Origin of the sequence: Merdimmobilis hominis, from assembly GCF_016901855.1 — a bacterium.
Classification (GTDB): Bacteria; Bacillota; Clostridia; order Oscillospirales; family Ruminococcaceae; genus Paludihabitans.
In genome coordinates, this window is sequence record NZ_JACJKY010000014.1 from 1 (window position 1) to 57,671 (window position 57,671).

The following is a 57,671-nucleotide window of genomic DNA, read 5'->3' on the forward strand; positions in this document are numbered from 1 at the left end:
GTGTAGATCACGGTGAGCGGGTGTCGTTTGGAAAGAGCACCGGCCAATCGTCCGAGCACACCGCCGACCGGTGTGTGGCAGTGGAGAATGGAAATGGGAATGGAGCGGAGCAGATGCACAATCTCTTTCAGTGCGCGAAAGTTCTGCCGGAACAAAAACGGGGAACGCGCAATCGAAATCGGATGAAAGATGATTCCCAGTCGTTTGATCGCTTCGAGATCGGAAAGATAGGCGGGCTCTTTTTCATTTGCGGCAAAGTGTACCGTATATCCCATCCGCATGAGCCGCAGCGCGTTTTCCTTTTCAAATTTCAAGAGAAAATCGTGCGTCGTGGAAAGAATGAGCGCATGCCGTTGCATTGTTTGCCGCTCCTTTCTTTGCACAAATAAAAATCTCCTGCAAACAGTTTCGCCGTTTGCAGGAGATTTTATGCGTATTGATTTTTTATTTGCACTCGGTGCAGCGGTATTCGGGAACGCGGCGGTTTTTGGTCACCGCTTCGTAAAGCCGCCAGCCGCCTGCCAAGTTATAGCAGTCGTAGCCGTAACCGGATAAGATGCGGCATGCAATATAGCTGCGCAGTCCGCTGTGGCAGTGAACGTACACCGGTTTGCCCTTCGGAATCTCGCTTACGTGCTCGCGGAGGCTGTCGACCGGGATATGCATAAATCCGTCGATTGAACCGCGGCCGCGCTCGGTGTCGGTGCGCACATCGAGCAGTGTCACACTGCCGTCACGCGGCAGGGAAGCGACATCGTGCCAGAAGAATTGTTTTAACTTGCCCGACACAACGTTTTCTGCGACGAATCCCGCCATGTTGACCGGATCTTTCGCACTGCCGAACGGCGGTGCATAGCAAAGCTCGAGTTCTATAAGATCGGTGACTTTTGCGCCGAAGCGGATCGCCGTTGCCAGCACATCCATGCGTTTGTCCACACCGTCAAAACCGACGATCTGTGCACCGATGAGTTTAAGGGTGCCTTTTTCCCAGAGGAGTTTTACCGACATGTTGTTTGCACCCGGATAGTAGGACGCGTGGGACGCGGAGAACGTGTAGGTCTTATCGTAATCAATACCCGCAGCCGAAGCCGATTTTTCGTTTAAACCGGTTGTTGCCACGGTCATATCGAAAATCTTCAAGACAGCCGAGCCCTGTGTGCCGGTGTAACGGCTGTCGCCGCCGCAGATGTTGTCCGCCGCAATGCGACCCTGCTTGTTTGCAGGACCGGCCAGCGGAATCACAGCTGCGTTTTTCGACACAAAGTCAGTGACCTCTACTGCGTCGCCAACGGCGTAAATGTCGGGATTGGTTGTTTCCATCCGTTCGTTTACAACGATGGCACCGCGTGCATTCAACAGCAGACCGCACTCTTTTGCAAGCGTTGTTTCCGGACGGACACCGACTGCCATGATGAGCAGGTCAGCCGACACCGCACCGTTTTGCAGTTTTACATTCAAACGGCCGTTTTCGCGTTCGATTGCAGTCACGCCGTTATTTAAAATCACCGAAACGCCTTTTTGCGCAAGGTAGTTGTGCACATCTGCTGCCATATCGAAGTCGAGCGGTGCAATCAGATGATCGGACAGCTCCACAATCGTGGTGTCGATGCCTGCGTGGCTCAAATTCTCCGCCATTTCGACACCGATATAACCGCCGCCCACGACGACTGCCGATTTTGGCTCGCGTTCGTGGATGAATGTGTCAATTTTCATCGTGTCAGGAATGTTGCGCAGAGTAAAGACCGCCTCGTCGTCAATACCCGGAATCGCCGGACGGATTGGAGCCGCACCCGGCGAAAGAATCAGTTTGTCGTACGATTCTTCATACGTACTGCCGTCGTCCGAGCGGCGAATTGTTACGATGTGACGAATGGGATCAATGGAAAGCGCCTCGTTTTTGATTCTCACATCAATGCGGAAGCGGTTATAAAACTGCTGCGGTGTCTGGAGTGTGAGTGCGCTTTTTTCTTTGATGACGCCGCCGATATAATACGGCAGGCCGCAGTTTGCAAACGAAATGTATTCGCCGCGCTCAAGCAGAATGATCTCTGCCTGTTCGTCAAGGCGTCTTAAGCGTGCGGCAGCGGATGCACCGCCTGCCACACCGCCGATAATGACTACTTTCATGGGGAGTGTGCCTCCTTTGAATATTACTTTTTAGTCGAGCAGTGCCAAAACAGCTGCTTTCGCTTTGTAGCCGACCGAGGTGTTTGTGACTTTGCCGTCTTTTACGACTGCGAGCATCGGGATGGACATGACTTTGAATGCCTGTGCAAGCTCCGGCTGTTCGTCAACGTTTACCTTGCCGACTTTGATGTTCGCGTTTTCCTCAGCGATCTCGTCAACGATCGGGGAGAGCATCCGGCACGGACCGCACCAGGAAGCCCAGAAGTCCAGAAGAACCGGTTTTGTGCTTTTTAAAACTTCGGATTCAAAATTCTCTTTTGTGATAACAGTAACAGCCATGAATAATCTTCCTTTCGAAATTGTTGTTTATATATTGTTGAAAATAAAATGAATGACGTTAATTTTGATCGGTTTTTCCGTGCGCATGTGCTTTGCACACAAGCTGTGTCATCGTGCCCATCGGACAACATACACACCATGCACGCGGTTTATAAAGCACCATCAACACGATGCCAAGTATCGTCGAGGTGAGCATGATGCTGTAAAACCCGAATGCAAACTGCGACACCCATGCGGGCAATGCGGTTTCGGTATAGGCAAACGTCCAGGGAACCCGGAACGTCCAAAGGAGTGTGACCGCTGTTTTTAAGGAATCAGCGTTTAAAAAGATGCCGACGGTCTGTGCGATCATCAGTCCGAACATCGTCATGAAAAAGACGAGAAACCCATACCGGAAGATGCGGCTTTTTAAAAAGCGGGGCATCGGTTTGTTGCGGGACAGACGGAGCGTTTGCCCAAGCAGGGAAAACAACTGTCCGCGTCCGCAGTAGCGGTTGCAGTAGGCCTTGCTCTTGCCGAAAACGGAAATCAAAAGCGGGATCATGAAGCACAAAAGCCCGAGCCATGCAAACAGGATATTGAAAAACCCGAGAATCAAGTACAGCGCAGAAGCAACCCAAAGGTAGTCATAGAAATGTTTTTTCATGTGGCCGCCTCCATCGAAATCGCATCGGCAGGGCACATAGCCGCACATTTTGCACATCCGACACATCGGTCGCTCACCTGTGCATAAATGCCGCGAAAGACGGTGATTGCATGGAGCTTACACGCTGTTGTACAGCATCCGCAGGCGACACAGTGCGTTTTGTCGACGACTGCTTTTCGTTTTGCCATAGAAGTTATTGCCTCCTTGTGTCTTGTTCTGAGGCTATTATATGGCGCGAATCAGAAAAGTTCCGTGACAAAATCACATTTGCGCAAAATTTACGCGTCACCTGCCAAAAGTGAAAGCGATTCTTTGTCGGTCAAACGGATTTCCTTGCGCGAAAGGACGATCATCTGCTCGGATTGGAGATATTTGAGCATCCGGGAAACGACTTCGCGCGCAGTTCCTAAATGTGCGGCAATCTGTTCATGCGTGAGCGTGAGAGTGTCGGTATGATAGAGTTCACTTTGACTGCACAAAAACGCGGCAAGCCGGCTGTCCATCCGTTTAAACAGAATCTGATCCACAAGCCACAGAATATCGGCAAGACGGTTTGACATGATGCCGCTTGTGAAATTGGAAACCGCAATGTTTGTTTGTAAGACTGACTGATACACCTGCGCCGGAATGCGGTAAAGCGTCACATCGGTCTGTGCTTCCACAAGAAGCGGGAACGGGATGCGCGACAGAATGCACGAAGCGGAAAACAGACAGAAATCTCCCTCTTTTAACTGATACAGCGTGACCTCGCGCCCTTCTTCTGAAATCATATAGACACGCAGAATTCCGCGTGTCACGGCATAGAGCGCTTCGCACTGGTCGGTGCTGTTTTTTAAAACGGTGCCGCGTTCATAGGAAACCAAGCGTGCACTTTCTAAAAACAGCGTCTGCTCCTCTTTTGAAAGCTTGCCCCAAATATCGCCGAAAAATTCGCGCAGTTCCAAACCGATTCCTCCTTAAATCGTCGTTTGTTTTCATTATATCGGATTTCATCAAAGTGTCAACCGAAAGGCAAGGAAACCGTTTGTCTCGCTTTTTTTGACGGAGTATGCTATACTGAATACAATGTCTGCACAGGAAGAAGGATCGTTATGAGTTTACAGTCAACCCCATCCGCCGAACGCATTCACATCGGACTGTTCGGCAGACGCAACGCCGGCAAATCGAGTGTGATGAATGCGCTGACCGGCCAGAATCTTGCCATTGTTTCGGATGTAAAAGGCACCACCACCGACCCGGTGCTAAAATCCATGGAGCTTTTGCCGCTTGGACCCGTTGTGTTTATTGACACGCCCGGCTTGGACGACGAGGGAGAGCTTGGGCAGATGCGGATAAAAAAAGCATATCAGATGCTCAATAAAACGGATATTGCACTTGTTGTGGTCGATGCCGGCGAGGGTCTTTCGCCGCTTGAGGAAACGCTCATCGAAACGATACAGAAAAAGCAGATTCCGTATCTTTTGGTGTTCAATAAATCGGATACAGCAAAAAAACAAGACCTGCCTGCGCACAGCATTCCTGTCAGTGCGAAAACAGGCGAACATATTCACGAACTTAAAGAAGCGATCGCCGCATGCAAGCCTGCCGATTCGAACAAACGGATTATCGGTGATCTGATTCATCCAAACGATACGATCGTGCTGGTGACACCGATTGACGAAGCCGCACCGAAAGGCCGGCTCATTCTGCCGCAGCAGCAGACGATCCGCGATATTTTAGACAGTGACGCGTACTGCATCGTCACAAAGGAAACAACGCTTACACATGCGCTTTCATCTTTAAAAGAACCGCCTGCGCTTGTTGTTACGGACAGTCAGGCGTTCGGCAAGGTGTCGAAGATTGTTGACGAATCGATTCCGCTTACATCGTTTTCGATTCTGTTTGCACGCTATAAAGGAAATCTTCAAACGGTCGCAGCCGGTGCAGCGGCACTTGACCGTTTAAAAGACGGCGATACTGTACTCATCTGCGAGGGCTGTACGCATCACAGACAGTGCGGCGATATCGGCACCGTGAAACTGCCGAACTGGATTTCTTCCTATACGAAAAAAGACCTGCATTTTGTGTTTAAAAGCGGCACGGAATTTCCTGATGATCTTTCACCGTATGCAATGGTGGTGCACTGCGGCGGCTGTATGCTTAATGAGCGGGAAGTGAACTACCGCATGAAATGTGCCGCCGATCAGGGCGTTCCATTTACAAACTACGGCATTTTAATCGCGCAGGTTCATGGAATTTTAAAGCGTGCAGTCGCACCGTTTGCAGAAATTTCTGCACTGTTTTCATAAAATGGTTGGCGCTGCGGTTCAGAATCACATGAATCCGCTGCGGCAGTATTTTTTAAAAGATTGTTAAAAATGCTGTTCAAATTCGACATCGTGTGGTATACTGAGCGTATCAGACGTGTATTGTTTTTGATTTGACAAGTAAAGGAGAATGGATTATGGCAGCACTTACGATTCCGCCAGCAGAGGAAAAACGCGTCAAAGGTCTTGGCTTTTTGAGCAACAAAGGCACGGATAATTTTTCCGGACGCATCATCACGAAAAACGGCAAAATTACCGCGGCACAGGCTGCCTGTATTGCAGAAGCTGCAGAGAAATTCGGCAACGGCAATATCACATTTACAACCCGTTTGACGGTTGAAGTGCAGGGCATCCCGTTTGATCAGATTGAACCGTTCCGCGAATATATTGCAAAAGCAGATCTTGTCACCGGCGGCACAGGCGCAAAAGTGCGTCCGGTTGTGTCATGTAAAGGTACAACCTGCCAGTATGGTCTTATCGATACATTTGCGCTTTCCGAAGAGGTTCACGACCGCTTCTTCGTGGGTTATAGCAATGTTTCGCTTCCGCACAAATTTAAAATCGCAGTCGGCGGATGTCCGAACAACTGTGTAAAACCGGATTTGAACGATATCGGCATCATCGGTCAGCGCGCACCGAAATTTGATGCAGAGAAATGCAGAAACTGCAAAAAATGTCCGATTGAAGAGGCATGTCCGGTCAAAGCCGCAAAACGCGGTGAAGCAAGCATGACCATCGACAGCACCGAGTGCACCAACTGCGGTCGCTGTGCAGGAAAATGCTATTTTGATGCACTGAGCGAGAGTGTTGACTGCTATAAAATCTATATCGGCGGCCGTTGGGGCAAACGTGTGGCACAGGGACGCACACTGTCTCGTCTGTTCACTGACAAAGAAGAAGTATTGGCAATCGTCGAAAAAGCAATGCTTCTGTTCCGTGATCTTGGATATGTCGGCGAGCGTTTTTCGCAGACAATCGATCGTCTTGGCATCGAGAAAGTGGAAGAACTGCTCTACTCGGACGAGCTGCTTGCACGCAAAGATGAAATTTTGGCAGCAGAGCTTAAAAAACGCCCGTAAGAAAATATCTGGTTTCAAAAAATCCTCCGGCTTCCGGAGGATTTTTTCTTGTCATCAAAGAAAAGTTATGGTATACTAACGCCGTATACATTCTACGTTTGACAGGAGAACGACTATGCAATATCTGCTTGTGTTTTTGGAAGGAATCATCACGTTTATTTCGCCGTGTCTTTTGCCGATGCTGCCGATTTATGTGTCGTATTTTGCAGGCAGCGATACGCAGAACAAGCGCGGCGCAGCCATTAAGAATGCGCTTGGCTTCGTGCTTGGTTTTACGGTGTTTTTTACGCTGATGGGTGCGTTTGCCGGCACCATCGGCAGTTTTCTCACACAGTATCAAACGATCGTGAATATTGTTGCAGGTGCCGTGATCGTTTTGTTCGGTCTGTCGATGCTTGATTTGTTCAAGCTTTCGTTTTTTAAAGGCATGCGCGGCACGATGAAGCATCATACACTCGGATTTTTCTCGTCCATTTTGTTCGGTATGATCTTTTCGGTCGGATGGACACCGTGTGTCGGTGCATTTTTGGGGTCTGCACTGATGATGGCGGCGAGCAGCGGTCAAGCGCTTGACGGTGTACTCATGCTGTTGTGTTATTCGCTGGGACTTGGCATTCCGTTTGTGGTGAGTGCTGTGCTGATCGATAAATTAAAATCCACATTTGCGTTTATCAAATCGCATTATCGTGTCATCAATCTGATTTCGGGCGGACTGCTGATTGTAGTCGGTATTTTGATGATGACAGGACTGTTTGGAATGTTTTTGTCGCTGCTTACATTTTAATATGACGGAGGGAATGAAATGAAAAAACAGGCATGGCTTTGGATCTCTTTGGCAGTCGGTCTTGTGGTACTGATCGGCGCGGCGGCGATTCTCTATCCGATGCTTTCAAAAGAAGTACAGACACCGGATGCAGAACAATCTGCGCAGACGATTCCATACGTCGATTTTACGGCAGTCGATGCAGAAGGGAATGAAGTATCGCTTTCGGATTATATCGGCAAGCCGATTGTACTGAATTTCTGGGCATCATGGTGTCCGCCGTGCAAATCGGAAATGCCCGATTTTGATGCAGTGGCGAAAGAACTTGACGGCGAAGTTGTGTTTTTGATGGTGGATATGGTCGACGGTATGCAGGAAACAAAAGAAAAAGGCGAGCGGTTTATCAAGGAACAGGGCTTTTCTTTTCCGGTGCTGTATGACGTCAATCAGGATGCTGCCATGAAATACGGTGTTTCTTCTTTGCCGACCACCTATTTCATCAATAAAGACGGCAATATCGTCACCGGTGCGATGGGCGCCATTTCGAAGACCAATTTGCTCAGAGGAATTGAAATGATTCAGTAAGCTGCTGTCCGCACGCGGTATATTCGATGAATGCAACGGAAGGAGAGGTTTCGGTGACAAAGCTTGTTCCGGTGGAAGAAATGTATTTCACCGACTTGTTTGAACTTGAGCACGATGAGGAAACGGCGTATCTTTCCGGATGTGAAACGCCGCGCACGCGCGAAGAGATTGCACAGGCATATGAGGCACGCCGGGGAAAAAGCACACCGCTTGCAGTGTATATGATTGTGGATGATGACATCGTTGCCGGAAAAATCGAGTGTTATCGGCTTGATGAAACAACCGCATATGTCGGTGTCGTCATAAAGCCGGCACACCGGAGAAACGGCTATGCCAAAAAAGCGCTCGGCCTGCTGTGCAAAGCAGAGCGTGAGCGGTCAGCCGGCGTACGTTTGAAAGCGGAAATCTATGCGGATAATCCCGGCAGTATGCAGTTTTTTGAAGCATGCGGCTTTCACCGGACAGGTACCGTAACCGAGGAGATCTTCCGCGGTCAGCCGCGCATGCTTTATGAATATGAATATCGCGGTTAAAACAAACACCGCACAGGATAGCTGTCCTGTGCGGTGTTTTTATGTAGGTTCGAATGTAATCTTCAATTCATCCGGCAGTGCGTTGCCGTCAAACCGGAAATGACCGCTGATTGTGCCGCATCGCTGCAGCGCATCTTCTTCGCGGCGGAGTTGTCCGCTGTTGTGAATGAGGAATGGAATTCCCTGTGCATTGCGCCGGTCTGAAATGATACCGATGTGATGGTCGCCGAATGTGACGATATCGCCCGCCTGCCATGCGGCAATGTCGGTCGGATCGGTGGTGAGTATCTGCGCGTATTTTGAAAAGAATACCCGCAGGTTCGGCACCCGGCGGAAATCGATGTTTGCATCACGCACGCCACCGGTTCGGGGATAATCTTCAATCGACGCACGGATATCGGTATCGACCATCTCTTTTAATGAATAGCCCGCCTCACGGAATGATCGCCAGACCACATCGGTGCAGACACCGCGGTCTTCGGGCGGATAGCCGCCCGCTACATAGCTGCCGTCATATACAGGACGGTTTTGTGCATCCTTTCGCGCACCGATGAGCAGGTCGAGCGTGTCGTCGATGCCGTTTTCGTTGAAATCAACACCGCTTTGTCTGATCGAAAGAGAAAAGTCCTCGTCTGTGTAAAACGGAACAGCAGCAAAGCCGGCGCACTCGAGTGCAAGCCAAAGCATACACAGCAGAAAAATTGCGCACAATCCCGATAAAAACCGACCTTTTAATTCACAAATCGTTTGTAACATTGCCGTTTCCTCCGATGGGGATGGCTTCGCCTAAATAGGTTGGTTTCGGTTTTACCGCGCAGTAGATGACATCCTTTGCGCGGGCGAAGATCTCGCGGAAATCGCGTGAAAGCTGTCCTGCCATGCGTGTTTTGTCGGCGCTTACGCCATACGCTTCCATTCCCATTGCACGCGCGTCATAGATTGCGCGCGAGAGGTGATATTCCTGGGTCACAATCAGCACACGCTTTACACCGAAGATCTCTTTTGCGCGATACATGCTTTCGTATGTGGAAAATCCGGCATGATCCATGAAAACCGCTTCGGAGTTTACCCCGCGCGTCACCGCATATGATTTCATGATATTTACTTCGTCATAGTCTTTTTGTCCGTGATCGCCGCTTACAAGAATGCGGTCGGACACGCCTGCTTGAAACAGCGAAATGCCCATATCGAGCCGTTCGGCAAGCAGTGGGCTTGGCTCACCGCCGCGTACACCTGCACCGAGCACCAAAATACAGTCAAACGACTTTGTGCCGGCCTCTGTTTCGGTCAAAATGGCGTCTGCGGAATTGTGGCGGACAAAAAAGTCGGCGGCGAGCACAAATGCCGTGCACAGCACGCATACAATGACTGCAAAGAGAATCAGCCGAAAGAATAAACGAGAGATGTGATGTGACATGAAAAATCCCCTCCGTTTCTTATGTCCATCATACCAACGAATCGTCATAAAGTCAAATAACAGATTTGTCACATTTCCCCTCGGCAAAACCTGGACACAGGCAAGAAAAGGGTTGCGGTTTTTTGTGAAACGCGGTACAATAAAACCATCTATTGAATCAAGGAAAGGGCGAACCGATTGGAAATTTATCTCGATAACAGTGCGACAACAAAACCGTGTGCAGAGGCGGTAGAAGCGTGTGTAAACGCTATGACAAAGACATACGGCAACCCGTCCTCACTGCATGATGTGGGCTTTGCGGCAGAAAAGTGCATCAAAGAAGCGAAAAAGCAGATTGCCGCCGCGTTAAAATGCGATGTGTCGGAGATTGTGTTCACCTCGGGTGCAACGGAATCGAATAACTTGGCACTTGTCGGTGCGGCACAGGCAAAAATCCGGAGAGGGAAAACGATCGTGATTTCGGCGGTCGAGCATCCTTCCGTGCTCGAAACGGTGCATGCACTCGCACAGCAGGGATTCACCGTAAAAACGGTGCAGCCGCAGTCAGACGGTACGTTTTCTGCGCAGTCGTTTGCCGATGCGGTCGACAGCGATACAACGCTTGTGAGCTGTATGATGGTCAATAACGAAACGGGCCTTTTGCTGCCGATTGCAGAGATTGCCGCGGCAGTCAAAGCAAAAAAGCCGGACGTGCTGGTTCACACCGATGCCGTGCAGGCGTTTTTGAAGCTTCCGATTCGGTTTCCCGCGCTTTCGGTTGATTTGATGAGTATCAGCGGCCACAAGGTCTATGCGCCAAAGGGAATCGGTGCGCTGATTGTCAAAAAAGGCGTGCGGCTTATCCCACAGATTACCGGCGGCGGCCAGCAAAACGGCGTGCGCTCTGGAACAGAGCCGGTGCCGATGATCGCGGCGTTCGGTGCGGCAGTGGCTGCACAGCGGACAAAGCTGTCTGCACGCATTGCGCATTACGAAGCGCTGTCAAAACGGCTGCGCGATGCGTTTTCGCAGAATGAAGATGTGTCATTCCGGTCAGGTGACGCGTGTGTGCCGTATATCGTGAGCTTGTCCGTGTTCGGTGTGCGCTCAGAGACGATGCTGCATTTCTTGGAGCAGAAAGGCATCTATGTATCGAGCGGAAGCGCTTGTGCAAAAGGTGCACACAGCCATGTCATGGACGCACTCGGCGTTGACCGCATGACAGCGGACGAAACACTGCGCATAAGCTTTTCGCCCGAAACGACAGAAGAGATGATCGACACACTCGTGTCGGCAATTTTAGAAGGAGAACAGACACTCGCAAAACAGCGGGTGAGAGGATAGGAGAAACTATGAACGAAGCCATTTTATTAAAAACAGGAGAAATTGCGTTAAAAGGACTCAACCGCGGTTCGTTTGAGGATATTCTGGTCAAAAACATCCGCTGGCGGTTAAAGCCGTTCGGTGCGTTTGACATTCAGCGTGCGCAGTCGACGATTACCGTACGCCCGAAATCGGACGACATTGATTTGGACGAAGTGTGTGACGCAATGGGCAAGGTGTTCGGCATCGCGGCATATTCGCGTGCGCTCGTCACCGAAAAAGATTTGGGTACCATCTTAAGAGATGCTGTTGCTTATTTAAAAGACGACCTTTCCGGGATTCGTACGTTTAAAGTGGAGGCAAAGCGGTCGGACAAATCGTTCCCGTACAAATCGCCGGAGATTTCGCGCGAAGTTGGTGCGGCACTGCTTTCGGCATATCCGCATCTGCGCGTAGACGTACATCATCCGCAGATGACTGTCATCGTCGAAATCCGCGACTTTGCGGCATATATCCACGGTGCACAGCGCGAGGGTGCAGGCGGTATGCCGGTTTCTTCGAGCGGACAGGCGCTTCTGCTTGTGTCGGGCGGCATCGACAGCCCGGTTGCAGGCTATATGATGGCGCGCCGCGGATTAAAGATTTCGGCAATCCATTTTGTAAGCCCGCCGTATACGAGTGCGCGTGCGCTCGACAAGGTGGAAACACTGCTTCAGACATTGACCGATTATACCGGAAATATCACGTTTTACTGCGTGCCGTTTACGAAATTGCAGGAAGCCATCCGCGACCACTGTCCGGAAGAGCTGTTTACAATTATCATGCGCCGATTGATGATGGAGATTGCCGTGCGTGTGGCGCGTGCGCATGATCTGCCGGCGCTCATTACCGGCGAGAGCTTAGGTCAGGTGGCAAGCCAGACAATCTTGTCGCTTGCGGCAACCAACGCAGCATCCGACCGTCCGGTGTTCCGTCCGCTCATCGGCATGGACAAAAAGGACATCGTCGCCATCGCGCGTAAGATCAACACGTTTGAAACATCTATCTTGCCGTATGAGGACTGCTGCACCGTGTTTACGCCGAAACGGCCGAAAACACGTCCGACACTCCGCTATGTTGAGGAGTCGCAGGCATTGTTTGATTTTGAACCGCTGCTTGCCGAAGCGGTCGAAAATATTGAGGAAAAAGTCATTCGTCTGGAGTGGTGAAGAGAATGAATCTGCAGACTGAAGCCGAAGCACTTGTAACACTGCTCGCTGCACGCGGCCTCACGATTGCCACAGCCGAAAGCTGTACCGGCGGGATGGCAGCGGCGGCGATCACCTCCGTTTCGGGCGCTTCGTCTGTGTTTGAATATGGGGCGGTTACATACGCAAACCGAATCAAGGAGGAAATGCTCGGCGTGCGTGAATCGTCACTGCGGCAGTACGGCGCAGTGAGCGAGGCGGTTGCATGCGAAATGGCGGAAGGTGTCCGCGCGCGTGCAAAGAGCGACGTGGGAATTTCCACCACCGGAATCGCCGGCCCAACCGGCGCGGTCGAGGGCAAACCGGTCGGTACGGTGTATATTGCCGTATCGTATCGGGGGAAAACCGTATGGGAACGGCTCGATTTATTGGCTGAATGCGGAAACGACCGGCAAAACATCCGGACAGAGACGGTGATTCGCCTGTTTCGAAAAACAGTGGATCTCATTGACCGGCAGGATTCTTAAGACCCATTGAATCCGGAAAGGAGCACACCATGGAAGAAAAAGAGAAAATGACAATCGAACAGCAAGAGGAACATACCGATCAGAAACAGAAAAAAGGCGGCGCACACGCAAAACCGAAGAAAAAATCACTGTCACAAAAGATTTTGCTTGCATTGACAATCATTTGTCTGGTGGGCGCAGTGATTAGCGGCGGTTTGATTTTGATGAAATATTTGATTATCCGCCACGATCAAAGCGAGGCGGACAAGTTGTATCAAAAAACGGAATCGTCGGAGGAGGTCGCACCCGAATCTGAACCGGAGCTCGATCCGACTACGGGCATTATTTCGGATTTCAATGCGCTTTATAATGTCAATCAGGACATCAAAGGCTATGTCTACATCGACGGAACAGGACTTTCTTCGGTTGTGGTGCAGAGCGACGACAATGACTACTATCTGCGCCGCAATTTTTACGGCAAATCGATTCTGGGTATTCCGTTTATCGACTATCGTGCAGAGATTACGCCGACAGACCAGAGCCAGAACCTGACGCTTTACGGCCATGCGGCAAGCGACGGTTCATATTTTGCGCCGATCAAAGAGTATAAGAGCCTTGATTTTTATAAACAGCATCCGATTATCAACTTCGATACGATCTACGGCCGCGGTCAGTATAAAGTAATCGGTGCGTTTATGGCAGAAGTCGACCCCGATATGGAAGGTTATTTCGGCTATCACGATTATGTGGATATGACGGAAGAACAGTTTGAAACGTTCCTTTTGGAAATCGACAAACGTTCGTATTTCAATACAACCGTCGATGTCGATTACTCCGACCGGTTTATTACACTGTCGACTTGCGAAACACTGACACCGGAAAAACCGACACCGTACCGCATGGTGGTTGTTGCAAGAAAAGTGCGTCCGGGCGAGCCGTATGCAGTGAATGTCGAAGGCGCAACAATCAACAAAGATATGATCATGCCCGAGGTCTGGGTGGAGCAAAACGGAAAAGCCAATCCGTATGCATAATTATAGAAAGGACGAATTGCGATGAAAAAATGGATGGTTCATCTGGCGTCGTTTGGTGCCGCCGTGTCGGTTTTGGCCGTATCGGTTGGTATGAGCGCAGATGCGTTTGCCTATATGCCGACAAGCGCGCAGACAGATCCGCTCGCAGGTGTTGTGCAGGGACAGGAGCCGGGCATTGCTGAGATTGAATCATCGTTAGAGGGCGAATGGTTTGACGGCGGAACGAATGAACTGCCGTTTGATATTTCAGAAGATGATCTGCTCAATGTGAGCGTATTTTCGTCTGTGCCGCTTCCGTCCGTTTCAGACGCTGTGCCGGGCCAATCCACGCTGTCATCTGAATCGGGCGTGCTTGGCTCATCGCTTCCTGCATTTGAGTCTGCACCGGCTGAATCATCCTCACCTGCTTCCTCGCGCCCGCCGGTTTCGTCCGCACCGTCTTCTTCGTCGTCTTCTGAGGAAGCCGGACCAGACGATGAGCTTCTGCTCATTTTAGCAGGTGCGGTACAGCGGGAAATTGTCGGTACCAATACGGTGCCGAGTGCGAAATATTACGAAGCATATAAAGCGCAGGCGGTTGCCTGCCACAGCTATATGGAAAACTACCGCAGAACATACGGCAGATACCCGTCGATGTCGTATGCCACACCGCATGCGAAAACGATTGCGCTTGTGCGCGAGGTGTATGACGAGGTGGCCTATTACGGCAGTGTGCCGGCAAATACCGTCTATCATGCGGCGGCAGGCGGTCACACACAGTCAAGCCAGTACGTGTGGGGAAGCTCCATCTCATACTTAAAAGCGGTTGACAGCGCGTATGACGACTATCCGAGCACATTTTCCATCTCGGCCGACAGTGCGCGTCAAAAGCTTACTGCCGCAGGCATTTCTGTGAGCGGCGAGCCGGAAACGTGGTTTTCGCTTGACGGCGCCACCTATACAGACGGTGATTTTGTCTATACACTGCCGGTGTGCGGTGTGCAGGTGAGTGTGCGAACTTTACGCGAAAGCGTGTTCGGTACGGCGCAGTTAAAAAGTACAAAAATCACCTCGATTTCTGTAAGCGGCGATGTGATCACGTTTTCCACCAAGGGATACGGTCACGGTGTTGGCATGAGTCAGCGCGGTGCACTCGGCTATTCCGCCGCGGGAAAAGATTACCGCTTCATTTTGACCCACTACTATCCGGGAATCACGATCCGATAAGGAGAAGTTTATTTATGCCAGCCATTTCTATGCTCATTAAACCGGCATCCTCGTCATGCAATATGCGGTGTGCCTACTGCTTTTACAGCGACGTCGCCAATCGGCGCGAAATTGCCAACTACGGCATCATGTCAGAGGAAACGCTCGAGATTATCGTCAAAAAGGCGTTTGCCTATGCCGACACGATGGCGGCATTCGGCTTTCAGGGCGGTGAGCCGACACTTGCAGGTCTTGATTTTTTCAAAAAGGTCATCGAATTGCAAAAGAAGTACAACACAAAGCATATCCGCGTTACGAATGCGATTCAGACAAACGGCATGACGATGAACGACGAGTGGGCACAGTTTCTGCACGACAACGACTTTTTGGTCGGACTGTCGCTCGACGGCGTGCAGGCCGTGCATGACAAATACCGGCTGGATGCAGAGGGCAACGGCACATTTGCACGCGTCGTGAATGCCGCGCGCATCATGGAACGGCACCATGTCGAGTTCAACATCCTCTCAACCGTCAACCGCGACGTTGCGGAGAATATCGAACGGATCTATTACTTTTTTAAAAAGCAGAAATTTTCGTATCTGCAGTTTATCCCGTGCCTCGATGAGCTAAAAACGGCAGGCGGTCACAGCTATTCGCTCACACCCGAACTGTACGGCGAATTTTTAAAAAAGCTGTTTAAGCTTTGGTATGTGGACTTGAATACGAACCATCCGGTCAGTGTGCGTTATTTCGACAACCTCGTCATGATGCTCGCCGGATATCCGCCGGAAAGCTGCGGAATGTCGGGCGTTTGCAGCTGCTATTTCATGATTGAAGCAGACGGCAGCGTCTATCCGTGTGACTTCTATGTCACGGATGAATGGCGCATCGGCAATGTGCACACCGACGAATTTGATGTGATGCTCCGGTCGGAGAATGCCCGCCGGTTTGTCGAAACATCCTATGCCGTTGCGGACGACTGCAAAACATGTCCGTATTACCGGCTGTGCCGCGGCGGATGCCGCAGAAACCGCGAGCCGATCGCACTTGGAGAAAATACAAAAAATGCGCTGTGTCCAGCGTTCTATACGTTTTTTGAATATGCTGCGGATGACCTGGCAAAAGTCGCACAGCGTATCCGCCGCAGATAAGGGGAGGAATCATCAATGACAACCATTCAGTCGTATGCATTCGGAACAGCCGCGAACGGAGAACCGGTTCGCGGTTTCCGGCTGTCTAATGAGAAAATCGAAGCAGACATCATCACGCTCGGTGCCGCTGTTCAGTCCGTGCGCGTGCCCGACCGAACCGGCGCCATGACAGACGTGTGTCTTGGATTTTCGGATGTGCAGGGTTATGAAACACAGACATGCTTTATCGGCGCAGTCGTCGGCCGGTATGCAAACCGCATCGGCGGCGCATCGTTTTCGTTAAACGGCAAAACGTATCCGCTTTTTAAAAACGACGGCGAACATCATCTGCACGGCGGTCCGACCGGCTTTCATACGAAAAACTGGGACGCACAGGTGTGCGGTGAAACGCTTGTGCTTTCCTGCAAGAGCGCAGACATGGAGGAAGGATATCCAGGCAATATGACCGTTTGGGTGACATACGCACTGACCGAAGCGGGCGGCCTTTCGATTTCGTATGAAGCACAGAGCGACAAAGATACCGTCTGCAATCTCACAAACCATGCGTATTTCAATCTGTCGGGTGACCGGTGCGATACCATCTGTACGCACGAAATCAAAATCAACGCCGACCGCTTCACACGCGTAGACGGCGGTGCAATCCCGACCGGCGAGCTGCCGGAGGTGGCAGGTACACCGTTTGATTTCCGCGATTTTCATGCAATCGGCGCGCGGATTGATGAGGAAAACAGCGATCTGCAATCAGTCGGCGGCTATGACCACAACTTCGTCATCCGCGGCGAGGGCTTCCGTGAGGCGGCTTGTGTGCGCTGCGAGGAAACCGGAGTCGAAATGCGTGTGTTCACTGATTTGCCGGGCATGCAGTTTTATGCCGGAAACTTTTTGGACGGCAGTTTTGTCGGAAAAACGGGCAAACCATACGAAAAACGCAGCGGTTTCTGTCTGGAAACGCAGTACTTCCCGGATTCGCCGAATCGACCGGAATTTCCCTGCTGTGTCTTAAAAGCAGGCGCGCGTTTTGCATCAAAAACGGTCTATGAATTCGAGCAGTTTTGACTTGCTCGTGAATATTAACAAAAGAGAATGAAATTTTCTACACTTTTATCACGGAAATGGTGGAAAATTTATTTCGTTTATGGTATAGTATAACCTATCGGGATTTTACAGGTGAAATAATGCGCCTCAGAGGCTTTCAAAAAATAAGAACAAAAGCGTCTGACCGAACAATACATAGGAGGGACAACCATGATTGAGATTCAAAATCTCACAAAGAGATACGGCCAGAAATTAGCGGTCGATGATGTCAGTTTTCATGTGGACCGCGGAGAAATTCTGGGCTTTCTCGGTCCGAACGGTGCAGGCAAATCGACAACCATGAATATTTTGACCGGTTATCTGTCCGCAACAAGCGGAGAATGCAAGATCAACGGTGTTGACATTTTGGAAGATCCGATTCGTGCGAAGCGTTCGATCGGCTATCTGCCGGAGCAGCCGCCGCTGTATCTTGATATGACGGTCAAAGAATATTTAAGCTTTATCTATGACCTGAAAAAAGCAAAACAGCCCAAAACCGAGCACATCAAAGAAGTCTGCGATGTTGTCAAAATCTCAAACGTCTATAACCGCTTGATCAAAAACCTGTCAAAAGGTTATAAACAGCGTGTGGGACTGGCACAGGCACTGATCGGAAATCCGGAAGTGCTGATTCTCGACGAACCGACCGTCGGTTTGGACCCGAAACAGATCATCGAAATCCGCAGCCTTATCAAAAAGCTCGGCAAAAAACACACCATTATTCTTTCTTCGCATATTCTGTCTGAGATTCAGGCAGTGTGTGACAAAGTCGTTGTCATCAACCAGGGCAAACTGGTCGCAGACGACACCACTGCAAACCTGTCGCACAATATGTCGAATGACCGCCGTTACACGGTGCTGATTGACGGTCCGGAAAATGAAGTGTATCGTTCGCTTTGCGGCATCACCGGCATGGTGAATGTTGATCTTCTCGGAAAGAGAGAAGAAGGCGTTTATGAATACAGCGTCGAAGCGGAAGACGGCGTCGATATTCGCCGCGAGATCTTCAAACGCTTGGCAGAGCGCAACTGGCCGATGCTTGGTCTGCGCTCGAGCGAAATGTCGCTTGAGGATATCTTCCTGCAGCTTACAAAAGATTCCGGAGGTATTAAGTAATGGGTGCTATTTTCAGACGCGAATTAAAAGCATATTTTTCTTCTCCGCTCGGATATATTTTTCTCGGCGTGATTTATGCTATTTCCGGCTTTTATTTTTGGTATGTGCTCTATAGTCAGGCAAACTACATTCAGTACGTGTTCAGCAACATGTTCACGATTGTTTTGATGGTTGTGCCGCTTCTCACCATGAGACTCATGAGTGAGGACAAAAAGTTAAAGACCGATCAGCTTTTGCTGACTGCACCGGTCAACATCACAAGCGTTGTACTGGGCAAATATTTTGCTGCATTTGTTGTGTATCTGCTGGGCGTTTCGTCGACCATTGTATATCAGATCGTTTTGGCAACATTCGCAGCACCTGACTGGAATGTGTTCCTCGGAAACTATATTGCGATTGCACTCATCGGTGCGGCGCTCATTTCCATCGGTATTCTCATCTCGTCTTTGACAGAGAACCAGATCATCGCGGCAATCGGCACACTGGCGATTTCGCTGTTCATCTGGCTTTTGGATTCGATTGCAATGGCGCTTCCGGCAGGCTTTGAGTGGATCGGAACCGTACTTGGTTCTCTTTCGTTCATGACACGCTACAACGACTTTGTCAGCGGTATTTTGAACGTTTCGCATATTCTGTTCTTCGTAAGCTTTGCGGCTGTCTTCCTGTTCTTGACAGTACGTGCGCTTGAGAAGAAGAGATGGAGCTAAGGAAGGGAGACCATCAGCAATGAAAAATATCTTTAAAATGCGCCGGTTTAAATTCGGCACACTTGCAACAGTAATCACAGCGGCGTTTATTGTTGCAGTGATTTTAATCAACGTGATTGCAGGACTGCTGCTTGAACGGTTTCCGCTTACAATTGACTTGACTTCCGACCAGCGCTTTAATCTGACACAGGAGTCGATTGATTTTGTAAACGAAATCACCGAAGATGTCAAACTGACTGTTTTGGCAGAAGAAACAGAGTTTGAAAGCAGCGGTACTTACTACAAACAGATTTATGAGATTTTAAAAGCATATGACACCCATTCTTCGAAAGTGTCGCTTGAATTCAGAAGTCTTAAGAAAAACCCGGGTATTGCAGACGAATATCCGGAGGAAACACTTGCAGAAGGCGATATCATCGTTTCCACATCAAAACGGTATAAATATGTCGCTTCTTCGAGCCTGATTTCCGTATCGCAGTCCACATACGGCACACAGACATACAGCTCTCAGGCAGAGCAGGTAATCACCTCTTCCATTATGTATGTCACCGAGTCGAATGTGACAAAAGCAGCGCTGATCACCGGTCTTGAGGGTGTCGATGTTTCGGGTCTGACCGAACTGCTCAAATCGAACATCTATGATGTGGAGGAAGTCGATATTTTCACCGGAGAGCTTTCCGACGAATATGATGTTGCCATTCTGCCGCAGCCGAAAACAGATCTGACAACCGAACAGGCAGAAAAACTGGCGGCTTATCTTGACAACAACGGTGAATTCGGCAAAACACTGCTGTTTGTTGCAGCAGACGTAACACCGGGCGATGTGCTCAAAAACTTCTTGGCTGACTGGGGCATTGAGATGCAGAGCGGCTTTGTTTATGAGACCGACTCGTCTCAGGTTCTTCAATCTGGTTATATTCATTTTACTTCGGTTGCAGACGAAACGATCAACAATGAAATGTCTTCCTCCGGTTTGCCGATCATCTCCGCATATGGCGTGCCGATCAATACATTGTTTGAAACATCGGGCAACCGTACCACAACTGTTTTGCTGTCTTCCAACGAATCGACCATCTTTGTACCGTTCGATGCATTTAACGAAGGTTCCGATTTCGATTTCGCTGCACAGGAGCAGAAAGTACAGAACCTGATTGTCAAAGGTTCCAAATCCCGCAGTGTAGACAATGAAGCGATTACCTCTAACGTGATTGCATTCGGTTCTGCGCAGATGCTTGCACAGCAGGCACTCACATATGGCGGTTACGGAAACGGTGACTTCGTCATCACAGCCGTCAACCAGACTTGCGGAAAAGACACACCGGTTAAAATTCTTCCGGTTGACCTTTCGTACGATACCATCACTATTACCGAATCTGAACTTCAGATGTATGGTATCATCTTTATCGGTGCAATTCCGGTGATCGTGTTTGTCATCGGTATTGTGATCTTCATTCGCAGGAGGCATTTATGAGTAAAAAAATCAAGGCGCTCATTTTTGGCGGTGTGGCAGTCGTTGTTTTGGCGGCGATTGCAATCGTGCTGACGCTGACTGCACCGAAAAGCGAGGAAAGTTCACTGCCCAGCAGCAATGCAATTCCGCTGATCGACGAGCTGTACAGCGATGCAGAAAGCCTTTACGTTAAAAACGCAACCGGCGAATATACGATTGAGAATGTCGGAGAAGATTTGTTCCGTGTCAAAGACATTGCCGACTTTAAATCGCTTGACTATTTGTATCAGCAGACGCTCAGCAATCTTTGTACATTTTCCGCTTTGGAAGTGATTGAAGAAGACTGTGCAGATCTGGCACGTTATGGCCTGGCGGACCCTGCCATTTCGTTTACAATGAAGTTTACAAACGGAAATGTATATTCTTATCATATCGGCAGCGCGACAGCTGACAATGAGAGCTATTATCTGAAAAAAGACGGTGAAACTGATGTGTACTTGGTCACCAGCACGGCAATTACCAATTTGCTGTTATCCAAATACGCATACCTGGATCCGGAAATCATTGAAAGCTTTGATGAAAATGATTCTGAAGCAATTCCGCGAATCAACAGCGCAACAATCTCCCGTCCGGACTTGGCATATGACATTGTAATCGAAGAAGCCAAAGACGGCGAGCTTGGTGAGAATGTATCGCAGCAGAGCTATCTCGTTATGCGTCAGCCGCAGTTTGCGCTGCTTGATGAATCAAAATTGCAGACATTGATTTTCGGCAACTTCGGCTTGTCGGCAGTTGATGTTGTGAAAGCGAACATCACTGCAGAAGACCGCACAGAGTATGGCTTTGACAATCCGACTGCTGTCTATGAAATGACATATGACAACAATACAACGGTAAAACTCACACTTGGTGCAGGATTCAATTCGGAAGAAGGATATGAAAAAGGAAAGAAAGTCGACGCATCAAAAATCGACCGTTATTTCCTGATTCGTGAAGATGTCGATCAGATTTATATCATTTCTGCCGACAGCATCGAGTGGCAGAGTGCACAGCCGAAAGATATGATTTCGAGCATTCTTGTACTGCCGAATATTATCGATCTTTCCAGTATTGATGTCACAGTCAAAGGCGAGTCGCATTCTCTCGTGTTTACACCGGGAGAAGATGAGGATGATTCGTCTGATTATACCGCAGCACTTGACGGAAATGCAGTTGATATGGAGCAGAGCCGTACATATTTGCAGCTGCTGATGCTGACAAATGCAACCGATATTTACGCGGGTGAAATCAGCGGCACGGAGCAGATGTCTATTGTATATCATTATAAGAACGGAACCACCGCAACGCTTCGTTTTTATGTGGATGAAGCGAACGCAACATACATCACACTCAATGAAACATCGAAGTTTATGGGTCGTGTAGGTCTTATCAATAAGGTACTGACCGAAACCCAGAATCTCAAAGACGGCAAAACCGTGAACTTGGATTGGTAAACATAACTTCAACAAATATCCGCCTGAAAAAAGGCGGATATTTGTTTATATCATTGAAAATCTTCAAGAATTATGGTATCATAAACAAAAGGAGTTGAATCAAATGAGTGACATTTTTTTGGAGCAGATCGTAAAACAGCAAAAAAGCGTAAAACAGATTGTGCGGAATTGTCTGATTATTTTGGTTGGACTGATCATCGCATGTGCGCTGCTTCCGTTTTCTCTGTTCAGACCGAATTACGGCCCGTTTGTCTTTTTGGTATTTGCCGGTGTATTATATTACACATGGTATATTGTGTCCGGATTAAACTTAGAGTTTGAATACATTTTCACAAACGGCGATTTGGACATCGATAAAATCAGCAATAAACGCAAACGCAAACGTATGACGTCTATCCGCATTTCGAAAATTTCGCTGTTTTCTGAATTTGACGCAGCCAAATTCGATAAAAAAGCATTTGATGTGGTGTACGAAGCAGCGCAGTCCGTCCAGTCGGAGCAGAATTATATGATCCAGTATGCAAACCGCGAGGGCAAAAAATGCGTGCTGATCTTTACACCGAATGAAAAACTGGTCGAGGCGATCCGCAAATACTATCGTCCGGGCGTTCGTGCGTTATGATTGCCGGCGTTGGCATTGATTGCGTGCAGATTGTTGCAATCGAAAAAAGTCTTGCTTCGCCGCGCTTTGTAGAACGTTTTTTCGGCAAGGAGGAGCAGCTGTTGTTTGTCGGTGCGCATCGCACGGAGCGAATTGCTGCACACTTTGCGGCGAAAGAAGCATTTTCCAAAGCGATGGGAAGCGGTGTGCGCGGCTTTTTGCTTTGTGAAGTGGAGGTTCTGCGCGATGAACTGGGTGCTCCGTATTTAAAACTGAGCGGAAATGCGCAAACACTGGCAGCAGGAAAACGGCTGTTTGTGAGCCTTTCTCACACAAGCGAATCGGCACAGGCGATCGTCATTGCGGAATTTGCGGAGGAATGAATCATGATTGAAGTGACAAGTGATCTGCTTTGCACAAAGCTTAAAAAGCGTGCCCCAGATACACACAAAGGCGATTTTGGACGGTTGACGATTGTGGCAGGCAGCCGCGGAATGGTCGGTGCGCCAATGATGGCAACGCTTGCCGCTATGCGTACGGGAAGCGGCCTGACCACACTGGCGGCACCTGCGTCGGTGGTGTCGTGTGTGGCTGTGGGACTGATGGAAGCGATGACGCTTCCGCTTTGCGAAACAGAGCAGGGCGGACTGGATGCATCATGTATGGAAACGCTGCTTCCGCATCTTCAAAAACAGACGGCTTGTGTTGTCGGATGCGGACTTGGCGTGACGAATGATACAAAACAAATCATAAAAAACATTATCGAAAATACAAAATGTAAACTTCTGCTCGATGCGGACGCACTGAATGCGATTGCGGGAACACCGGAGCTGCTTCAATCGTGTGCACAAACACCGGTTGTCACACCGCATCCGGGTGAGATGGCACGTCTGTGCGGTATCGAAATTTCGGCAGTGCTGTCGAATCCGGCAAAGCTTGCGCGTACATTTGCGCAGACATACGGATGTGTGACCGTGTTAAAAGGTCACCGAACCGTGATTGCAGCACCGGATGGTACGCTGTTTCACAATACCACCGGAAACGCCGGACTGGCTAAAGGCGGAAGCGGCGATATTCTGTCGGGAATGATCGGTGCGTTTTTAGCGCAGGGTCTTTCAGCGGTGGATGCGGCGGTTTGTGCAGTTTGGATTCACGGCGCAGCGGCTGATCGGCTGTCGGAGCACATGGCGCTCACGGGAATGCTCGCGCGTGATGTGATTGACGAGCTTCCGGCAGTGATGAAAGCGCTTGATTTATAAAAAACGGAATAAACAAAACACCCCTTGCATACAATAAGACATGCAGGGGGTGTTTGCTTGAAGAAAACAGGAATCCGGATTGCGATTTGGCTCGCAGCGGCCGGACTGGTGATCGGGGCCGCATTTTTGTTTCGCGGATGTCAGAAAAATGGGATCAAACAACAGACGAGCGAGGTGTTTCACGAGCCGTTTCAGGCAGACGCCACGATTCGCGGCGAATCTCTTTCGCTGAATGCAAAGGTTGGCAGCAGCGGAACGGGAGAAGTGACGCTTACGGTATGTGAGCCGTCGCCGTTTGCAGGGATGGAATTTTTACTCAAGGATGAAACGGTTACGGTGACATATGGGAATATGTCGTTCCCGCTCGATTTGTCGGGCGTGCCGCAGTCGGCGGTGATGAAGCCGCTTTTATCCATGCTGTCGGGCGGTGTTTCGATCGGGGACGCCGAAGTGACGCGGAAAGACGGTGTCACGACGCTCAAGGGCACATGCGATGCAGGCGATTATACGATTTCGTTTGACGAGAAAGAGCAAAAGGTTCTCTGTGTCGACTTTCCGCAGATCGGATTTCGATGTGATTTTTCTTCGTTTGTGAAAGAAACAGCGGCAGAACCTTCCGAAGCATCAGAATAAAAAAGCAGCGGAATGTTCCGCTGCTTTTTTGTTGTGATTAGGCCAGTGTTAAGCGAATAGCTGCCCAGCCGTTTTCGGTGAGCACTTCGTGAACCGCAAGTCCCTGTTTGGTGAGCGCCTGTTTGATTTCCTCACAGCGTTCCTCAATGATGCCCGAAACGAGCAGGACGCTGTCTTTATGCATGAACTGCGTTACTACAGAAGAAAGGCGAAGAATGACGTCGGCAACGATGTTTGCGCAGATGATATCGTATGTTCCCGATACCTGTTCGGTGAGATCGCCGCACAGCAGGGTGATCTTGCCGCCGACACCGTTTAGATCGGCATTTTCCTGTGCCACACGGACAGCCACGGAGTCGATATCCACACCGACTGCCGATTTTGCACCGAGCAGCAGTGCGGTGATCGCCAGAATACCCGAACCGGTTCCGATGTCGAGTACGGTGTTTTCCGGTTTGACGGTTTTGTCGAGCAGACGCATGCACAGACGGGTTGTTTCGTGCGTGCCGGTGCCGAATGCCATACCTGGATCAAGTGTGACACGGACTTCGTTCGGCGCGGTTTCGTATTCCTCCCAGCACGGAACAATGACGAGCCGGTCGCCGATTTTTGTCGGGTGATAATATTTTTTCCACGCAGTCGACCAGTCCTCTTCGTTTACGTCTGCGAAGGAGAGTTCCAAACGGCCCAAGTCAATTTCCGGGTTTTCCTCGCGCAGAAGCGGCAGCGCTTTTTTGATTTCGCCGAGTGTTTCGATGCCCTGCAAATTGTCCGGCAGATAGAATGTGACGTTCGTTTCGACTGTTTTTAAACGCATCAGTTCCTCTTCGACATAGTCCCAGTGGATGGTCGTGTCGGAGAGAAAATCGGTGAAGTCCTGCGCATCCTCAATCATGACGCCGCGGATGCCGTGCATTGTCAAAAGACCGCTCACGATGTCGATGGCAGGGGTGGTGGTGAAAATCGAAATCTGTTTATAGTTCATGAGAGCACTCCTGTTCGTTTTGGTTTCTGATACCATGTTTTTTGACTGCCGCATATGAGGCAAAGAAACGGCAGGCAAAACCGAAGTATCATAACTGCTTTACCGTTATTATACCGTGAAACAACACGAATTACAACGGATTTTTTGGCAAAACAGGCGTGAAACCACTTGCAAAACAGCGCGTGATTTGGTATCATAGTGACTATAGTATAAAAAACGCATGGACTGAGGAAAGTAGCCCTATGGATTTGCAGCACAGAGAGAGCCGTGTGCGCTGAGAGCGGCTTGTGCAAAACGAGCGGTGAAGTTCCCTCACGAGCGGTGCCGCTGAACCGAAACGATGACAGTAGGCGGCAACGGTTTCCCACCGTTATTTCGGGACAGAGAGTGTTTGCTCCGGCAAAAATCAGGGTGGTACCGCGGAACGGTTGCGCTTCGTCCCTTTAAAAAGCAGTTTGGCTTTTTGGGGAGGAGGCGCTTTTTTGCGCGCATTTGCACCCAAACGCAAAGCAGAAACAACAGCAAAACGGAGGGTTTTGACATGAAAACAGCGTTGGAAAACATCAAAAGCACAGCGGCTGAGGCAATCGGCAGCTGTGACGACCCGAAAGCGCTGGACGCGCTGCGCGTTCGGTTTTTGGGCAAAAAAGGCGAGCTGACTGCCATCTTAAAACAGATGGGTAAATTGAGCGCCGAAGAACGTCCGGTTATGGGACAGCTTGCAAACGAGGTGCGTGCAGCGATTGAAACCGCCATCACCGAAAAAGCAGCCGTACTCAAAGAAAAACAATTAGCAGAACAGCTGCGTGCAGAGCGCATCGACGTAACCATGCCGGGCAAACGTCAGCCGCTCGGCAAACCGCATCCGCTGACACTCGTCATGGAAGAGGTCAAAGAGATCTTCTTAGGTATGGGATTTGATGTCGTGAGCGGTCCGGAGGTAGAGCTCGACCACTATAACTTCGAAATGCTCAATATGCCCAAAGACCATCCGGCACGCGATACACAGGATACCTTCTATATCAATGATAACGTCGTGCTCCGCACCCAGACTTCTCCGGTGCAGGTACGTACCATGGAAAAACGCCGTCCGCCGATCCGTGTGATCTCTCCGGGCCGCGTATACCGTTCCGATGCAATCGACGCAACCCACTCGCCGCTGTTCCACCAGATCGAGGGCCTTGTGGTCGACCGCGGTGTGACGATGGCAGACTTGAAAGGCACGCTCGAAATCTTCGTCAAACGCCTTTACGGCGAGGATTCCGTCGTTCGCTTCCGTCCGCACCACTTCCCGTTCACCGAGCCGTCCGCAGAGCTTGACGTCATGTGCTTCAACTGCCACGGCAAAGGCTGCCGCCTGTGCAAAGGCGAGGGCTGGATCGAGATTCTCGGCTGCGGCATGGTGCACCCGACCGTGCTCAAAAACTGCAACATCGACCCCGAGGAATACAGCGGATTTGCATTCGGCATGGGCCTTGAGCGTATCGTTATGCGCCGCTTTAATATCGATGATCTGCGTTTGTTCTTTGAAAACGATCAGCGCTTTTTGGATCAGTTTTAATGCGCAACCCTGAAGTTTTTGAGAGTGAGGAGAAACCAGTATGGATTTATCAATGAGATGGCTCAGCGAATTCGTTGAGATTGATACAGACGCCCACACCTTTGCCGAGGACATGACGATGTCCGGTTCGAAAGTGGAGGGCTATCAGACAGAAGCAGCAGAAGTGAGCAATGTAGTCGTCGGCAAAGTGCTGTCGATCGTTCCGCACGAAAACTCCGATCATCTGGTCATCTGTCAGGTGGAAGTCGGCAAGGAATCGCCGGTGCAGATCGTCACCGGTGCAACAAACGTGGTCGAAGGCGCACTCGTTCCGGTGGCGCTCGACGGCGCAACACTGCCGGGCGGCGTCAAAATTAAAAAAGGCAAGCTCCGTGGTGTTGTGAGCGAGGGTATGCTCTGCTCGCTCGGTGAATTGGGCCTTACCACCCACGATTTCCCGTATGCAATCGAGGACGGCATTTTCCTCATTGAAGAGGAATGCGAAATCGGCCAGGATATTCATGACGCGATCCGCTTAAACGATACCTGTGTCGAATTTGAGATCACCCCGAACCGTCCGGACTGCCTGAGTGTCATCGGCCTTGCAAGAGAGGCGGCTGTGACATACAGAAAACCGCTTCGTCTGCACGAGCCGGTTGTCAAAGGTTCTGGCGGCGATATCAGCGAATATCTGCGCGTCACCGTCGAAAATCCGGTGCTTTGCCCGCGTTATACGGCAAAAGCCGTCAAAAACGTGCGCGTAAAACCGTCGCCGCTGTGGATGCGTGAGTGTCTGCGTGCATCGGGTGTTCGTCCGATCAACAACCTTGTAGATATCACAAACTATGTTATGCTCGAATATGGTCAGCCGCTCCATGCGTTTGACGCAAAATATGTAGAAGGCGGTCATATTATTGTCAGAAATGCACACGAGGGTGAAGTGATTGAAACACTTGACGGCGTGGAGCGTAAATTAAATCCGTCGATGCTCGTCATTTCCGATGAGCAAAAAGCTGTTGCAATCGCAGGCGTCATGGGCGGCGAGAACAGCGCCATCATGGACGATACAAACACCGTCATCTTCGAGTCGGCAAACTTTTTGGGCAGCAGTGTGCGTGTGACTGCACGGGGCGTCGGTCTGCGCACCGATTCCTCTGCACGGTTTGAAAAAGGACTCGATCCGAAAAACACATACAAAGCCGTCATGCGTGCATGCGAACTTGTTGAACTGCTCGATGCAGGTGAAGTCGTCGACGGCATCATCGACGTGGACAATTCGCCGAAAGAGCCGACCGTGATCGAATTTGATCCGGCTTGGATCAACCGTTTCTTAGGCATCGAAGTGTCGAGAGAAGAAATGGTCGATATTCTCACCCAGCTGGATTTTGTTGTGGACGGCGATTCGATCATCGTGCCGTCGTTCCGCGGCGATGTGGAGCACAAAGCCGATATCGCAGAGGAAATTGCGCGTTTCTACGGATACAATAAGATTCCGGTGACAGCAATCCGCGGTGTTGCAAAAGCACAGCTCACACCAATCCAGAAATTCGAGCGCACGATTCACAAAACATTGCAGGCAAGCGGTTGCTATGAGGTCATGACCTATTCGTTCATCAGCCCGAAATATTACGATAAAATCGGCCTGCCGGAATCGTCCCCGCTGCGTGACAGCGTCGTGATTTCGAACCCGCTCGGCGAGGATACAAGCGTGATGCGTACCACCACACTGCCGTCGATGCTCGAGGTGCTGTCCCGTAACTATAATAACCGCAATGCATCGTTCTTCGGCTATGAGATCGGCAACGAGTACATCAAAAAAGAAGGACAGGAACTGCCGGATGAAAACGCACAGATCACCATCGGTCTTTATGGCGACTGCGATTTCTACACCTTAAAAGGAATGGTCGAAACGCTGCTCGAGCGTCTGCACGTCAAAACATTCGACATCCGTCCTCAAACGGAGCATCCGACCTTCCATCCGGGACGCTGTGCCGTGCTGTTCTTAAACGATGTGCGCATCGGCATTCTGGGCGAAGTGCATCCGAACGTTTTGCAGAACTATGGCATCGGTACCAAAGCATATCTTGCAAAACTCGATGTAAACGCGCTGTTTAGTTTGGCAGACGAGGTTGTAGAATACCGTCCGATGCCGAAATTCCCGGCTGCAACCCGTGACTTGAGCCTTGTCTGCAATGAGGAACTGCCGATCATCGAGATCGAAAAAGCAATCCGTGCATCGGCTGGCTCGCACCTTGAAGATGTGAAGCTGTTCGACGTGTACCAGGGCGCACAGATCGAAGCCGGCAAGAAGAGTGTATCGTATTCGATGGTACTCCGTTCGGCAGAGTCGACGCTCACCGATGCGGAGGCAGACGCAGCAGTCAAACGCGTGCTCAAAGCGCTCGAGAAAATGGACGTCGTTCTGCGTGCGTAAAATGGGAGAAAATATTTGTGTGATTTTGCGCAAACAGGTTGTTTCTTTCGCTTCTTTATTGTATAATAAAGTGGATATCTGAAATCGAATCAGACAGGGAGGTTTTCGAGATGTATGACAAGACGATGACTTTTTCGGTCAGCAATGAAAAAGATCAGGAGATGAAGCGGATTTTGACTACGGTGTATGATGCGCTCAGTCATAAAGGATACAATCCGATCAGCCAGATTGTTGGCTATATTCTGTCTGAGGATCCCGCATATATCACCACGTACAACAACGCGAGAAGCTTGATTCGTCATGTGGATCGCGATGAGCTGCTTCAGGCAATGGTCAAAGCATATTTGTCCGAATAAGCGCTTATGAAAACAGAAAACGGGATGACATCGATTTAGATGTCATCCCGTTTTTGCGTATCAAAAAGAGCGCCTGTTCTCCGTTATCCGATGGAGCGCAGGCGCTTGTTGTTTTTATTTTTTGAGAATGTTTTCGCCTTTTGCAGCTTTTGCCACAATAGAGGAAAGGAAGAGCAGTGCAATCAGGTTTGGGAACACCATCAGTCCGTTAAACAGGTCGGAGAGGTTCCAAACGAGGTTGACTTTCAGTGCGGAGCCGACTGCAATGCATACTACAACGATTGCCGCATAAATCTTGATGGCTTTTTTGCCGAAAAGCGCCTTTACGTTGCGCTCACCGAAGAAATACCAGCCGATGATCGTAGAGAACGCGAAGAAGAACATGCAGATCGCAACAAAGATGTTGCCAAATCCGCCGAATGCATGGTTGAATGCCGCCTGTGCGAGTGCAGTGCCCTCAAGCGCACCTTTAACGCCCGGCTGAAGCAGTCCGGAGGTCAGGATAACGAGTGCAGTGAGTGTCAATACGATGAAGGTATCGAAAAATACGCCGACCATTGCGATGATGCCCTGATCCTGCGGTTTTTCCACTTTTGCAAGCGCATGTGCGTGCGGGGTGGAACCCATGCCGGCTTCGTTTGAGAATAATCCGCGTGCAACACCAAAGCGCATTGCCTCACGTACGGTGATGCCGACTGCACCGCCGAGCACTGCCTGCGGGTTAAATGCCGCTATAAAGATCGACTGGAACGCGCTGATGATCATATCGTGATTGATTACGAGGATAATCAGACAGCCAAGCACATAGAAAACAGACATAACCGGTACGAGTTTTTCGGTGATGGATGCAATGCGTGCCACACCGCCGATGAAGATAAAGCCTGCCATGATTGCCACTAAAATGCCGACGACAACCGGCGGGATGTTAAATGCAGTGGTAAATGCAGCGCTGATCGAGTTTGCCTGTACCATGTTGCCGGTGAATCCCAGTGCAAAGATGATTGCCAGTGCAAAAAATCCGGCTAAGAATTTGCCGAACCGACCGGTGAAACGTGCACGGATGTAATAAATCGGGCCGCCGGTGACTTCACCGTCGCGGTCTTTTGACTTAAACTTCTGTGCCAGAACCGCTTCGCCGTAGATGGTTGCCATGCCGAAAAATGCAGATACCCACATCCAGAAAATCGCACCCGGGCCGCCGGAGTAGAGCGCGGTTGCACAGCCGGTGATATTGCCGGTGCCCACCTGTGCTGCAATGGCGGTTGTCAGCGCCTGGAACGAGGACATCCCCTCTTTTCCGGCTTTTTTTCCTTTCAGCGAAAATCCGCTGAACAAATTGCGGAAGCCTTCGCCGAGTTTCCGAAGCTGAACAAATCGTGTGCGGATCGTGAACAAAATGCCCGTGCCGACAAGCAACCAAAGCAATAAATTGTTCCACACAAAATCACTGACGGTACTGATCCATGAAGCAAGCTGTTCCATCTTAATCAAAAGCCCTTTCTTTCTGCGAACAACAAAAAAAGCCAGATTCATAACGAATCCGGCTTTGAAAAACAAGTTCAAAAGAAATAGCGGTGCTTAAAAAAAGCACCTGATATTTCACTCTGTCCTTTTGCCTGAGAGATTTCGTGTCGGAACCCCAACACGTTGCACCTTCGGCAGCCCATATCCGGACGTTCTCCAGAGCCGCATCCATTTACAGTCATCATCTTGATTGCAAGAAGCCTGAAAGTGTTACTCCTTCGGCAGCAGAATCTGCTTTTCCTGTAAACTTCGTTTGTCGCATTGTTTAATATGTTTGAATATGTTCGGTATTCTAACACAATAAAGCGTAAAAGTCAAGTTGAAAAGCAGATTATTTTCGAAAACGGTGCTGTTCGATTTCCACAAAAAACGTGCGGACACGCCTTGTTTTTCGGCTTGACATTGTTGGATACGGAAACTATAATATATACCAAAGCCAACAATCTTGCATACGATTACAAGTGAAAAGGAGACCGTTTTTCATGGGGAAAGAGAGAATCGGGCGAACGCTTCACGCGCTGAACACCACCATTCACCGGTTTGTGGAAATCTATTCGCATAAGCGGGAAAATGATTTGCTGACCGGTGCAAATACGTGGGTGATTCTGTTTATAGCGGAACAAAAAGATACGCCTGTTTATCTGCGCGACATCGAGCGGCACTTTGGTGTGACACGTTCCACCGCATCAAAGGTGGTCGATTTATTGGTTCGCAAGGGATTTGTGCAGCGGCATGTCGGCAAAACAGATTCGCGTCTGCGCCGGCTGACACTTACAAAGCAGTCGGAAGATCTGCTGGAAACGATCTGTGCGGATCATGAAATGCTTGAGCAGATTTTAGTCAAAGGCTTCACTGCCAAAGAAATTGCTGCACTGCTTTCCTATTTGGACCGCATGCAGGAAAATATAGACGCCGCCGAGCGTGAGCGTCAAAAAGCGTTAAAGGAGGAAACCGTTTGATTCGGAAATTGATGCGGAGTATCCGCGAACAGAAAAAAGATTCCATCTGGGCAATGATCACCATCGGCATCGAAGTGGTGTTCGAGGTAATCATTCCGCTGCTGATGGCAAATTTGATTGACTACGGCATTGACGCCGGCAACATGAACTATGTCGTCAAAATGGGAATTGTGCTGCTGCTGGCAGCTGCGGGACAGCTTGTTTCCGGTATTATTTCAGGCCGGTTTGCTGCAAGTGCGTCGAGCGGCTTTGCACGCAATCTGCGCCACGATATGTTTTATAAGGTGCAGACATTTTCGTTCTCGAATATTGATAAGTTTTCGCCGGCAAGTATTGTCACACGTCTGACAACCGACGTCACCAACCTGCAAAATACGTATCAGATGATTATCCGTATGGCAGTGCGCAGTCCGCTGATGATGATCTTTTCGCTGGTTGCATCGTTTTCGATCGATGCAAATTTGTCGATTATCTTTTTGGCAATCATCCCGGTTTTGGCATTTGGCCTTTATTTCATCATGATCAAAACACATCCGATCTTCGAGCGGGTGTTCCGTACATACGATAAGTTGAACAATGTGGTGCAGGAGAATCTGCATGGCATTCGTGTGGTCAAATCGTTTGTCCGTGAAACACATGAAGAGGAAAAGTTCAATACCATTTCCGAACGGATTTATAAGAACTTCAAAAAAGCAGAGCAGCAGCTCGCATGGAACGCACCGCTGATGCAGATTTGTATGTATGCAGCGATCATTTTGCTGTCGTGGTTTGGCGCACGTGCAGTCGTTGCCTGCGGCGGCGATGCAGCACTCGGCCTTTCGACAGGCGAGCTTTTGAGTCTTATTTCGTATGCCACCCAGATTTTGATGAGCCTGATGGGTCTGTCGATGGTGTTTGTTATGATTACGATTTCGCGCACTTCCGGCGAGCGTGCTGTGGAACTGCTCGATGAAACACCGGATATCACACCACCGGACAATGCTGTGACAGAGGTGGCAGACGGCAGCATTTCGTTTGAGCATGTGATGTTTTCGTATCACCGCAATAAAGGAAAACCGGTGTTGGATGATATCAACCTGCACATTCCGGCAGGCAGCACAGTCGGCATTATCGGTGTGACCGGTGCATCCAAGTCGAGCCTTGTACAGCTGATTCCGCGTTTGTACGACGTGCGTGAAGGCGCAGTGAAAGTGGGCGGCGTCGATGTGCGTGAGTATGATCTGGATGTGCTGCGTGACGCAGTTGCAATGGTGCTGCAGAAAAACGTTCTGTTTTCGGGCACCATCAAAGAAAATCTGCGCTGGGGCAATGAGCATGCAACAGATGAAGAACTCGTTCATGTCTGTAAGCTTGCACAGGCAGATGACTTTATCCGCGCATTCCCGGAAGGATATGACACCTATATCGAGCAGGGCGGCACAAACGTGTCCGGCGGACAGAAACAGCGTCTTTGTATTGCACGCGCACTATTAAAACATCCGAAAATTCTGATTCTCGACGATTCCACCAGTGCGGTTGATACACGAACCGACGCGCTGATTCGGGAAGCGTTTGCGAAAGAAATTCCGGATACCACCAAACTGATTATTGCACAGCGAATTGCCTCTGTGGAGCATGCAGATATGATTCTTGTTTTGGAAGACGGTAAGATTATGGCATGCGGCAAACATGAGGAATTGATTGCAAGCAGTCCGATTTATAAAGAAGTATATGAATCTCAAACGAAAGGAGACGATGACAGTGCGTCCTAATGGCCGGCAGTTTTCGATGAAGCAAAGCTTTCAGCAGCTTGACAAAAAGACGTTCAAGCGTCTGCTTTCGTATATGAAAGCGTATCGCGTACATTTGATTTTGGTGTTTATCTGTATTGCAGTCAGTGCGTTCGCAAGCGTAATGTCCTCTTTGTTTTTGCAGCAGCTGATTGACGATTATATTGCACCGCTTTTGCTGGACTCCGCACCGGTGTTTACACCGCTTTTGTTTGCGCTTTGCCAAATGGCGGCAATTTACCTGATCGGTGCGCTGGCATCTCTGATGTATAACCGTATCATGGCGATCGTTTCGCAGGGAACGCTCAAATCGATCCGTGATGAGATGTTTGCACATATGCAGACGCTTCCGATCAAATATTTTGATACGCATACGCATGGTGACATCATGAGTCACTATACGAACGATACCGATACGCTGCGGCAGATGATATCGCAGAGTATTCCGCAGACCATTTCTTCGATTTTCTCGGTTGTGGCAGTGTTTTTCTCGATGCTGGCGCTGAGTGTCTGGCTGACGATCTTTGTGATCGTATTTTTGTTCCTGATGTTCAAGGTGATCGGAAAGGTCACTGCAAAGAGCAGCCGTTACTTTATCTTGCAGCAGGAATCACTCGGCACAGTGAACGGCTTTGTCGAAGAGATGATTAACGGTCAGCGTGTCATCAAGGTGTTCTGTCACGAACGCAAGACAGAGCAGGCATTTGATGAGAAAAATGAAGAACTCTTTGTGCATTCCAAAAATGCAAACCAGTTTGCAAACATTCTGGGACCGATTATGAATGCGCTGGGTTATGCCCTGTATGTGCTGATTGCGGTATTGGGCGGATTGATGGCACTGGGTGGAGTCATGAATCTCTCGCTGACGGGTATAGGTGTCATGACGCTTGGTTCCATTGCTTCGTTTTTGCAGCTGTCCAGAAGCTTTGTTATGCCGATCAGCCAGGTAACACAGCAGATTTCGTCGATTATCATGGCTTTGGCAGGTGCGTCCCGCATCTTTGCGCTGCTTGATGAAGAAAGTGAACAGGACAGCGGATATGTAACGCTCGTCAATGCGAAAAAATGTGGGGATGCGCTTGTGGAAAGCGATACACACACCGGTTTGTGGGCTTGGAAGCATCCGCATCAGGACGGAACGGTCACATATACGGAACTTACCGGCTTTGTGGAATTAAACGGCGTTGATTTTGGCTATGTACCGGATAAAATCGTGCTCCACGATGTATCCATTTATGCAAAACCGGGTCAGAAAATTGCATTTGTCGGTGCAACCGGTGCAGGAAAAACGACGATCACCAACCTCATCAACCGGTTTTATGACATTGCGGACGGAAAAATCCGCTATGACGGCATCAATATCAATAAGATCAAAAAACCGGATCTGCGCCGTTCGCTTGGCGTTGTTTTGCAGGATGTCAATCTGTTTACCGGTACCGTCATGGAAAATATCCGCTACGGCAAGCTCGATGCGACCGACGAAGAGTGTATTGCAGCGGCGAAACTCGCCAATGCAGACGGATTTATCCGCATGCTGCCAAACGGATATGATACGGTGCTCAGCGGCGACGGCAGCGGCCTTTCGCAGGGTCAGCGTCAGCTGATTTCGATTGCGCGCGCAGCAGTGGCAGATCCGCCGGTTATGATTCTTGACGAGGCAACGTCCTCGATCGATACGCGCACAGAGTCGATTGTGCAGCGCGGCATGGATGCGCTGATGCACGGCAGAACGGTATTTGTCATTGCACACCGTCTGTCGACCGTCAAAAATTCCGATGTCATCATGGTGCTCGATCATGGACGCATCATCGAACGCGGCAGTCATGACGATTTGATTGCACAAAAAGGTACGTACTATCGTCTGTATACCGGTGCATTTGAACTCGAATAATCTGAAAACGCAAAAGCCTGAACACAAATGTGTTCAGGCTTTTGCCGGCATTGGCAAAAGCGAAGTTTTTACGCGAGTGTTTCCGGTGCCGGAATTTCCGGTGTTGGCGCTTTGCCGCATCCGGTGCAGATGTCATCATGGGACAGTTCAGAAGTATGCAAACTATTCACGGGCACTTGATGAGATCGGCAAGCACGAACCGAAACTGGTAAACAAGATTTTGTCGGGTAATTATAAAATCTCTCACAAAAATGTTGTTGAGCTGTCAAGGCTGTCACCTGATGAGATGCGTAAGGTTAACCGTAAAATTGATGCAAAAGCTGCTCCTTTTGTTCAGTATAAGCGGACTCGCACCGCTATTAATAATATGGGAAGGAGAGAGTCGGAGGATAATGACGAACCGCAGGGGCCTTCTGTCAAGGATATGCCGGCTTTTGATCCGGATGCCGAGGTCAGCAGTCTGATTCTCACTATTCCGTCATGGTCGAGTTCTATTGAACGCACCCGCAGCAGAGCAGATCTTTCTATTGTGTCTTCCTATGCGAAATACAGACTGATGGATGCGTTGCAATCTCTGCAGGACAGTGTCGAAGAAATGATCACAGCGATAAAGGAGGATGAATCGTGAGTTACTTAGACCAATTCGTCCCCAATGTGTATTTTGAAAAGATTCCGATAAAAAACCTTGTTTCAAACCAAGATTATCAGCGAAACCTTTCCCAAGCTCACATTGAGAAGGCGGCGGAAAATTTTGACCTTTACCAGATCAATCCCGTAAAGGTCAGCCGCCGTGACGGGATTAACTATGTTTTCAACGGTCAGCATACCATTGAGATTGTTGCAAAGGTATCCGGATCTCGGGAGACGCCGGTGTGGTGCATGATATATGATGATCTTTCCTACTCCCACGAGGCCGATATTTTCGCCAATCAGATGAAGTTTGTGAAACCTCTGCAGCCTTACGAAGTATTCATGGCTAATCTCGAAGCACAGAATCAGGATCAGCTTATGATTCGTGATTTGGTGGAGTCATACGGTCTTGAAATCGGTGCAAAGAGAGCACCGGGCGTCATCTGTGCCGTCTCCTCGCTTGAAACCATTTATCAGAAGTACGGCATTCATGTCCTTAGTCGTGTTCTCCGATTGATTATCGGTGCGTGGGAGGGTGATATGAATTCGTTTTCTGCCAATATTCTCAATGCCGTTGCCAAACTTGTTGTCATCTACAAGGGACAATTAAACGAAGAGGTTTTCAAAGAGAAGTGCGGAGCGATGTCCATCAAGGCACTGACGCGCATTGCCAAAGAGAGAAGACCGGGTTCTATGGGGTTTGCCGAGGCAATGATTATTGAGTACAACGGAAAAAAGAAAAGTGCCGCATATCGCCTTAATATCCGTATGCTATATGAGCGTGATGTTTCTCTTTGGGTTGAGAATGATGCAGGCGAAGAGGAATTTGATGATTCGGAGGAATTTGATTCGCTTCTTGAAACAGAAGAGGAGTAACAACAGCGAACAGACCATGCTGCCTGTTCGCTGTTTGCACTTCCGTTTTTAAGACCGCTTCTTCATCTTGTTCCTTACCTATGAGTATTGTTTCTATGAAAGACAGGTAAAACACAATTATATTTTCGGAAATCGGAAGCAAAATAATATTGAACTTTTTTCTAATTCAACGACTTTGGTATTGACAAATCTCAATAAACAATTTATACTGAATTTAGTTTCAGTGAAAATAAATTCAGCAAAGGGGTGCGCTATGTTTATAGGTCGGGAAAAGGAGCTTGCCATCATAAAGAAAGCCCTTTCAAAAAATACTGCAAGCGTTATGGTTTACGGGAAACGAAAAGTAGGTAAAACTACGCTTATTACTCACGCACTCAAAAAAGATGCGAATAAAACCGTCTATTACGAGTGCTTAAAGGCTCCGATGAAAGATAATGTTGACGGACTGATTTCGGTGTTATTGGCGGCAAAGGTTCTGCCTGTCCGGATGTCTTTTGATAACTTCATTGATCTGTTTGCGTATCTGAATACGCTTCCGGAAACTTTCAATATCGTTATTGACGAGTATCCTTACATGAAAGAGTTCACTCCTGCAAAAACAGTTGACTCTATGTTCCAGAGTATCATTGACAATCACATCAAAAACATACGGCTTTTTATTTCCGGTTCTCATATTTCAATCATGAAGGATTTGCTGGAGGAAGGCAATGCTCTGTACGGCAGGTTTGATTCCGTTATCTGTCTGAAAGAATTGGATTACAAAATAACCGCACAGTTTTATGCGGATAAGACTCCTTATGATAAGGCCGCCATGTATGCTGTGTTTGGCGGATCGCCTTTTGTCAATGAATTACTGCATCCGAAAGAATCATTGGAGCAGAATATTATCTCCACAATCCTCAATCCGTCAAGTGCAATCTTTCATTATGCGGATAATCTGTTGATCTCGGATTTGTCTACAAGCAGCAATGCCGAGCGTATTCTGTTTTCCATTGCAAACGGCAAAAAGAAATATTCGGAGATTGAATCGAAACTGTCTATGGACGGAAACGGACTGCTCAGTAAACAATTAAAGGTATTGCTGAACATGGAACTTGTGTCCAAAGTCGCCCCGATAAATAAGCCCAATAACAATAAAATGGCTCGATACGAACTGACCGACAATCTCCTGCGTTTCTTTTACACCTATGTTTACAGCAATAAAAGCGCCCTGCAGGTTTTAGGAGCAGAAGCTTTTTATGAGGCGTATATCAAAGAATCCCTTATCACCTTCATATCTTACCGATTTGAAGATATATGCCGTTCTTATTTTTCCATGCAAGTCCAAAGCGGAAAACGAAAAGGCATTCTCAACATCGGAACATTTTATTACGATGATGCAAAGGCAAAGAAGAATGGTGAATTTGATGTTGTTATCAAAACAAAAACCGCTTTTGATATCTACGAAGCAAAATATTTAGCATCACCCATGACCGATAAGCAGATAGAAACCGAAATTATGCAGGTGCAGGCTATCCCAGAACTAAAAATCGGAACGATAGGGTTTATCTCTATCAATGGATTTGAAAGCGTTCATCCGGGCATTCCTTGTCTTGACGGCAATGATCTGTATGAGGATTAAATTCGCCTCTTGAAACAGATAAAGAGTGCAGGCAGCGAACAGATTATACGGTCTGTTCGCTGTTTGCTTTTACATTTGCTGTGAGTCATTTGCAGTCGGTTCACTGTATTCAATGGGATGTTCCTGCATCTCGAATGCTTCATTGGTGATAAGCCGATACACGCCGGGGTTGAATAGGTCACGCTGTATTCTGTCGGCATCCTGCATCAAGAAGTCTTTTGCAGGGATTGTTTCATCCCCGATTCGGATGTGTTCGACTTCATTGTCAAGCAGGTCTTTGATATCTCCGGGTGTCAGTCGGATATCGCCTTGTACGGTGCGCACATCTATGGTGCAGTCGCTGTAATCCATAATGCGCCCTTTTATTGTATATTGGATTTCTTCATATTCACTCTGTTCCTTCTCGTATTGCCTGATACCTGCGGATACAATCGGAGTAAAGGCTTCGGTGTCATCTACCAATGCTTTGAATCACTTTGCAAAGTCCATGATCACGGGCAGGTCGGGACTGTCGCAGAAAAAACTGCCGGCTTCACTGTCAAAATGAATTTGGCGAATGCTGGGATCGTCCTTAAAGGCTTCCTTGAAAGCGGCATCCCATTCATATCCGTTTCCGTGTGTGCAGAATCCCTGCCGATCTCTTTCCGGCTGTCCGATTTCTTTTGCGTAGGCATCAAAGGCTGCCTGCCCGTAATCCGCATATTCGTCTTCGAGAAAGCTGAAAGCGAGGCACAGGCTATAGTCGCCGTTATCGTGTGCTACGATATAGAATGGCGATATTTCTTTGTTGAATTCATTGATTTGCTCATTTACGGTCATTTCAATTTTCTCCTTTTCATTCTGTTTCTTCGATATTTATCTCCGCTTCATATCCACCGCCGAAGATAACGAGCAGTCTTCCGTCTTTGAACACCTTGATGCATTCTATCATCTGTCTTACTATACACGCCCCGGCCATTCAGCCGGAGCGGTTCTAAAAAAGGGCGCACTACCCCCTTGTATTTTGAGGTTTTGAAATTAAGCCATTTGGTGCTTTCGTTAATCTATCTATATAACTGTCGGAAACTTCTACACTTCCGACAACGGGAAAAAAGAGTGGTAAACGCAAAAAAGCGGAGTTCCCAGCCTGAAAAATCAGGTGAAAACTCCGCTTCGCTTTGCAGATATCTCTGAAAACGGGGATGACAGTAATGGGTCAACTATCTTTTTTGAGAACGGGAAAAAGCCCGCAAACCCGCATGAATACTAAGAAAAATGTGACCGACAGTAAAATCGGTCACATTACTTGGCAAATCTACCGCTCGTGGATACAATGCACTACGATTTTGATGCGTGGTGCATTTTTTGTGCCTGTCAATCGGTACCCTTGGTACAAAGGGGACAGAAAGGACAAAGGAAAGTATATAATGCCGGTTTCGCCTAGAACAATTATTTTTCAAAGCAATCCAAAATTTGACCATTTAGCTTTTTACGGATTTCCCTCCAATTCGGCATAAAACGATCCATATGCGCCACAAAGTTATTATTATGATTCTTTTCCATCAGATGTGTCAGTTCATGCAAAATCACATAATCTAAGCATTCTGGCGTTTTCTTTGCCAGCTGAAGATTGAGCCATATTTTGTGGGTCTTCACATTACAGGTACCCCAACGGGTGGTCATATTTTTTGTTTGCCACCCATCGGGATGTAAGCCAGTTATCTTCTCCCACTTAGGGAGAACCCGCTCGATTTCGGCCTTTAAGATTTCACGATACCATTCGTTGACAAAACGTCCCCTCTGTTCGGCGGTACTTTCCTCTCGTACAGTCAGGATTGCCTTATCTCCGTCCAGTTCAAGAGAATTGCCTCTATTGCTGTAGTTTACCAGCAGATAATACTGTCGTCCCCATACATAGAGTGCTTCGCCGGAAACATATTCACGGGCTGTCTGTCTGGGCTGATGTTCAAACTTTTCCTGCTGACGTTTGATCCAACCAATTTTTGTACGGATAAACATTTCAATGCTCTCGTTGCTCAAATTGGCCGGAGCCGAAACCTCTACATGACCGTTTGGCGGTTTGACATAGAGGTGCATATTTTTAATTGCTTTCTTTGTTACTGACACTTCTATGCCATTCACCATTATCTGCATTAGTATTCCTCTTGTTCTACAATAATTTTAAACACCCGCTCGACTTCATCCTTGCTCTTCAGGATTTTGAGCAGTTCCCTTTTAATGCGGCGTTCTTTGACTGGGTCATTACGGAATCTATCCATCTTGGAGCGCATCACTGCTGCATGAAGGGCTTCTGCCAAATTTACATCGCAGCCTGTATTATCATACAATGCTCGCATCGCCGCGCTGTGACGCACTTTCTCTGGATAACTCTCATTTTCCTCGGGTTTTGTAACATTGCGGGCAAGTTCTATATACTTTTCCAGCAACTGCTTGTAGGTAAGGACACCTTGTTTACGTTCCAAAATAAGTTGCTCCAAAACAGCAGACATTTTTTCGTAGTATTTGGGGTTGAGTACAATTTTCTCAACCACCTTTTTACGAATGTTATTCTCAATTGCCTCGGCTGCACTTTCCTGCTCACCAGGTTTAGAGCCATCGCCTTCAATTTTTTCACGCTGTGCCAGAATGAAATCCAGCAGTGTAAAGTCATCAAAGTCTCCAATAACCTTGGCATCTTCCGCAACAATATAGTTGTCAATCAGGTAACGCATTCCGGGTTCATATGCTTTCAAGTCAATAAAGTCACCACTGGAGCGGCCAATTGTGGCTTTCAGCGCAACATAGAAATTGACTTTTTTGTCATACTGCTCCTGCTGTATATCGGTATATCCCAGTTCATCGAACATGGGCTTCACTTCAGCATAGGCACGAATCAGGGAATTAACCAGCCGATACAATCGTTCCCGGATTCTTGCGAAAGCTTCATCGTTATCCACATCAATTCCATTTTCACCGCAGAAATAATGCAGATAGTTGATTTCTTCCTTGGGATACTCCACTCCCTCACAAAGCTCATCCAGTTCGTCCAGAATCTTTTCAAACCGCTTCTGCGCCTCGGTTTTTCTGTCCTTCAAAAGCCCCTCTACATCCTCATCAGCATATCCCTCAAAGGCACCAGAAGTGTACTTTTCCATAGCAGAAGACAGGTCGCCGAAAAGTTGCTTATAATCAACGATATAGCCGAAATCTTTGTCCTCACCATCCAGACGATTGACACGGCAAATTGCCTGGAACAGCCCGTGGTCATGCATGGACTTATCAATGTACAGATATGTACAGGGAGGTGCATCGAAACCGGTCAGCAGCTTGTCCACCACGATCAGCAGCTTCATGTTGTACGGTTCATCAATGAACTTTTTCTTTGCCGCCGCTTCAAATTCCTCCACCTTTTTTGCAATGCCATTTTTATCAGCAAAATCCGGGTTAATGCCGATCATCTGCAAATAAATGCGATACTTTTCAAACGCATCGGTTTCCTCATCATCGCTGACGGTCTCCGTGCGGACGTCGCCTGCATTAGGTTCATAGGAGGAAATAACAGCGCATTTCTTAAAGTTCTTCTGCTGAAACAGTTCGTAATACTTACAAGCCGTCAAAATATCGTTTGCCACCAGAATTGCATTGCCACTGCCGTCTGCTAGTCTTGCCTTGGTTTCAAAGTCGAATATGATATCACAAACGATTTTCTCTAGCCGGGAACGGGAACTGTATACAGTCTGCATATTGCCCCAAACCTGCTTCAGTCTGGCTTTTGCCCTCGGCATTAAACCTCGGGTCTTGGCATCAAACCATGCATCGATTTTTGCTTGGGACATAATTTCTTGAGGGATGTCTCGGTACTCATAACGAAGGTCAAGGACAACTCCGTCGGCCACACCTTCATCAAATTTGTAGGTGTGGATATACCGACCAAAGACCTCGATACTGGTGGCCTTATCCGATTTCAGCAGCGGAGTACCAGTGAAACCCACAAAAATGGCGTTGGGCATGATGGTTTTCATAGCCAGATGCAGTTTGCCGGACTGGGTACGGTGGCACTCATCCACGAAAACATATATGTCATCTTTTGCACTGAAATTGGCGGGGAGCGATGCCTTCAATTCCTCAATGTACTTGTCGTAATCCTTTTCAGTGGCCTCGCCGCCACGTTTACCGAATTTATGAATTAGAGAGCAAAGCAACCTATCCTCATGAGAGTTCAGCCGAGCCAGCAGGTCTGCACCGCTCTTGGTGCGGATAATGGTTTCGCTGACACCTTTGAAATTCTTCTCAATCTGCTCATCTAATTCATCCCGGTCTGTCACAACCAAAACACGGGCAGTCGGAATGTTTGCCAGCAGCCACTTAGAGAGCCAAATCATCGTCAGGGACTTGCCGCTACCTTGGGTGTGCCAAATAATACCGCCCTTACCGGTTGCCAGACGCTTTTGCGCTCTCATGATGCCATAATACTGGTTGTATCGGCAGACCTTTTTCTGCCCCTTATCGAAAATAAGGAAATTGTGGATGAGGTTCAGAAACCGCTCCTTATAGAACATGGCATACAGTGCACTGTCCAACTTATTGGGAATGGTAGCACAAACCTCTTCGATTTTGATGTCCATTTCGCTGCGCTCTTCCGGGTACTCTGTAAAACCATCCTTTTTCCATTCCAGATAATACTTCTCTGGGGTTTTGATGGTACCATAGCGCAGACCTTCACTGTCATTACCTGCCATGCAGAACTGCATGGTGGTAAAGAAGGGCTGAATGAACATTTCCCGCTGATTGGTCAGATTCTGCCGGATGCCATTGGAAACAGAAACGGTACTTTTCTTCAGCTCAATAATTGCCACAGCAATGCCGTTCAGATATACAACCAGATCCGGCCGCTTTTCGTTGTTGGCAATCACAGTAACCTCTTCAGCAATTTCAAAAAGATTTTCGTCGGGGGTGTCCCAGTCAATGAAATATACAGTGGTTTCATTTTCGTCAGCGTTTTCTTTGATTTTTGCACCGTATTTCAAAAGCTGATATACGGCACGGTTGGCGGCATACATCCCCTCCTGCAGGTTGGCGGCAGCTTTGACCAGTTCCTCCACTGCACGGGTTGCAACCGTAGAAGAATAGCCGTGGTCGGTAAGCCAACGAGTCAGCTTTTCTTCGTCTATATTTCGATTTGCCTGATCTTTCAGATTACCAATATAGTTGTAACGCAGCTTGGTCTGAAAGAATTCAATAACACGCTTCTGCGTTGCAGCCTCAGGCTTGCCTACACGATCCATTACGTTTCCTCCTATCTATGAGTGTCAAACAAATTTCAGAACAGCAAGTTACCGGCAAGTTAAAACGAATCAATATATAGATTATATTAGCGATAAAACAACCATATATTGTGCTTAAATTAGGCTTTCGCAAAAGGAAATTGATTGTGCAGCAAGTTACCGGCAAGTTAAGATCATGCCCAGATCGGGACATATTTCATGTACCTAGGTGCAGTTGTAGGATCCAGTGGTTTGATGTATCCCGCCGAAACAGCATCTTTAATCAGCCTAGATGCCGTTCCGGAGGAAGAGTCTTTCAAACCAAAGCGTTCGCGAAGGGAACTATTGGTCAAATATTCTCCTCCAACATATCGAATGCAGGCGTGTAAATAGCAGGCCCACAATTTATCCTCCAGTAGAATATTCGAGAATGGAATCTCTGCATACAATGTTACACGCGTACTTTCCTCATAAAGGTCGATTCGCGGGGCAGGAAGCTGGAGCATTTCACAAGTGATAACAATTTTATCCCATCCGGTGCCCAACTCCTCACACATTCTCAAACGTCGCATCAATGCAGCAAGCTTCTCGTTTCGCGATCTTGGAGGGTTGTCGATAATTCGCCTGATGTCAACTAATGGAGTTCCCGAATTGGTAACCTCAATCCGATTGTCAAAAATCTCAACTACTGGTCCGGTACCTGTGATTGAAAAATCCTGGTGAATCAAGGCATTCGCCACAATTTCTCTAATGGCCAAAAGAGGATAGGCAGATTTTGACTCTCTCAGTGCGCCGCTAATTTGTTCTTGTGTGGGTATGAGAGCTGAAATGTACTTGATCAGGCCCTCAAAACCGACCACATAACCTTTGCTGCCAGTATCCTCCTTGAGCATATTTAGACGGTTATTTCCACTATATTGAACGACACGTACTGCTTTTCGGGCAATTCTAGGGAAATCAGCCAGACGCTTGGCTAGAAGAATAGCACCCAAGTTAGTAATTGAGAATAATCCATTATCCTGCCGGACAAGAATTTCCTCCTCCTGCATATAGTGAGCAATGGCATCTGCTTCGGTCGGCTGTGGAATACCTGTAATATCAAAATAAATTTGATAATCCAAATAACGAATGGCCTCGTTTAAATCCAGATTCTCCTTGGCATACCGCTCTTCAAATTTGGAATTGCGAAGTCTATCCCAAAGTTGGGACTGCAAAGTAGGATATTCATTCAACTTTTTCGTGTAACTCCCCACTCTAATATAGTCAACCTTCTCAAACATGACAGTCTGATTGGTCGCTCTATATATTATGAGCACACCGACGGTTACATCATTCATTGGAACAGAGTGAAATTCAAAATCTGCATTTTTTGAAAGCAAGCACCGCAGCCAATTCTCCAATTCCTGGTTGCCTTTTTTCAATGTTTGCAAATTATAGCTTGTCCCGACAATCTCATGGGTTGTGTCATCAATGCCCCAGAGCATATAGGCACAAGTCTTTTCGTGCAGTGCTGCACTGTTTGCCAATGCGCTGATATCCTGCCCAATCATTTCGGGTTTATAGTTATTATGTTTAAATTCTACCCATGGCGTTTCATTGGGCAATTTTCTCAATTCGTTGATCAATCTTTCCAGGTTTTGCATTGTGACACCTCCTCACACCAATCGAATACGCCCGGTAAGCAGTTCGCTCATCATACCAGACTTGATTCCACGATATTTATTCAGTTCTTTTACCAATTTTTCAATTTCATAATCAATATCTGTGAAAACGCTTGCAATAGCAACCTGTTCTTCAAGATCGACGGGGATTCGCACACTAAATTCCTCAATCAATTTTTTTGTTAATCCACCACGTCCACCTCCACCATCCGAAAGTTCCCTCAGTGCTTTATATTGCGTATCCATGTAGTAATATAAAAACTTCGAATCGAACTCAGATGGATTAGGCAAAATTGCTGCAATAGATTGATTTGTGCACAAAGAAATAGTATTGTACGCTGCTGTTCCCCTGGTCTTCCCTTGACCGGCTAATCCGATTAGTACGCAGTGGGCTGGAATAATACGTGTGCTGGAGTTTTCAAGTCCGGCTTGAGTTATGCGGCCTTGAACGAAAGATACAACTTTCTTATTTAATTCACCCGAGCTCATCCACGGGATGTCTCCGCCCCAATAAGCAGGATTAGCTGTGCTAGGTGTCCCACCAGCATATACATCTGCGAAACTGCCGATTGCTATGTCATGCCAATCCCCTCTAAATCCCTTAAGCCGCCGTTTGCCCGTCAGCAGTTCCTGCATAGAACCTTGCTTGACGGCTTTCTTTTTTGCAATCAGCTTTTCCAGATTGGTAATCAGTGCATCAATATCAGAGAGAGCTGTAGCGATCTTTTGTTGTTCTGGAAAAGGAGGCCTTTGTAGAGCGATTTTGCAAAGGTTTGTTTTTGAAAGTTCGAGAAATGTAGATCCAATAGCAAGTGCATACATATCATCTTTTTTTATCTGAAGCAAATAATATAGAAAATCAGGACTGTTTTCGCCATTCAGAATGATGTTCTTAAAGCCTTGATTTGTTGTCATTGGAATAGAACAAAGTTTCAACTCACCAATGGTCGCACGCGTACATAATAAAATAGAGTTGTTTGGCATTAGTGTAGCTGCAGAATTATTTAATCCATCGATAGTAATTGTTCTATCCGTCTTACTGATGTATTTCCCTGCAGTTTTAGTTATATCAGAAGGAGTACACCAAGCAATAGCGCCATCCCAATATTTTGGGATGTTTGTAGATGGTGTTCCTCCGCCATAAATTTGACCATATTGTTCAATGTTACAGCATTCCCAATCTTCTGGAATAACCCCTATTTCTGTTTGTTTATACCCTGGCTTCACCATGCAAACCCCATCCTTTCCAGATGAGATTTTACCTTTGCCTCATAATCCTCTACCAAAGTGGATAATGCAGGCAGCGTATCCTCATAGCGCTCTGCCAATTCCACAATACGGTCAGTGATATTATGGGAAATTGCCACATAAAGGGCATCAATGCCGTCATAAATGGAGTAGTACCATTTTTTATTGACCAGCAGTTCCTTGATTTCCTCCACATTCAGGGCGGTATATTTTTCTTTCAGTTTTTCTTCCAGGGCAGCTTTCAGCGCCTTGACCAGCTTGCTTTGCTCATCATTTTTGATCATAAGGGACTGCAGGGACATCAGCCGCTCATAATCCTCCGCATACACCTCCGGTACGGGGGTCGTTGCCCGTAGTTCTGCGATGCGAGCCTTAATGCTGCTGGCATTCACATTGCCCTTGTCATTTTTTGCAGATAGGCATAGAGGATGCTTTACCAAATATGCATCCAGTTCTTTCTTTTTCATTGGCAGCGCCCCCAGCAGTACAGACAGCACAGACAATTCCTCAGACTGGATCTTACTGCGGATATCATCAATAGCGGCTTTCAGCGCCTTTGCAGGAACTTTGCCTTTGTCATCCATCAGTTCTGCAATGGTGGAGCCATCCTCGGCGCTTTCCAGCATTTCATCGATTTGTGCCTGGGTATCCGCAATAATAACCTCGGCAGCATCAATCGCTTTTGATTCTTCGGAGAAATAGGCATTAGTCATAATCGTCTTTGGAATCAGTTTGCCATCCCAGCTTTTCACCTTATCGGTGACTTCGATGATGGTTTCATCTCCATCCTTACGGGTTTTGACTACATATTCATAACTCAGATCCCGTCCGGCTTCATAGCCATCATGGATCACTACATACACATCATCGGACATAACTTCCAACCAGTATGCTAAAAGCACCTGGTATACATCGTATTTATCAATCAGTTCCACACCCTCAAACTGGGTGAGAATGCGCTCTGACAGTCGGACAATAAGCTCCTTGGCTTCCAGATAGGCGTTGATATTACGAAGTTCACCGTCTACTGATTCACGCCACTGCATAAAGGCATTGTCAAGCTTATCGGCATAGGCAGAAAATTCCTCATCATCGTGGATAATACTGCGAATATCATCCTTGACAACATTCAACTGATAGAATCCATCTCGCAGTATAGAAAACAGTTTGTGTTTTAGCTGAGGGAAAATTGCCCAATACCGATCCAGGCTATCCACATCATAGGCAGGAATGCCGCCCTTCAAATGCGCTTCGATACTTTGCAGATCTTCGGTAATGCCGGAATCAATATAACGGGAAATATTCAGGTTGTAGTCATTCTTCCTGGTAATTTCGCTCATTGGAACGAAACGGGCGTAATGGGGATCGGTTGTAATCTGCTCGTTGAAAGTGGTAACGATTTTATAAATATCCCGCTCACGCAAGCGATTCTTGTTGCCATCTTTTACAAAGTCCCGGCTGGCATCAATCATAAAAATGCCAGTGCGCTCATCAGCATCTTCCTTGTCGATGATAATGATACAAGCCGGAATACCTGTGCCATAGAACAGATTTGCAGGCAACCCGATGATTCCCTTGATAAATCCGGTCCTGATAAGGGTCTTTCTGATTTCACCCTCGGCATTACCACGGAACAGGACACCATGAGGCAGAATGACAGCAGCCTTACCTGTTCTTTTCAGGGATTTCAGAATGTGCATCAACCATGCATAGTCGCCGTTTTTCTCGGGCGGTCTCTCACCATAGCCATCGAAACGGCCGTACTCTTTCAATCCATCCGTCCAGTTCTTGATAGAAAACGGGGGATTGGCGACAATATAATCAAAGCGGCGCAGAACGGTCTCATCAGATCCATCCTCAAAGAATTGGGGATCAGAAAATGTATTTCCGGATACAATGGTAGCCGTTGCCCAGTCGTGCAGCACCGCATTCATTTTTGCAAGGCCTGCCGTGGTAGTGTCCTTTTCCTGACCATAGCCGGACAAAGCAATAGGAGCCTCGTTCAAGGCTCTAATCAGGAGCGATCCCGAGCCGCAGGCGGGATCATAAATTGTTGCCTCGGGTCTGGTTTCATTGGAAATGCCGATTACTTTTGCCAAAATACGAGATACTTCCGCGGGGGTATAGAACTGTCCCTTGCTCTTGCCGCTTTCGGTGGCAAACTTCCGCATCAAATATTCATAGGCATCACCAATTAGGTCATCACCCTCTGCACGGTTCTTTGAAAAATCCAGTTCCGGACGGCGAAAAATCTCAATCAGCTTACTCAGCTTCTTTACCATTTCCTCGCCCTTGCCCAGTTTATCCGGGTCATTAAAAGATACCTTATCGATAACACCGCGCAGATTGTTGGCTTCGGCCAACTTTGCAATGACCTTATTGATGCCCTCGCCAATATTTTTCTTGCCGATTAGCTTGACCATATCGTCAAAGCTACCGCCTTCGGGAATTTCAATATCGGCATAATCTTCGCCTGTAAACTTGTCCGAAACATATTTTACGAACAGAAGAGTCAGTATATAATCCTTATACTGAGATGCGTCCATGCCGCCTCTCAGTGCATCGCAGCTTGCCCACAGGGAACTGTATAATTCGCTCTTTTTAACAGCCATGTTTGTATTGCTCCTAACTACAGATCATTTTTGATCCGGAATAAATTCCAGAATATCGTTCGGTGTACATCCCATAGCAACACAAATACTCTCGACCTTGTCCAGGGCAATATACTGACCGTTTTTTAACTTCGTAATAATATTTGCAGAAATACCTGCATCGTGCATCAGCTGTGCATTTGAAACATCTTTTTCAATCATCATATGCAGCAACCGCTTGTAGCTCACAGCCATGTCGATACCTCCAAGTATAGATAGTTAATTGTATCACAGTTCCGTGAAAATATCAATGCTTCAATGCTGATTTTCGGCAAAAGCTGAATAATCTGGGGTGAATGGTTAGAATTATGAATTTCTAGTTCTAGTTCTCTTGGGTCTCTTGATTACTCTATATTGCCTACCGCCTTTTGCGATAATAATACTCCTTGGATTTGAGTTTGTTCCGCACGCTCTGGCACTCCAGTGTCCCACAGTATTTCTGCCGATTCCCACGCTTGATGAACGCCTTGCCGCAAGCCTGGCAAAAGGCGATGTTGGTTTTGCCGCCGTAGTCGTCCAGGGCGTTAGCATTCACCGCCATAAATCTGGCAAGACCAAAATATGCCGCGTCCACGACGGATTTGACCACAGGCTGAAGCTGGATCTGTCCGGTGGAAATATCATATTCCAGTCCCATTTTCAGTTTCGGTATGTTCTCGATGAAATCCTGCAATACCAAAGGACGGTGAACGGAATCCGCCCGGTACCACGCATGGAGCAAATTTTTCTCATCCGGCACACGAACTTCCCCATAGATCCGCTGCGCATCGGTTATTTTGCCTTCCATCAGACTGCGGATGGCAAAGAGGGTCATGGTGTCGGTATAAAGCTGTTCCAGATCCTGTACCATGTCTTTCACAGAAATACTGTAGCATTCGATCACATTGACCAGCATATCCCAGTATTGGTCGGCATCATTATCGACCTGTTCCAATGCAGCAACATCATCCCCATAGTGATAGTAAGGGTGAATGTTCTCCAGACTCCAGCGGATCAGAATTTCGGCACATTCCTTCAATGGCTTTTCCCGGAGTTCCAGATTCAGATTACACAATTCAATCAGCAGTTCCTGCCCGGAAGGATACCCCTTATAGGTGATGGGAAACTGCCCTGAGGTATATTCCGCAAATATCGTCAACATACCCTCCACGGTTCCAATTCTGTATGAATGGAACCGGAGGGTATGTTTTTTTATGTCTCCAATACCACCAATCTCATAGTCATCCAGCAGTTTCTTCAGTTCCATCTCTTCACTCCTCTTTTTTACCGTTAATCTTACCGTTAAAAACGCAAATTACAATCAAAATCTTACTGATAGAATAAAGATTTCCGTTCCTATTATATGCGACAATATAGATGAACACAAGAGAAAGGAGCAAAATTGATGAAAAAACATTCTTGTAAGGCGGTATTCAACCTAAAAGAGGCGGCATCTTACCTCGGAATCAGCGTTCCCACCCTAGTGCGCCTGCTGAAGAGCGGAGAGATTCCCTGCCGCCGGGGAGGACAGCGGTGGCTGATCGCACAATCTGTCCTGGATGATTGGCTGAAGCAGAAAAGCTGAGAAGGGAGTGAACACTATGGCCCAAACAATACCGATTACCGTGTACACGGCAGACTGCACCGGAAACGCATCCAACTGTCTGTACCCCAACAAAATTGAAATCGCCGACGAAGCATCCGCGAAGTTAGCGTTTGCCAAGGACCTGGTCTGTGCTCGGTACAGGAACAATTACCGGAGTATCGACAATTTTGAACTGTCCAATGCCCTGCCCGGGGACTGCGACAATGAGCACTCCGATGATCCCCAGGATTGGGTCACCGCGGAGGATGTCGCTGACCTTTTTACCGATGTTCCCCATGTGATCCACTACAGCCGCCACCACATGAAACAGAAAGGGAACAAAGGCCCTCGTCCACGGTTTCATGTTGTATTACTCATACAACCGGAACAGGACGCGGAGCGGTATACGACTCTCAAGCAGCGTCTTCAAGCGGCATTCCCTTTTTTTGATGCTAACGCCATGGACGCCGCCCGGTTCCTGTTCGGCACGGGGGATCCTCAGGTACTCTATCATCCCGGCACCGTCACCCTGAATGACTTTTTGGATGAGATGGACGGCGAACAATCATTTGCCGACCTAGAATATTCCATTCCGGAGGGAAGTCGCAACAGCACCATGTCCCGGATCGGAGCCAGGATCATCAAACGGTACGGCGATACTGCGGAGGCAAAGAATCTGTTTTTCCAAGCGGCCCAGCAATGCTCCCCACCTCTGGAGGATCGGGAGTTGGAAAGTATCTGGGCAGGAAAACAACGGCTCTATTCCAAAATCTGCAACCAGCCTGGATACATCCCGCCGGATGCTTACAACAGTACCGGTCCCATAGTCTGGGACACGCCCATCCCATTTGACGAATATGCCCTCCCCACATTTCCCGTGGACGCATTACCGGAAGTCATTCGCCGCTATGTGCTGGCGGTGGCAGAGTCCACCCAGACCTCCGTGGATATGGCTGCGGTAGAGGTTTTGGGCGTTGTGTCTCTGTGCAGCCAAGGAAAATACTTCATCCGGGGCAATGCGGACTGGACAGAACCCCTCAACACCTACACGGTCGTCATCCTCCCGCCTGCGGAGCGAAAATCCTCGGTGCTGTCCATGATGATCCACCCGGTGGAAGTATATGAAAAATTGGAAAACGAACGGCGCAGTCCGGAAATCGTCCAAAGCCAAATGGAACTGAGCAAGTTGGAAAAGGAGAAGCGCAGTTTGGTGGAGCGGGCATCCAAGGGCAAAGCAACCGAGGAAGATATCAAAAGCAAGGCCAAAGAAATAGCCGAATACGAACCGGTGAAACCTCTCCGACTCTTCGTGGACGATGTGACCTCTGAAAAGCTGACTTCCGTTCTGGCCGAGAACAACGGTTGTGCGGCGGTGGTTTCCGCAGAGGGCGGTATCTTCGATATCATCAGCGGCCTGTACAGCCGCAATGTAAATATCGATGTATTCCTCAAAGGTCACAGCGGTGATACCATCCGAGTTGACCGCATCGGCAGAGCCAGCGAAAGCATCATCCACCCGGCATTGACCATGGTGCTGGCAGTGCAGCCGGAAGTGCTGAACGGGCTGATGAGCAACAACACCTTCCGTGGTCGTGGTCTGACTGCCCGGTTCCTTTACTCCATGCCGAAATCCACCGTCGGCAACCGTTCTTTCTCCACGAAACCAATCCCGGAAGGTGTCAGAGTCAGGTATCGGGACCTGATTGAGGCCATTCTTTCCAGTGACAACGAGCAGCAGCCAATCAGCCTGGACGATGGAGCCGAGGAAGTGCTGGAAACCTTGTTCAACGAGGTGGAAGGTCGGCTGAAAGGTGACTTGGCAGAGATCCCCGACTGGGCGGGTAAGTTCGTGGGTTCCGTCCTGCGTATCAGCGGCATTCTGCACGTCATGAAATATCCCAAGGACTCCATGTTCGACTTCGTCGACAAAGTAACCATGGAGAGCGCCGTTACCATCGGCAGATACTTTCTGGAACACGCCAAAGCCGCATATTCCCTCATGGGCGCCGATGTCGTAAACAAGAATGCCCAGTATCTGCTCTCTGCCATCAAACGGGAGCGGCTTACGGAGTTCTCCCGCCGGGATGCCATGCGGCGTTGCCGACGGTTCAAGACCGCCGAAAGTCTGCAGCCCGTGCTGAATCGCCTGTGCGAATATGGCTATATCGCACTCAAACCTACGGAAGGCATCCAGACCTTGGGGAGGAAGCCCTCGGAGGTCTACCTGACCAATCCCGCCGTGCTGGAGGATACCCCGGGGGTAGGGGGATAAAAATCTCTGTCGCTTTTCATAGCGGACAACGGCCTGGGGCTTCACGCACAAAAACCGCAAATTCAAAGGGGTAATTACCCAAAAGTAAATCAGGAGGTTTTACCATGACCAAATATCAAATTGAAGTGCTGAACACGATGCGTAGCCGGGGAAAGTCCCCTTCTGCTATCGCCGCCGTACTGCAAATCTCTGTCAATACCGTCCGTTCCTATATGCGCCGCCACCCTCCGGAAGATGTCCTTCAGGTAGAGTGCCTTTGGTGCGGAAAACCCATCGTGCAGGTAAAGGGCAGAAAAGCCAAACGGTTCTGCTCCGACAAGTGCCGGAATACTTGGTGGAACGCCCACCCGGAAAAGGTACAACGTAAAGCCTATTATCGTCTGACCTGCGAATACTGCGGAAAGGAGTTTATCAGCTATGGCAACCGGAACCGAAAATACTGCTCCCGTGCCTGCTATGCCGATGCAAGAAGATCTCATCCTGTACCGGATCCTGTCGGCAATGCTGGAATACCTCTGCTGTGAGGGAGAACTGGATGAACAGACCCGTGACCGTGCCAAAAGGGTTCTTGCCGTGAAAATCGGCATGACCCAGGACAGCATCTTTCTTTGAGATACAGCCGATATAGACTTGCTATTTTCTCTGAAACGAGCAATATATGTTACCGACGATACTTGATACAAAGGAGGACACTATGCCAAGAACCGTAACGCAAATTCAGTTTCCGACACCCATGCCAAAAGCCCGTCGGGTGGCGGCATATGCCAGAGTGTCCAGTGATAAGGACACCATGCTGCACTCCCTGGCGGCTCAGGTGGACTACTACAGCACCTACATCCGCCACCACCCGGGCTGGGCGTATGTGGGTGTGTACGCCGACGAAGCCAAGACCGGTACCAGGGACAGCCGTGAGAACTTCCAACGGATGCTCGCCGACTGCCGGGCAGGCGAAATAGACCACATCATCACCAAGTCCGTTTCCCGCTTTTCCCGCAACACCGTGACTCTTCTGGAAACCATCCGGGAACTGAAAGGCCTGGGCATCAGCGTATATTTTGAAGAACAATCCATCGATACCTCCACCGCCGACGGAAAACTGATGCTCTCCATCCTGGCAAGCTATGCCCAGGAAGAAAGCCTCTCCGCCAGTGAAAATCAAAAGTGGCGAGTCAGGCGCAACTTTGAGCAGGGCATTCCATGGCGCTTCTTCATGCTGGGGTACCGTGGAGAGAACGGCAGGCTGGTGGTGGTCCCGGAAGAAGCGGATATTGTCAGAGGAATCTTTCGGGACTATCTGGATGGAAAAGGAACTGCCGCCATTGTCAAGCGACTCAACGAGGAAGGGTATGCCACCCAAAGTGGCTGCGTCTTTCACAAGAGTGCCGTGGACAGAATCCTGCGCAACTACGCCTATACCGGAAATCTCCTTCTCCAGACCAAATTTCGTGAGAACCATCTGACCAAAATCACCCGGAAGAATCGGGGAGAACTGCCCCAATATCATGCAGCGAATACCCACGAAGCCATTATCCCGCCGGAAACCTTTCAGGCTGTTCAGGATGAGATCCAGCGGAGAAAGGAGAAATATGCACCCGCTAAACCACGGAAAGTCTCCCTGTTTAGCGGCCTTATCACCTGCGCCATCTGCGGCAAACATTACCGCCGCAAAACCACCGGCACGGGACCGGTCTGGATCTGTTCCACCTACAATTCTTACGGGAAAGCCCACTGCCCCTCCAAAGCCGTCCCAGAGGAAAAGCTAATGCAAACCGCCGCTCAGGTGGGGCCTGTGAGCGAAATCACGGCGATTACTGCCCGAAACGGCAACCTGTTGGAGTTTACTCTCAAGGACGGGACAAAAGCCGTAAAACGCTGGCAGGACCGCTCCCGTGCGGAGAGTTGGACAGAGGAGATGCGCCGGGTCGCTGGCGAAAAGACACGAGAGAGGAAGAAAGACCATGCCGAAAGCTAAAAATGTCACTGTCATACCCGCTACAATCAATCTCCACACCAAAATGCCCGCCAAAGAGCGGGTGCGCCGCAGGGTGGCGGCCTACGCCCGGGTCTCCACGGACAGTGAGGAACAGCTCACCTCCTACGAAGCTCAGGTGGACTACTATACACGATTTATCCAGGACAATCCGGATTGGGATTTCGTTGGGGTCTACACCGACGAAGGGATTAGTGCCGTTAACACCAAGCGCCGGGAGGGCTTTAACCGCATGATCCGGGATGCACTGGCGGGGAAAATCGACCTGATTGTCACCAAGAGCGTCAGCCGTTTTGCACGAAACACCGTGGACAGCCTGACTACCATCCGCAATCTGAAAGAAGTGGGGTGTGAATGTTTCTTCCAGAAAGAAAATATCATGACTTTTGACTCCAAAGGTGAACTGCTTATCACCATTATGTCCAGTCTCGCTCAGGAGGAAAGCCGAAGCATTTCCGAAAATGTCACATGGGGTCAGCGAAAGCGGTTCTCCGACGGCAAGGTCAGCATTCCCTATGGTCAATTTTTGGGCTATCGCAAGGGGTCGGACGGACTTCCGGAGATCGTCCCCGAAGAAGCGGAGATTATCAAACGCATCTACCGGGAGTTCCTCGCGGGGAAATCTACCAACGCCATCGCCGCCGCACTGACAAACGACGGCGTCCCAACGCCGGGTAAAAAGACTGTCTGGCAGAGAGCAACCGTGGAAAGCATTCTGCGCAATGAAAAGTATAAAGGCTCCGCGCTGCTCCAAAAGTCCTTCACCGTGGACTTTCTCACGAAGAAGACCAAAATCAACGAGGGAGAGATTCCGCAGTACTATGTGGAGGACAGTCATCCTGCCATTATAGAGCCTTGGGCATGGGCACAGGTTCAGAACGAACTGGAGCGGCGCAAAAACAGCCGGAAACGGCATCGCCAGACAAGCCCGTTCTCCGGGAAGATCATCTGCGGCGACTGCGGAGATATTTTTGGTTCCAAAACCTGGCACTCCACCGATCGCTACCGCCGTGTCATCTGGCAATGCAACGGCAAATTCAAAGGAGATCACAAGTGCGAAACGCCTCATCTGACCGAGGAGCGCCTGAAAGAACTGTTTCTGATGTCACTGGGCGAATACCTTTCCGATCGGGACGGTGCCATCGAGCGGCTCCGCTACGCCAAAAAGGTACTTACGGACACCGATTTCATTGATGCGGATATTGCTAATCTGGAAGAGGAATTAAACGCTGTCGCCGCAATGCTGCGGGTGTGTATTGAACAGAATGCTGCCAACACCGTCACGGAAGAAAGCTACCGATCCGCCCATGATGACCTGTGCAGCCGCTACAAGGAGATCCAAACCAAACTGGCCACCCTGCAAAAACAACGCGACAAAATGAACGCGGACGCCATCACCATCGTCGGCATGATGTTCGAGTTGGGTGAATTGGACGACCTGCCCCTTACTTTCGATGAAAAACTCTGGCAGGGCACCGTCGACCATGTCACCATCTACGCTGACGAGCGGGTGGTATTCCGGTTCAAGGATGGAAAGGAAGTCAAAACGAGACTATGAGACAAAACAAAAGCAGACCCAGGTGGCAGGTATGATTCTGTCGACCTGGGTCTGTTTTTCTGTTTGTCCTTGTTAGATGTGAAAGGCTCTGTGAGTTTCAGTCCTGAACAGTTTCTTCCATTAACTCCAGCATCAGCTGCGCTCCCAATTGGAGTCCGGCAAAGAAAGCAATCCGCTCATGCTCGGCACAGAGAGAACCTACCAGGAAAAACACTCGGTTGTTCTCCCGGAAGGACAGTTCTTCAAGGCGGTCATTCAATTCACGGCTGATTTCCTTGGTTTTCTCATTGCCCATGTAGTGGCTTTCACTGTAGTGCCAGTACAAAGAATCCATTGCAGGATGATCCCACTCCCCATCAAAGAGGATTGGGTTGGCCTCGACATATTGCCGCAGCCGTTTTATATA

The 57,671-nt window shown here is 48.6% G+C and carries 54 protein-coding genes, 1 riboswitch and 1 other annotated feature (1 of these 56 running past the window's edge); of the genes, 34 read left to right on the top strand and 20 right to left on the bottom strand.

Features of this window, described 5'->3' with window-relative positions:
• The 6 genes from H6A12_RS08905 to H6A12_RS08930 form a co-directional block, all read right to left on the bottom strand.
• Window positions 1–359 (bottom strand): glycosyltransferase (locus H6A12_RS08905; protein WP_204447042.1); only part of this gene is annotated, 359 nt, incomplete at its 3' end.
• An 85-nt stretch (window positions 360–444) separates the two neighbouring features.
• Window positions 445–2,127 carry an FAD-dependent oxidoreductase gene (locus tag H6A12_RS08910; protein ID WP_204447044.1) on the bottom strand — a complete coding sequence of 561 codons (1,683 nt, stop codon included), beginning with the start codon at window positions 2,125–2,127 and terminating at the stop codon, window positions 445–447.
• Window positions 2,128–2,157: 30 nt separating this feature from the next.
• A complete protein-coding gene (gene trxA, locus H6A12_RS08915) occupies window positions 2,158–2,466 on the bottom strand; it encodes a thioredoxin (protein WP_204447047.1) in 309 nt (102 codons plus the stop codon).
• A 58-nt stretch (window positions 2,467–2,524) separates the two neighbouring features.
• Complete coding sequence (locus tag H6A12_RS08920) at window positions 2,525–3,112, bottom strand: 4Fe-4S binding protein (RefSeq protein ID WP_204447049.1); 588 nt, start codon at window positions 3,110–3,112, stop codon at window positions 2,525–2,527.
• Window positions 3,109–3,300, bottom strand: coding sequence for a 4Fe-4S binding protein (locus tag H6A12_RS08925; RefSeq protein ID WP_204447051.1), 192 nt, complete (start codon window positions 3,298–3,300; stop codon window positions 3,109–3,111). Before H6A12_RS08925 ends, H6A12_RS08920 begins: the two co-directional genes overlap by 4 nt.
• A 90-nt stretch (window positions 3,301–3,390) precedes the next feature.
• A complete protein-coding gene (locus tag H6A12_RS08930) occupies window positions 3,391–4,056 on the bottom strand; it encodes a Crp/Fnr family transcriptional regulator (RefSeq protein WP_204447053.1) in 666 nt (221 codons plus the stop codon).
• A 147-nt stretch (window positions 4,057–4,203) separates the two neighbouring features.
• Between H6A12_RS08930 and hydF the strand changes: the two genes are divergently transcribed.
• The 5 genes from hydF to H6A12_RS08955 all read left to right on the top strand — a co-directional run bounded on the left by hydF (window position 4,204) and on the right by H6A12_RS08955 (window position 8,378).
• Window positions 4,204–5,400 (top strand): [FeFe] hydrogenase H-cluster maturation GTPase HydF, encoded by a 1,197-nt coding sequence (gene hydF, locus H6A12_RS08935; protein WP_204447055.1) that lies wholly within the window; start codon window positions 4,204–4,206, stop codon window positions 5,398–5,400.
• Between the two features lie 155 nt (window positions 5,401–5,555).
• Window positions 5,556–6,497 carry a 4Fe-4S binding protein gene (locus tag H6A12_RS08940; RefSeq protein WP_204447057.1) on the top strand — a complete coding sequence of 314 codons (942 nt, stop codon included), beginning with the start codon at window positions 5,556–5,558 and terminating at the stop codon, window positions 6,495–6,497.
• A 115-nt stretch (window positions 6,498–6,612) separates the two neighbouring features.
• The gene (locus H6A12_RS08945; protein WP_204447059.1) at window positions 6,613–7,281 is read left to right on the top strand and encodes a cytochrome c biogenesis CcdA family protein; all 669 of its coding nucleotides are present in this window, start codon (window positions 6,613–6,615) and stop codon (window positions 7,279–7,281) included.
• Between the two features lie 18 nt (window positions 7,282–7,299).
• Window positions 7,300–7,845, top strand: coding sequence for a TlpA family protein disulfide reductase (locus H6A12_RS08950; protein ID WP_204447061.1), 546 nt, complete (start codon window positions 7,300–7,302; stop codon window positions 7,843–7,845).
• A 53-nt stretch (window positions 7,846–7,898) separates the two neighbouring features.
• Window positions 7,899–8,378, top strand: coding sequence for a GNAT family N-acetyltransferase (locus H6A12_RS08955; protein ID WP_204447063.1), 480 nt, complete (start codon window positions 7,899–7,901; stop codon window positions 8,376–8,378).
• Window positions 8,379–8,417: 39 nt separating this feature from the next.
• Here the strand turns inward: H6A12_RS08955 and H6A12_RS08960 are convergent, their stop codons facing one another.
• Together H6A12_RS08960 and H6A12_RS08965 are read right to left on the bottom strand one after the other, a co-directional pair.
• On the bottom strand, window positions 8,418–9,134 hold the full coding sequence (locus H6A12_RS08960) for a DUF1287 domain-containing protein (protein ID WP_243415433.1): 717 nt from the start codon (window positions 9,132–9,134) through the stop codon (window positions 8,418–8,420).
• A complete protein-coding gene (locus tag H6A12_RS08965; RefSeq protein WP_204447064.1) occupies window positions 9,115–9,795 on the bottom strand; it encodes a SanA/YdcF family protein in 681 nt (226 codons plus the stop codon). The genes H6A12_RS08960 and H6A12_RS08965 overlap by 20 nt, the downstream gene beginning before the upstream one ends.
• 177 nt (window positions 9,796–9,972) lie before the next feature.
• Here H6A12_RS08965 and H6A12_RS08970 point away from each other — a divergent pair, with 177 nt between their 5' ends.
• From H6A12_RS08970 to H6A12_RS09040, 15 genes are all read left to right on the top strand, one after another.
• Window positions 9,973–11,118 (top strand): cysteine desulfurase family protein, encoded by a 1,146-nt coding sequence (locus tag H6A12_RS08970; RefSeq protein ID WP_204447065.1) that lies wholly within the window; start codon window positions 9,973–9,975, stop codon window positions 11,116–11,118.
• Window positions 11,119–11,126: 8 nt separating this feature from the next.
• Window positions 11,127–12,305: a tRNA uracil 4-sulfurtransferase ThiI gene (gene thiI, locus H6A12_RS08975; RefSeq protein WP_204447066.1), complete on the top strand. Its 1,179-nt coding sequence runs from the start codon at window positions 11,127–11,129 to the stop codon at window positions 12,303–12,305.
• Between the two features lie 5 nt (window positions 12,306–12,310).
• Complete coding sequence (locus tag H6A12_RS08980) at window positions 12,311–12,811, top strand: CinA family protein (RefSeq protein ID WP_204447067.1); 501 nt, start codon at window positions 12,311–12,313, stop codon at window positions 12,809–12,811.
• A gap of 29 nt (window positions 12,812–12,840) precedes the next feature.
• A complete protein-coding gene (locus tag H6A12_RS08985; RefSeq protein WP_204447068.1) occupies window positions 12,841–13,824 on the top strand; it encodes a class B sortase in 984 nt (327 codons plus the stop codon).
• A gap of 21 nt (window positions 13,825–13,845) precedes the next feature.
• Window positions 13,846–15,030 carry a SpoIID/LytB domain-containing protein gene (locus H6A12_RS08990; protein ID WP_204447070.1) on the top strand — a complete coding sequence of 395 codons (1,185 nt, stop codon included), beginning with the start codon at window positions 13,846–13,848 and terminating at the stop codon, window positions 15,028–15,030.
• A 14-nt stretch (window positions 15,031–15,044) separates the two neighbouring features.
• On the top strand, window positions 15,045–16,160 hold the full coding sequence (locus tag H6A12_RS08995; RefSeq protein ID WP_204447072.1) for an anaerobic sulfatase maturase: 1,116 nt from the start codon (window positions 15,045–15,047) through the stop codon (window positions 16,158–16,160).
• A 15-nt stretch (window positions 16,161–16,175) separates the two neighbouring features.
• Window positions 16,176–17,216 (top strand): aldose epimerase family protein, encoded by a 1,041-nt coding sequence (locus tag H6A12_RS09000; protein WP_204447074.1) that lies wholly within the window; start codon window positions 16,176–16,178, stop codon window positions 17,214–17,216.
• Window positions 17,217–17,405: 189 nt separating this feature from the next.
• The gene (locus H6A12_RS09005) at window positions 17,406–18,350 is read left to right on the top strand and encodes an ABC transporter ATP-binding protein (RefSeq protein ID WP_204447076.1); all 945 of its coding nucleotides are present in this window, start codon (window positions 17,406–17,408) and stop codon (window positions 18,348–18,350) included.
• On the top strand, window positions 18,350–19,057 hold the full coding sequence (locus H6A12_RS09010; protein WP_204447079.1) for an ABC transporter permease: 708 nt from the start codon (window positions 18,350–18,352) through the stop codon (window positions 19,055–19,057). The genes H6A12_RS09005 and H6A12_RS09010 overlap by 1 nt, the downstream gene beginning before the upstream one ends.
• Window positions 19,058–19,076: 19 nt before the next feature.
• On the top strand, window positions 19,077–20,528 hold the full coding sequence (locus H6A12_RS09015; RefSeq protein WP_204447081.1) for a GldG family protein: 1,452 nt from the start codon (window positions 19,077–19,079) through the stop codon (window positions 20,526–20,528).
• Window positions 20,525–22,000 (top strand): DUF4340 domain-containing protein, encoded by a 1,476-nt coding sequence (locus H6A12_RS09020; protein WP_204447083.1) that lies wholly within the window; start codon window positions 20,525–20,527, stop codon window positions 21,998–22,000. The genes H6A12_RS09015 and H6A12_RS09020 overlap by 4 nt, the downstream gene beginning before the upstream one ends.
• 103 nt (window positions 22,001–22,103) lie before the next feature.
• Entirely contained in the window at window positions 22,104–22,622 is a 519-nt protein-coding gene (locus H6A12_RS09025; protein WP_204447086.1) for a DUF6106 family protein, read from the top strand.
• Window positions 22,619–22,984: a holo-ACP synthase gene (gene acpS / locus H6A12_RS09030; RefSeq protein WP_204447088.1), complete on the top strand. Its 366-nt coding sequence runs from the start codon at window positions 22,619–22,621 to the stop codon at window positions 22,982–22,984. The genes H6A12_RS09025 and acpS overlap by 4 nt, the downstream gene beginning before the upstream one ends.
• A gap of 3 nt (window positions 22,985–22,987) precedes the next feature.
• Window positions 22,988–23,860, top strand: a complete 873-nt coding sequence (locus H6A12_RS09035) for an NAD(P)H-hydrate dehydratase (protein ID WP_204447090.1) — start codon at window positions 22,988–22,990, stop codon at window positions 23,858–23,860.
• A 57-nt stretch (window positions 23,861–23,917) separates the two neighbouring features.
• Entirely contained in the window at window positions 23,918–24,493 is a 576-nt protein-coding gene (locus tag H6A12_RS09040; RefSeq protein ID WP_204447092.1) for a hypothetical protein, read from the top strand.
• 37 nt (window positions 24,494–24,530) lie between these two features.
• On the opposite strand, the gene prmA is transcribed toward H6A12_RS09040, so the two are convergent.
• Window positions 24,531–25,478 carry a 50S ribosomal protein L11 methyltransferase gene (prmA, locus tag H6A12_RS09045; protein ID WP_204447095.1) on the bottom strand — a complete coding sequence of 316 codons (948 nt, stop codon included), beginning with the start codon at window positions 25,476–25,478 and terminating at the stop codon, window positions 24,531–24,533.
• A 212-nt stretch (window positions 25,479–25,690) separates the two neighbouring features.
• Window positions 25,691–25,924, top strand: a binding site (T-box leader).
• A 95-nt stretch (window positions 25,925–26,019) separates the two neighbouring features.
• Here prmA and pheS point away from each other — a divergent pair.
• From pheS to H6A12_RS09060, 3 genes are all read left to right on the top strand, one after another.
• Window positions 26,020–27,039, top strand: a complete 1,020-nt coding sequence (gene pheS / locus H6A12_RS09050; protein ID WP_204447097.1) for a phenylalanine--tRNA ligase subunit alpha — start codon at window positions 26,020–26,022, stop codon at window positions 27,037–27,039.
• 40 nt (window positions 27,040–27,079) lie between these two features.
• A complete protein-coding gene (gene pheT, locus H6A12_RS09055; protein ID WP_204447099.1) occupies window positions 27,080–29,452 on the top strand; it encodes a phenylalanine--tRNA ligase subunit beta in 2,373 nt (790 codons plus the stop codon).
• Window positions 29,453–29,562: 110 nt separating this feature from the next.
• On the top strand, window positions 29,563–29,808 hold the full coding sequence (locus H6A12_RS09060; protein ID WP_204447101.1) for an IreB family regulatory phosphoprotein: 246 nt from the start codon (window positions 29,563–29,565) through the stop codon (window positions 29,806–29,808).
• Window positions 29,809–29,922: 114 nt separating this feature from the next.
• On the opposite strand, the gene H6A12_RS09065 is transcribed toward H6A12_RS09060, so the two are convergent.
• On the bottom strand, window positions 29,923–31,290 hold the full coding sequence (locus H6A12_RS09065) for an alanine/glycine:cation symporter family protein (RefSeq protein ID WP_204447162.1): 1,368 nt from the start codon (window positions 31,288–31,290) through the stop codon (window positions 29,923–29,925).
• Between the two features lie 112 nt (window positions 31,291–31,402).
• A riboswitch (glycine riboswitch) is annotated at window positions 31,403–31,502 on the bottom strand.
• A 312-nt stretch (window positions 31,503–31,814) separates the two neighbouring features.
• On the opposite strand from H6A12_RS09065, the gene H6A12_RS09070 reads away from it, so the two are divergent.
• The 6 genes from H6A12_RS09070 (at window position 31,815) to H6A12_RS09095 (ending at window position 39,078) form a co-directional block, all read left to right on the top strand.
• Window positions 31,815–32,291: a MarR family winged helix-turn-helix transcriptional regulator gene (locus H6A12_RS09070; protein ID WP_204447102.1), complete on the top strand. Its 477-nt coding sequence runs from the start codon at window positions 31,815–31,817 to the stop codon at window positions 32,289–32,291.
• Window positions 32,288–34,042, top strand: coding sequence for an ABC transporter ATP-binding protein (locus H6A12_RS09075; protein WP_204447103.1), 1,755 nt, complete (start codon window positions 32,288–32,290; stop codon window positions 34,040–34,042). The genes H6A12_RS09070 and H6A12_RS09075 overlap by 4 nt, the downstream gene beginning before the upstream one ends.
• Window positions 34,026–35,951: an ABC transporter ATP-binding protein gene (locus H6A12_RS09080; protein WP_204447165.1), complete on the top strand. Its 1,926-nt coding sequence runs from the start codon at window positions 34,026–34,028 to the stop codon at window positions 35,949–35,951. Before H6A12_RS09075 ends, H6A12_RS09080 begins: the two co-directional genes overlap by 17 nt.
• A gap of 85 nt (window positions 35,952–36,036) precedes the next feature.
• Window positions 36,037–36,579, top strand: coding sequence for a hypothetical protein (locus tag H6A12_RS09085; protein ID WP_204447104.1), 543 nt, complete (start codon window positions 36,037–36,039; stop codon window positions 36,577–36,579).
• Window positions 36,576–37,457 carry a DUF6551 family protein gene (locus H6A12_RS09090; RefSeq protein ID WP_204447105.1) on the top strand — a complete coding sequence of 294 codons (882 nt, stop codon included), beginning with the start codon at window positions 36,576–36,578 and terminating at the stop codon, window positions 37,455–37,457. The genes H6A12_RS09085 and H6A12_RS09090 overlap by 4 nt, the downstream gene beginning before the upstream one ends.
• Before the next feature lie 67 nt (window positions 37,458–37,524).
• Entirely contained in the window at window positions 37,525–39,078 is a 1,554-nt protein-coding gene (locus H6A12_RS09095; RefSeq protein ID WP_204447107.1) for an ATP-binding protein, read from the top strand.
• A gap of 69 nt (window positions 39,079–39,147) precedes the next feature.
• On the opposite strand, the gene H6A12_RS09100 is transcribed toward H6A12_RS09095, so the two are convergent.
• The 9 genes from H6A12_RS09100 to H6A12_RS09140 all read right to left on the bottom strand — a co-directional run bounded on the left by H6A12_RS09100 (window position 39,148) and on the right by H6A12_RS09140 (window position 51,127).
• The gene (locus H6A12_RS09100; RefSeq protein WP_204447109.1) at window positions 39,148–39,429 is read right to left on the bottom strand and encodes a hypothetical protein; all 282 of its coding nucleotides are present in this window, start codon (window positions 39,427–39,429) and stop codon (window positions 39,148–39,150) included.
• A 120-nt stretch (window positions 39,430–39,549) separates the two neighbouring features.
• The gene (locus tag H6A12_RS09105) at window positions 39,550–39,897 is read right to left on the bottom strand and encodes a hypothetical protein (RefSeq protein ID WP_204447111.1); all 348 of its coding nucleotides are present in this window, start codon (window positions 39,895–39,897) and stop codon (window positions 39,550–39,552) included.
• Between the two features lie 609 nt (window positions 39,898–40,506).
• Window positions 40,507–41,211 (bottom strand): M48 family metallopeptidase, encoded by a 705-nt coding sequence (locus H6A12_RS09110; protein ID WP_204447113.1) that lies wholly within the window; start codon window positions 41,209–41,211, stop codon window positions 40,507–40,509.
• Complete coding sequence (locus H6A12_RS09115) at window positions 41,211–44,342, bottom strand: type I restriction endonuclease subunit R (RefSeq protein WP_204447116.1); 3,132 nt, start codon at window positions 44,340–44,342, stop codon at window positions 41,211–41,213. Before H6A12_RS09115 ends, H6A12_RS09110 begins: the two co-directional genes overlap by 1 nt.
• Before the next feature lie 173 nt (window positions 44,343–44,515).
• Window positions 44,516–45,964 carry an ATP-binding protein gene (locus tag H6A12_RS09120; protein ID WP_204447118.1) on the bottom strand — a complete coding sequence of 483 codons (1,449 nt, stop codon included), beginning with the start codon at window positions 45,962–45,964 and terminating at the stop codon, window positions 44,516–44,518.
• A 12-nt stretch (window positions 45,965–45,976) separates the two neighbouring features.
• Window positions 45,977–47,212 carry a restriction endonuclease subunit S gene (locus H6A12_RS09125; RefSeq protein WP_204447121.1) on the bottom strand — a complete coding sequence of 412 codons (1,236 nt, stop codon included), beginning with the start codon at window positions 47,210–47,212 and terminating at the stop codon, window positions 45,977–45,979.
• Window positions 47,206–49,842 (bottom strand): type I restriction-modification system subunit M, encoded by a 2,637-nt coding sequence (locus H6A12_RS09130; RefSeq protein ID WP_204447123.1) that lies wholly within the window; start codon window positions 49,840–49,842, stop codon window positions 47,206–47,208. The genes H6A12_RS09125 and H6A12_RS09130 overlap by 7 nt, the downstream gene beginning before the upstream one ends.
• A gap of 24 nt (window positions 49,843–49,866) precedes the next feature.
• Complete coding sequence (locus H6A12_RS09135; RefSeq protein WP_204447125.1) at window positions 49,867–50,076, bottom strand: helix-turn-helix domain-containing protein; 210 nt, start codon at window positions 50,074–50,076, stop codon at window positions 49,867–49,869.
• A 163-nt stretch (window positions 50,077–50,239) separates the two neighbouring features.
• On the bottom strand, window positions 50,240–51,127 hold the full coding sequence (locus H6A12_RS09140) for a hypothetical protein (RefSeq protein ID WP_204447127.1): 888 nt from the start codon (window positions 51,125–51,127) through the stop codon (window positions 50,240–50,242).
• Between the two features lie 138 nt (window positions 51,128–51,265).
• Here H6A12_RS09140 and H6A12_RS09145 point away from each other — a divergent pair, with 138 nt between their 5' ends.
• The 5 genes from H6A12_RS09145 to H6A12_RS09165 all read left to right on the top strand — a co-directional run bounded on the left by H6A12_RS09145 (window position 51,266) and on the right by H6A12_RS09165 (window position 57,265).
• Window positions 51,266–51,445: a helix-turn-helix domain-containing protein gene (locus H6A12_RS09145; protein ID WP_191494600.1), complete on the top strand. Its 180-nt coding sequence runs from the start codon at window positions 51,266–51,268 to the stop codon at window positions 51,443–51,445.
• Between the two features lie 16 nt (window positions 51,446–51,461).
• Window positions 51,462–53,717 carry a DUF3987 domain-containing protein gene (locus H6A12_RS09150; protein WP_204447130.1) on the top strand — a complete coding sequence of 752 codons (2,256 nt, stop codon included), beginning with the start codon at window positions 51,462–51,464 and terminating at the stop codon, window positions 53,715–53,717.
• 104 nt (window positions 53,718–53,821) lie between these two features.
• Window positions 53,822–54,241 (top strand): helix-turn-helix transcriptional regulator, encoded by a 420-nt coding sequence (locus H6A12_RS09155; protein ID WP_204447132.1) that lies wholly within the window; start codon window positions 53,822–53,824, stop codon window positions 54,239–54,241.
• Between the two features lie 170 nt (window positions 54,242–54,411).
• On the top strand, window positions 54,412–55,689 hold the full coding sequence (locus tag H6A12_RS09160) for a recombinase family protein (protein WP_204447135.1): 1,278 nt from the start codon (window positions 54,412–54,414) through the stop codon (window positions 55,687–55,689).
• A gap of 73 nt (window positions 55,690–55,762) precedes the next feature.
• On the top strand, window positions 55,763–57,265 hold the full coding sequence (locus H6A12_RS09165) for a recombinase family protein (RefSeq protein ID WP_345941239.1): 1,503 nt from the start codon (window positions 55,763–55,765) through the stop codon (window positions 57,263–57,265).
• Window positions 57,266–57,362: 97 nt separating this feature from the next.
• Here H6A12_RS09165 and H6A12_RS09170 read toward each other — a convergent pair whose 3' ends face one another.
• Window positions 57,363–57,671, bottom strand: the 3' portion of a protein-coding gene (locus H6A12_RS09170; protein WP_204447139.1) for a hypothetical protein. Its footprint extends 9 nt past the window's final position; only the last 309 of its 318 coding nucleotides appear in the window; the start codon falls outside the window, past its right edge; it ends in the stop codon at window positions 57,363–57,365.

Excerpts from the sequence above, each read along its gene's own strand:
- H6A12_RS08910 (WP_204447044.1), bottom strand. The coding sequence starts at position 2,127 with ATGAAAGTAGTCATTATCGGCGGTGTGGCAGGCGGTGCATCCGCTGCC.
- trxA (WP_204447047.1), bottom strand. The coding sequence starts at position 2,466 with ATGGCTGTTACTGTTATCACAAAAGAGAATTTTGAATCCGAAGTTTTA.
- H6A12_RS08920 (WP_204447049.1), bottom strand. The coding sequence starts at position 3,112 with ATGAAAAAACATTTCTATGACTACCTTTGGGTTGCTTCTGCGCTGTAC.
- H6A12_RS08925 (WP_204447051.1), bottom strand. The coding sequence starts at position 3,300 with ATGGCAAAACGAAAAGCAGTCGTCGACAAAACGCACTGTGTCGCCTGC.
- hydF (WP_204447055.1), top strand. The coding sequence starts at position 4,204 with ATGAGTTTACAGTCAACCCCATCCGCCGAACGCATTCACATCGGACTG.
- H6A12_RS08940 (WP_204447057.1), top strand. The coding sequence starts at position 5,556 with ATGGCAGCACTTACGATTCCGCCAGCAGAGGAAAAACGCGTCAAAGGT.
- H6A12_RS08945 (WP_204447059.1), top strand. The coding sequence starts at position 6,613 with ATGCAATATCTGCTTGTGTTTTTGGAAGGAATCATCACGTTTATTTCG.
- H6A12_RS08950 (WP_204447061.1), top strand. The coding sequence starts at position 7,300 with ATGAAAAAACAGGCATGGCTTTGGATCTCTTTGGCAGTCGGTCTTGTG.
- H6A12_RS08960 (WP_243415433.1), bottom strand. The coding sequence starts at position 9,134 with ATGTTACAAACGATTTGTGAATTAAAAGGTCGGTTTTTATCGGGATTG.
- H6A12_RS08965 (WP_204447064.1), bottom strand. The coding sequence starts at position 9,795 with ATGTCACATCACATCTCTCGTTTATTCTTTCGGCTGATTCTCTTTGCA.
- thiI (WP_204447066.1), top strand. The coding sequence starts at position 11,127 with ATGAACGAAGCCATTTTATTAAAAACAGGAGAAATTGCGTTAAAAGGA.
- H6A12_RS08980 (WP_204447067.1), top strand. The coding sequence starts at position 12,311 with ATGAATCTGCAGACTGAAGCCGAAGCACTTGTAACACTGCTCGCTGCA.
- H6A12_RS08985 (WP_204447068.1), top strand. The coding sequence starts at position 12,841 with ATGGAAGAAAAAGAGAAAATGACAATCGAACAGCAAGAGGAACATACC.
- H6A12_RS08990 (WP_204447070.1), top strand. The coding sequence starts at position 13,846 with ATGAAAAAATGGATGGTTCATCTGGCGTCGTTTGGTGCCGCCGTGTCG.
- H6A12_RS08995 (WP_204447072.1), top strand. The coding sequence starts at position 15,045 with ATGCCAGCCATTTCTATGCTCATTAAACCGGCATCCTCGTCATGCAAT.
- H6A12_RS09000 (WP_204447074.1), top strand. The coding sequence starts at position 16,176 with ATGACAACCATTCAGTCGTATGCATTCGGAACAGCCGCGAACGGAGAA.
- H6A12_RS09005 (WP_204447076.1), top strand. The coding sequence starts at position 17,406 with ATGATTGAGATTCAAAATCTCACAAAGAGATACGGCCAGAAATTAGCG.
- H6A12_RS09010 (WP_204447079.1), top strand. The coding sequence starts at position 18,350 with ATGGGTGCTATTTTCAGACGCGAATTAAAAGCATATTTTTCTTCTCCG.
- H6A12_RS09015 (WP_204447081.1), top strand. The coding sequence starts at position 19,077 with ATGAAAAATATCTTTAAAATGCGCCGGTTTAAATTCGGCACACTTGCA.
- H6A12_RS09020 (WP_204447083.1), top strand. The coding sequence starts at position 20,525 with ATGAGTAAAAAAATCAAGGCGCTCATTTTTGGCGGTGTGGCAGTCGTT.
- H6A12_RS09025 (WP_204447086.1), top strand. The coding sequence starts at position 22,104 with ATGAGTGACATTTTTTTGGAGCAGATCGTAAAACAGCAAAAAAGCGTA.
- acpS (WP_204447088.1), top strand. The coding sequence starts at position 22,619 with ATGATTGCCGGCGTTGGCATTGATTGCGTGCAGATTGTTGCAATCGAA.
- H6A12_RS09035 (WP_204447090.1), top strand. The coding sequence starts at position 22,988 with ATGATTGAAGTGACAAGTGATCTGCTTTGCACAAAGCTTAAAAAGCGT.
- prmA (WP_204447095.1), bottom strand. The coding sequence starts at position 25,478 with ATGAACTATAAACAGATTTCGATTTTCACCACCACCCCTGCCATCGAC.
- pheS (WP_204447097.1), top strand. The coding sequence starts at position 26,020 with ATGAAAACAGCGTTGGAAAACATCAAAAGCACAGCGGCTGAGGCAATC.
- pheT (WP_204447099.1), top strand. The coding sequence starts at position 27,080 with ATGGATTTATCAATGAGATGGCTCAGCGAATTCGTTGAGATTGATACA.
- H6A12_RS09060 (WP_204447101.1), top strand. The coding sequence starts at position 29,563 with ATGTATGACAAGACGATGACTTTTTCGGTCAGCAATGAAAAAGATCAG.
- H6A12_RS09065 (WP_204447162.1), bottom strand. The coding sequence starts at position 31,290 with ATGGAACAGCTTGCTTCATGGATCAGTACCGTCAGTGATTTTGTGTGG.
- H6A12_RS09070 (WP_204447102.1), top strand. The coding sequence starts at position 31,815 with ATGGGGAAAGAGAGAATCGGGCGAACGCTTCACGCGCTGAACACCACC.
- H6A12_RS09080 (WP_204447165.1), top strand. The coding sequence starts at position 34,026 with ATGACAGTGCGTCCTAATGGCCGGCAGTTTTCGATGAAGCAAAGCTTT.
- H6A12_RS09100 (WP_204447109.1), bottom strand. The coding sequence starts at position 39,429 with ATGGATTACAGCGACTGCACCATAGATGTGCGCACCGTACAAGGCGAT.
- H6A12_RS09105 (WP_204447111.1), bottom strand. The coding sequence starts at position 39,897 with ATGACCGTAAATGAGCAAATCAATGAATTCAACAAAGAAATATCGCCA.
- H6A12_RS09110 (WP_204447113.1), bottom strand. The coding sequence starts at position 41,211 with ATGCAGATAATGGTGAATGGCATAGAAGTGTCAGTAACAAAGAAAGCA.
- H6A12_RS09115 (WP_204447116.1), bottom strand. The coding sequence starts at position 44,342 with ATGGATCGTGTAGGCAAGCCTGAGGCTGCAACGCAGAAGCGTGTTATT.
- H6A12_RS09120 (WP_204447118.1), bottom strand. The coding sequence starts at position 45,964 with ATGCAAAACCTGGAAAGATTGATCAACGAATTGAGAAAATTGCCCAAT.
- H6A12_RS09125 (WP_204447121.1), bottom strand. The coding sequence starts at position 47,212 with ATGGTGAAGCCAGGGTATAAACAAACAGAAATAGGGGTTATTCCAGAA.
- H6A12_RS09130 (WP_204447123.1), bottom strand. The coding sequence starts at position 49,842 with ATGGCTGTTAAAAAGAGCGAATTATACAGTTCCCTGTGGGCAAGCTGC.
- H6A12_RS09135 (WP_204447125.1), bottom strand. The coding sequence starts at position 50,076 with ATGGCTGTGAGCTACAAGCGGTTGCTGCATATGATGATTGAAAAAGAT.
- H6A12_RS09140 (WP_204447127.1), bottom strand. The coding sequence starts at position 51,127 with ATGGAACTGAAGAAACTGCTGGATGACTATGAGATTGGTGGTATTGGA.
- H6A12_RS09145 (WP_191494600.1), top strand. The coding sequence starts at position 51,266 with ATGAAAAAACATTCTTGTAAGGCGGTATTCAACCTAAAAGAGGCGGCA.
- H6A12_RS09150 (WP_204447130.1), top strand. The coding sequence starts at position 51,462 with ATGGCCCAAACAATACCGATTACCGTGTACACGGCAGACTGCACCGGA.
- H6A12_RS09155 (WP_204447132.1), top strand. The coding sequence starts at position 53,822 with ATGACCAAATATCAAATTGAAGTGCTGAACACGATGCGTAGCCGGGGA.
- H6A12_RS09160 (WP_204447135.1), top strand. The coding sequence starts at position 54,412 with ATGCCAAGAACCGTAACGCAAATTCAGTTTCCGACACCCATGCCAAAA.